We start from the raw sequence: 57,671 nt of genomic DNA on the forward strand, positions 1-57,671 counted from the left end.
CGCCAGATGCTTCACGCCGCCGACGATCAACTGGCTCGTTTCGGTCGCCATCTGATTGAAGCCGAGCGCGTAGTTGAAGCTAAGGCTTTGCTGCTCGAAGAGCGTTCCGTCGAGGCGGAACGTGGTGAAGTCGTCGAGCGCGTTGCGCCGGCCGACTCGCACGCGCTCGGTGTCGTCGAGGCCGAGATGCCGCCACGCGATCGACAACTGGCGGTCGTGCCCCGGCACGTTCGGCAAAGACGCGGAGCCGTGCTGGTTGCGTTCGGCGTAGTCCAGCATGAGCGATTGCGTCGGCGACAGCCGCAAGCCCGCGCCGATGCCCGCCTCCGTGTACGACAACCCGCCTTGGTCCACCACGCGGAAACGCGGCGCGATGGCCTGCGCGTTGCGCAGCAACTGTTCGCGCAGTATCTGATTGACGATTTCGTCGTCGGGCAGGGCGAACTGCTGCTCGTAGGCGTGCGTTTGCACCTCGCCGAAGCGCCCGGTCGCGGCTTCGGCGTCGAGGCGGTTCTGGCGCGGAATCCAGTCGGCTTCCGTATCGAGCAAGCGGTTGAGCGTCGCCCGGTCGTGTTCCGCGAGCGCGATGGTCACTTCCGCATACACGGGACGCGTCGCGCTATCGATGTATTGGCGCAGCAGCCACAGGCTTTCGGCGTCGTAGGCGTCGTGCGATTGCAGCCAGCCGAGCGCCGCCTCGCGCGCCACGGCCGAATACACGCGCTGCCGCTTCTCTTCGCGATGCGCGACGTTTCGTATCGCTTCGTCGGTCGAGGCGAAGGGCGGCTGCACGGGTTCGTCGCCTGCATCGTCGCTTCGGTCGGCGCGCAGCAGTTCGATCAGCACTTCGCGCGATGCGTCGCCGCCCGCGAACTGGTCCGTGAGCCCGACCATGCGCGCGCGCAGGTCTTCGCGCTGCTCGTCGTCGAGACCGGACGGCAGCGCGCCCGCCGCACGCAACGTCATCTGCTTTCGCCACACGGCGTTGCGCACCCGCCAGGCTTCGTCGATGCGGCCGTTCAATTCCAGCGCGTCCGCGTAGCCCAGCGCCCAGAGCGGATCGTCGCGGCGGAAAGTGGCTTCCTTGTGCATCATGTGCAGCGCGCCCCGCGCGTCGCTCAAGCGCAGATACGCCGCCGCATACGGCGCCCACAGCGTGCTGTCGTGTTCGGCGTCGCGGCTGTAGCGGGCGAGGGCGGCACGCAGTTCGGCGTTGCTGCCGCGTTCGTTGAGCGCCCAGATGAGCGCGGCGCGCGCTTCGTCGTCGCCCGGAGAAAGGGCGGCGGCCGCGCGCGTGTCGGCGAGCGCGCCGTCCGGGTCGCCCGCGCGCCGCAGATGTTGCGCGCGCGCGAGCAAAAAGCGCGGCGACTGTTCGGCTGCGGCGAGGGAAGCCGGATCGAGCGAGGCGAGCATCGCGCGGATACGGCCGGTCGCCCGCGCGCGAAGATAGTCGTAGACGGCGAGTTCGAGCAGGCGCTCGTCGCCCGTCTTGCGATACGCGAATTCCGCCATACGGCCCGCTTCGAGCGGCTGATTGTCGTAGAGCGAGACCATCGCGGAGAGATCGTCGGGCGTCGCCACGCCCGCTTGCACGAGCTTGCCGTAGCCCGCGCGCGCCTTGCTTTCCTGCTGATCGACGGTTGCGAGCATCGCGTAGAAACGCCAGAAGTCGGCGTCGGATGCGGCCGCGCGGCTCTTCGCGGAATCGAGCACGGCGAGTGAGCGGTCGAAGCGCGTGCGCGTGTAGTACATCAGGCTCAGCTTGAGCGCGTAGGCGGGATCGGGACCGAACTCGCGCATCAGACGCTCGTACGTTTCGATGGCGAGGTCGTCGTCGCCCTTGCGTTCGGCGAGTCGCGCGTAGCGTTCCAGCACCGGCCGGCGATACGCACGGTCCGCACCGTTCGCGCGGGCTTGCAAGAAGCGCAGCGCGGCGTCCGGGTCGGCCTGCGCTTCGTAGGCGCTCACCACGCGGTCGAGCTGCTTCATGTCGCCCGGCGCGCGGTCCGATTCGTGGATGGCGGCGGCGAGCATCGCGTCGTTGTCGCCGAGCGCGGGCGCAAGGCGTTCGACCTGCTTCCAGTCGCGTTCGTCGTTGCGCGTGCGAGCGAGCGCGAGATAGCTGGCGAGCGCGACATCGGGCGCGTGGTTCCATTCGGCGACCTGAGCGAGCCGCTCGCGCCATTCGGTCGATGACGGATCGCGCGTCACCGCTTCCTGCGCGACGCGCTGCGCGCGCGCGAGATCCCCGTTGGCGAGAAAGACCTTGAAGCCGAGTTCGTAGTCCGACGCTTCGATGGGCGCCGACGGTTCCTGATCCGCGATGCGGCGGATCGCGAAGCCGTCGCGAGCGCGGAAGACTGCGTGCATGGGATGCGCGGTGCCGGTCATGCAGGTTCGCGTGCAGAGGAGCGGGGAGTGGGAAGGGGCGTTGGCGGAGGTCACTGCATGCATCGCGTCTCGCGGATTCAGCGCGTTGCTCACGCTTACCGGGCGCACCGCGCCTACGGCTTTAGTCGCGATCGGCATGTTCGCAACGTTCGCCGCGTTCGCAAGGCTTGCCGTTTTCGCCACGTTGGTCACTGCTACCGGGCTTACCGCGCCCACAACCTTCACCGCGCTCACGGCCTCCGCCGCGTTCCCCGCGCCCGGCACGTTAGAAATCTTCGTCGCGTTCGTCGCGTTCGCAACGCTCGCCCTTTTCGCCACGTTGGTCACCGGTACCGGGCTTATTGCGCCGATAACCTTCACTGCGCTCACGGCCTCCGCCGCGTTCGCCGCGCCCGGCACGTTAGCAGCCTTCGCCGGGTTCGCAACCTTCGTCGGGTTCGTCGGGTTCGCCGCGTTCGCGACGCTTGCCCTTTTCGCCAAGTTGGTGACCAATATCGGGCTTACCGCGCCGACGAGCTTCACTGCGCTCACGGCCTTCACCGCGTGCGCCGCGCCCAGGACGTTATTAATCTTCGCCGCGCTTGCAACGTTCGTTGCGTTCTCCGCCTTCGCAACGCTTGCCCTTCTCGCCACGTTGGTCACCGCTACCGGGCTTACCGCACCGACAAGCGTCACTGCGCTCACGGGCTGCACCGCGTTCCCCACGCTCGGCACATTAGAAATCTTCGTCGCGTTCGCAACGCTCGCCGTTTTCGCCACGTTGGTCACCGGTACCGGGCTTACGGCGCCGACAACCTTCACTGCGCTCACGGCCTCCAGCGCCTGCGCCGCGCCCGGCACGTTAGCAATATTGGTCGGGTTCGCCGCGGTGATCACGCTCGCCACGCTCATCCCGCTCCCCACGTCCTCCCGCTCCACCGCCTTCGCCGCGACACCGCCCGATGCCACCGCATCCCGCGCCCGGCTCCACGCCGCGAGCCTCGGCGCACCGTCGCGCCGCTCGCGCGACGACATGTCGAGCAGACGCCGCGCGTATCGGTCGGCGATATCCGGGCGGCCCGCCGCGAGCGCGAGCCGCGTCAGATAGCGCAGCGTCTCGCGGTCACGGGCAAGCGAGCCGACGTGCGCGTCGGCGGCGGCGAGGGCATCGGCGGAACGGTCGCCCGATTGCAACGCCTGCAACGCCGACAGGAAGAGCCGCCGCTCGTCGTCGCGCGTGGCGGCATGCGTCTGCGCCGCGAAGAACGCATCGGCGGCACCGGCATAGTCGCCCGCGGCGAGCTTGAGGCTCGCGGCCTGCCCGAGCCAGCGCGACGCCTGCGCCGGCTCCGTTTGTGCGAGCCGCTCGTAGTAACGGCCGGCGAGCGCGCTATCGTTCAACGCACGCGCCTTCGCCGCGAACGTTTCGAGTTGCGCCGCATCCCACGGCTTGTCGAGCGCGTCGGCGAGCAAGGCGTCGAGTTCCTCGAGCCTTGCCGCGCGCGCCGGATCGCCGGGCTTCAGCGCATACGCCTGCATTTCGGCGAGGCCGATGCGCGTGCGCAACGCGCTGAGTTGCGCTTGCGGATCGGGCGAAACGGACAGGCGCGCGAGCATCTTCTGTGCATCCGCGATGCGCTGCGCCTTCAGATACTCCTGGGTCAGCTCGGTCAGCACTTCGGCGTTGTTCGGCTCGATGCGCAGCCACGCTTCGAGATAGGCGACGGTCAGCGTATCCACCTGACTGCCTTCGAGCAGCCGCTCTTCGAGCCGCTCGCGCGGATACGCGAGCACGAGCATGAGCGCGACCAGCAGCCCGAAAGCCGCGACGACGAAGGGCGAGAAGAGCCGCTGGCGCTCAGGTTGCGCAGACGACATCGACATGGACGGCATTCGTTGCGTGAGCGGGACCGGACGGCGAGTAGACGCGCCGCCCCTGCGCCGTGCCGGGCGCGAGCGGGCGGCCGTCCGCTTTCACGATGCAGGCGTTCCCGCGCGCCTCGCCGCCGATGGCGAAGTGCGGCGCGACGTGCGACGCGAGATCGAAGGAGAAGCCCTGCGGCGTGCGCGCGAAGTGATCGACGACGCCGTTGGCCTCCGCGAGATACGGCAGCTTCGCGGCCCCTGCGGCATCCACCACGCGAAAGCGTGCATCGGAGCCTGTGAGATGGACATACACGCCGCCCGGTCCCGCCAGATAGCCCGCCACGCCTTTGGCGCTCGCGAGATCGGGCGCGCGTCCTTCTGGCAGCCGCACGGTGCGCAGCGCGCCGCTGCCGTGAATGCGCCAAAATTCGCCGTCGCGCGACACCTCCATGCGTTGAAAATCCAGCACCTTCTGCGCGTATTCGGACGCGTAGACGGGCATCAGCGGCTGCGCTGACAGCGTGCGATACACGTCCGACAGCGCCTTCACCGACGCGTACTTGGTCCCCGAAAACATGTGGTAGTAGACATCGACTGGTTTGAAGCGGATGGGATGCTCGGTCATCTCGAACGTCTCCAGCACGCGCTCGTAACCGTAGTACGGCCCTTGCCACAGCGCGGTGTACGGCTCCTCGTTCTGGTTCGGTGCGAACACCTGAAAGAAGCCGTTCTTGTTCACGCCGAGCGGCGCGATCGCGGCCCAGCTCGGATAGCGTTTCGTGATGAGCGTATCGCCGCCGTTCATGTTGTACACGCCCGCCTTGTCCGCCGCCTCGATGACCGGCGCGGGCACCTGACAGTCGCCGCTCCAGAGCAGCACTTTGACGCGCTTGCCGGCGGGCGCGAGGCGGTCGATATAGCGGATCGAGCCTTCGATCTCCCGGTCGGTGTCGTACCGGTAGCCGGGAATGTCGATGGACAGGCCGTTATAGTTCGCACGGCTGCCGCCTTCGGCGGTGTCGGTGTCGCTGGCCGCTCTGCCGAGACCCGTCACGCGCATCCACTGCAACGGATGCGTGTACGTGTGGCTCGCCATTTCGACGTTCGGCAGCGCGAACATTTCCCGCGCAATGGCGCGCAGGCGCGGCGCTTCCTGCGGGTACGGGCCGTCGTCGGAGATTTCGCCTTCGATGACGGAGACGGTCGTCGGCAGACCGAATTCGCGGATCACGCGGTAGAGCGCATCGCCCGAATATTGCGGCGGGGCGGACGTCGCCACCTTCATCGGCCCGCCGTCCACGTTGAACTCGGCGCGCGAGGCAAGGCCGTCGCCGTCGATATGCGTCAATAAAAGACGCCGGCCGTTTTCGGTCGTGGGATCGGGCGCGGGCAGGTCCTCCGGCAGACGCAGCGCCGCGCGAAAGAAGCGTATCGGTTGCAGCACCCAGCGTGCTTCGTTGACCATCGGCATGTCGAAGACGGCGAAGGGGCGCATCGCGTAGCCGCCCCACGGCGTGATCGCGGCGGCGTCGATGGCGAAGTCGTTGCCCGCATCCGCCGACGCGAGCCGCAGCAGCGAACGGCTATGCGGGCCGGCGCGCAGATTCGTCGTGTCGCGGGGATCGGGCTGCGGCTTCATCTCGAAGCTCATCATCGAGCTATCCATCGACTCGACGCGCAAACGATTGCCCGGCCGCCCCGCGACTGGCACGAGATCGAGCTTTTGCGCGAGTTCGCCGCCGACGTCCATGCCGAAGGTCGTCAGCATCGCGACGGGAACGTGGTGATCGACCTGTGCTTCGAGCCAGTCGTGGAACGCCGCGCGATCGGGCGCGGGCGAATCGAGCCACATGACGATGCCCGCGTACCGGCCTGACAAGTCGCCTTCAGGGAGCGGTTTGGCGATGTCCGCGAACTCGACGCGGTAGCCGAGCCAGTTGAGCGGCATGGAGACGTAGCGCACGCCCGGGGTCACGTTCAGGCTGACGCCGGGCGGCACGTTCTGCACGACGAGGATGGTTCGCGGCACACCGCCTCGCGCAGCGGTATCGGCAGGAGCGAGCGGCGACGCCGCAGCAGGCGCGGGCGCGGGCGCTTCGCGCATGGCCGCCGTGACTGCCGGGCCGGTTCCGACGGTCTGCAACGCGCCGTCGGTCACGTACGGGATGATTCCTTGCGCGCTGATTCTGCGGACCGCGTCGCTCGCGCAGGCTCGGTCCGCCGGCGCACAGTAGTCGATGGACAACACCGGCAGGCCGTATCGCTCGCGCAGCGTCCGGGTTTGCGCGAGCAGCCATTCGCGTTCTGCCTGCGGCACGGCCACGTAGCGCCGCCTCGCCTGATCCCAGCCGCGATACAGCGATTCGAACGCGACCGCATACGCCAGATCGTGCAACTCGGGCAGCAGCTCGAAGCCGCGGTTGAAAACGAGCCGCGCGTCGGGATACCGCGCCTTCACCGCACGAATGACCGCGACGAGTCCCGCCTGTTGGCGCGCCACGTCTTCATCGGTGGCGGCGATCGACTGGTACGAATCGAGCGTGTCGAGAAAGAAGCCGCGATACCCCGTCTCCCACAACGGCGCGATGACGTGCTCCACGAAGAACTGAGGCCATCCGGGCGCGGACTCGTCGATCACGCGGGAGCCCCATGTCGTATTGGTGCCCTTGAGCCACGCAGACGGCATGTCGTTGAAGTAGGCACGCGAAGGCGTCACTTCGCCGACGCTCACGTACGCAAGCCATTTCGACGGGCCGGAAGCCGGTGCGTGCGCGGCGGGATCGAAGCCGCTGTCCGGTTCGACGACGACGCTGTCGAACGATGCGAGCTGGCCGACCGGCACGGGCGCGCCGTAGAAGAGCGCGATGGACGGCTGTGGCTGCGGTCCGGACGCAAGCGGGGGCGCGGTGTCGTCGGCGCGCGCGCTGGCGAGCGTGAGCGAAGCGGCGAAGAGTGCCGCGGTCTTGCGCAAGACGCCGCTCATCGAGTCGGCGCTGCGCTCGCGCATGATGCGGGGAAGACGCCGGTCCGGCGGGCGGCTTTGTGTCCTTCAACGGCCTCGCAGTGAATGTGCTGTCGTCTCATATCGCTTGAGCCTTCACGATTTTTCATGGCGTTTCGTTCGATGCGTCACGCTGGCGCGCCGGGCGTCGGGTCGGCGTGACACAGGTAGCGCAGCAGCGGGGCGAGCTTGTCGGCGTCCGTCGGCTTGGAGCAATAGGCGTCGAAGCCGGCGTCCTTCGCTGCCTGCAGATCGCCGGGGGCCGACAGGGCGGAATGGCCCACCAGTATCGGTTGCACAAGCATGGCGGACGCGCGCAACGCGACGGCCACCTGAAGTCCCGACAAGTCCGGCATCCAGATATCCAACAGCACGATGTCCGGACCCCAGCGCTCCGACGTCTCGATGGCTTGCCGGCCACTATAAACGACTTCGGTCTGAAAGCCATCGATGGCAAGCACCATCCCAATGGCATCGGCGGTATCGACGTAGTCATCGACCACGAGCACGCGTGGCGACGGCGCGCTGTCGCATCGACGGCGCGTCCAGATCGCACACTTGGGAGAAACTTCAAAGGCATCGCGCATCGCAGTGCGCCCCATAATGTGCGAAAGCCGCGTCTGTCCGGCACGCGGCTGGTTGGCCAAGCCCGCATCGGCTGCGGGCTAGCGTTGATCCTTCTTCACGTCTTCCTTGACGTCGCCGTACTGCTTACGGGCTTCGCCTACGCCCTGCTGCACCTGACCCTTCACTTCCTGGCTCGTGTCGCCCGTCATGTTGCCGACGGCTTCGTTCACATTCCCCTTCACCTTCTCGGCAGTACCCTTGACCTGGTCCTTGTTCATGGTGTTTCTCCTATCGGTTACGTGGGGAACCACGCAATGGTATGAGCAAGGAGCGGGCCTGCCAGCGGTCGTGCGCCATGCCGACGGGCGCGAGCCGCCGCAGGCATCGCGCGCTGCTTATTGCGTCGTGGTACCCGAGCCGGTGGAACCATCGCCGGACATACGCGATTTCTTGCTCTTCGAGTGCTTACGCGTCGCATGCTTGCCCGTGGGACCCGACGGCGAGCCGGTTTCGCCATTGGCATTGGGCGTCCCCACGCCGACGCCGCCCTGGCCCGCGCCGTTGCCGCCCGGAAGGCCGCCGCCCGAGCCTTGTGCGAACGCAGCGCCCGATACGGCCAGCGCCAGTGCAGAAACCAAAATGCTCATTTTTGCCGTCTTCATGTCGTCCTCTCTTTGATGGATGGTGGACCGCACCGGAGTCGATGCGGCTCGGAGCCGACGAGCGCAATCGCTGTGCCGCAGCGCGGCGTCGCTGTAGTCGGAAGACGGTCGCAAGCTGTCGATGGCTTGTCCACTCTCACCATCTCGATGGCGAAGTCGCCGCACAAAGCGCGGCGACCGGCCGAGAAGCGACGTTATACGCTCGATCTGCAGAGCCGCGCCGTCTTTCAAAGAGCGCTGCGTCGTCGTCGCACGAAGGGAAGCAAAACAGAGCGCGTTCGATGCCGGGAATCCCCGCGTGATCGTCCCGGCAGCTTGCGAGCTATCGCGCGACGATCACGCTCATCACCACCTCAATCGTCGCTTCGCTCCCCGTTCCCTCGAAGCAGCAGCGACAGGTCGATCGCATTCGCCATCGCCACATAGCCCGCGTCGTTCGGATGCAGATGGTCGCCGCTGTCGTACACCGCCTGCATGTCGTTCGGATGCGCGGGGTCGCGCAGCACCGCGTCGAAATCGACCACAGCGTCGAACGCGCCGCTCGTGCGGATCCATTGGTTCACCGCATGACGGATGGCTTCTTTCTGCGGCGTCCAGTAGCCCTGGTTCACGGTGCCTTCCAGCGCGTTCCTGAACGGCGTCAGCGTCCCGCCCATGATCTTCATGCCGCGTAAATGTGTGCGCGCGATGATCTGCCGGTAGCCGTCGATGATCTCTTCGGCGGAGACCACGCGCCCGCTCGGGTCGAGCGCCGTGTTCGGCCAGCCGATATCGTTGATGCCTTCGAGAAAGATCACCCATTTGACGTCCGACTGACTCAGTACGTCGCGATCGTAACGCGCGAGCGCGCTCACACCCGCGCCGTCGCTTACCACGCGATTACCGCTGATGGCCTCGCTCAGCACCGCATAGCCGCGACGAGGGCCGCCACCGCTATTGAGGCGCGCGGACAGATTGTCGGGCCAGCGGCGGTTCGCATCGACTGTCGATGCGAAGCCGTCGGTGATCGAATCGCCGAAGGTGACCACTGCGCGCGTCGGACGGTCGGTGTCCGTTAGGATTGCAGATAAAAAGAAGCGATTCGTGTATTTGTGGGGAGAAGGCTGGTCGGGTGACGCGGTGTTGTCGCCGCTCGACACATACGCGTTCTGCACGGCGAGTTGGTGCACGGTATAGGCAGGCGTGGCGTCGGGCAGGAAGAAAGTGATCGCCACGTTGGACAGAGGCGCAAGGCGCATGTCGATGGGATCGCTCAGAATGGGCGCGCCCGCGTACAGCGTCACGGTCGTTTTGCCGCCGAATGTGAGAGTACGGTCCGTGTTGGGCGCGATCTTCGCGCCGCCGGCGGATAGCGCAATGTGCACCGGCCCGACCGTCACAGGCGCGGTGCCGAATTCGTTTGTCAGCCTGACGCGCACGCGATCGCCGCCCACGCTCACATGCTCGATCTGCCGAATGGTCGTCGCGGCAGGGAAATTCTGCGGCGTGGTGACGTTGTTGTTTCGATCGGCGCTGGCGGTCCACGTGGCCACCCAGCCGTCTCTTGCTTCGGCATCCGGACGGTCTGCCGAGGCGAGCGGCGCGACGAGCATCAACAGGGTCGCACCGCAAGCGGCCAAAGTGCGACGCGATGCATGCTGAAAGTATGCGTCTTTCATGTGTCCCTCCATATCGATTCGTGTAGTTGTGTACGTCAGTAAAACGAAGTAAATATGGACGACACACCGACTGATGTCACTATCGTTTACCCGTGACATCGTGGGCATGAGCATTGACCGCGCGAGCGGAACGAACGCGCTTCATCGAACCGGTTCGTCAGACGAAACGTGAACGCGAGCGACCTGCACGTGGCAAGTGGCTTTCGCGTTCACCAACGATGATTTGTTACTGCGAGTCGCGCACGAGATGATCGGCTGTCGTGCGCGCAAGCCACGCACGCCATCCGCCGAATGCGGAGATGTCTTCTGCCGACTGGACGCCATACGGTTCGCAGAGGAAGCCGATTACCCACGAGCCGTCGTCCAGTTCGACCTTGCCCAGAGCGAGCGGCGACGGCACGGTCGCGAGGAATGAGCCGAGTTCAGCAGCGGGCATTTCCCACACTTCGACCGCTATCGCGCCGCCGTTTTGCGCGACGCGCCACATGCCGGGCCGGCGTGTTCCATCAGGCGATGCAGGCAGTGCGCCAAGCCGATACGACGGTGCCGTGCGCGTCGCCTGCACGAGATGCGCGCCTCGCGAAAGCAAGTCCCGATTGAGCGGCAAGCCTTGCATGTGGGCGCCGCACACCGCGATGCGAACGCGATCGTTCGCGGCGATTCCTCGCTTGGCCGCGGATATTTCGTTGCCGCCGACGCACGCGATGCCGCTCCTCCGCTGCAGCAAGTCGGCGACGCCTAGTAGATATTGATCCGTGAAAGCGCGGCCGAACACGGTCACGCCCCATGGCAGACCGTTCTGCATGAAAGCCGTCGGCGTGGCGACGGCTGCATAGTCGAGCAGGTTCATGAAGTTCGTGTAATGACCGAGCAGCGAATTCGGCCCGATGGGGTCCTCCTCCAATTCGGCGAGCGTGACCGGTCGCGGGTAGGTGGGCGTGAGAACGAAGTCGAGCGATTCGAGCGCCGCGTCGCAGACGGCCTTCAACGCCTGCAAGCGATATTGCGCGCGAAACAAGTCGACGGCGGTTGCCGTGGGCGCCTTCGCCAAAACATCGCGAATCACGGGAAGCACCGCGTCGGGCTGCGCCAGCATCAGGTCGCGCACCACGCTATAGCGCTCGGCAACCCACGGCCCTTGATAAAGCAACTGCGCGGCCTCGACGAACGGCGCGAAGTCGATCTCGACCGCCTCGCCGCCGGCGGCTTCCAGCATCGCACGAGCGTCGGCGAACAACGCGGGACTCTCTGCGCATCCGGCAAATTCCAGTTGCGCCGGCACGCCGAAGCGAAACGCGGCGGGCGTGCCGAACGCGCGCGCCGTATTCCATTGCGGGTTAGGGCGGCTGTAGGCATCGCGAGGATCGGAATGCGCGGTCAGCGCGAGCAATTCGCTCGCTTCTTCCGCCGTCGCCGTGAAGTAGGTGACGCAATCCAGCGTGCGGCAGGCGGGCACGACGCCGGCCATCGAAAGCAGGCCCTTCGTCGGCTTCAGACCGACGAGGTTGTTCAGCGCGGCCGGCACGCGGCCCGAACCGGCGGTGTCCGTGCCGAGCGCAAAACTCGCCACGCCGAGCGCGACCGCGAGGGACGAGCCCGCGCTCGATCCGCCCGACGGGTATTCAGAATGCACGCTGTTGCGGCACTTGCCGTAGGGCGAACGCGTGCCGTTCAGACCCGTTGCGAATTGATCGAGATTAGTTTTACCGAGCGGGATAGCGCCGAGCGCGATCAAGCGCGCGACGACGCTCGCCGAGTCCGACGGCGTGTACGCGAACGCGGGGCACGCGGCTGTCGTCGGTATTCCCGCGAGGTCGATGTTGTCCTTGATCGCGAACGGGATGCCGTAGAGCGGCAGGCTTTCGACGTCCAGCGCGTCGAGCGCGTCGAGGTACGGAGCGAGTTCCGCTTCGCTCAGGAGATGGATGAAGAGATTGAATTCTGCATTCAACTTCACAGCTTTGTCGCGCAATTGCGCGATCAGCACGCGCGGCGTGAGTGCCTTCGCGCGATAGGCGGAGCGAAGCGTGGACAAGCGAAGATCGAATGACGACATGATTTTGTATTCCGGATTCAATGGCGTTGGATGACCGCGACGCGTTGTCCCGCGCGCACCGGCGATCCCGGCGCGACGTGGACCGCGCCGACCGTACCGGCGCACGGCGCGCAAACCGAGATCTCCATCTTCATCGACTCGATGACGAACAGAACGTCGCCCGCCGACACTGTGCTGCCGGACGAGACTTTCACTTGCCATAGGCTGCCGGCAATCTCGCTGTCCACCGCGACTTCGCCGTCCTCGAGCGCGGCGAATGCCGCTTCTTCGACGACCGGCGCGTCGAGCGCGTCATCGGATGCGCCCGCTTCCCGCCAGCGTTCCCGCTCCGCCTGGAATGCCGCTTGTTGCCGCGAACGGAAGGCGTCGATGCTGGTCGATTCTTCGGCGAGAAACGCCTGATAATCCGAGAGCGACAGCTCCGCTTCCTCGATGCGCAGTGGATAACGGCCGAGCGGAAAATCCGCGCGGATGCGAAGCAGCTCGTCGGCCGGGACTTCGTAGAAGCGAATCTGGTCGAAAAAGCGCAGCAGGAAGTGCTGCCCCGCGAAATCCGCGACGTCGCGATAGCGGTTCCACATCTGCAACGTGCGGCCGACGAACTGATAGCCGCCCGGGCCCTCCATGCCGTACACGCACAGATACGCGCCGCCGATGCCCACCGAGTTTTCCGCCGTCCACGTGCGCGCCGGGTTGTACTTCGTCGTCACGAGCCGGTGACGCGGGTCGAGCGGCGTCGCGACGGGCGCGCCGAGATACACGTCGCCCAGTCCCATCACGAGATAACTGGCGTCGAAGACGATGCGCTTCACCGCATCGATTGAGTCCAGATCGTTGATACGGCGGATGAACTCCAGGTTGCTCGGGCACCAGGGCGCATCCTTGCGCACGGTGGTCATGTACTTTTCGATGGCGAGCTGGCACGCCGGGTCGTCCCACGATAGCGGCAGATGAACCACGCGCGACGGCACGCGCAGATCCCGTTGCAACAGAACCTGCTCCCACGCCTGCCCGACGATATCCAGCAGCCGATCGAGCGGCAGATCGTCGGGCCGATAGTGGACTTGCAGCGAACGAATGCCCGGCGTGAGGTCGATCACGCCGGCAAGCGCCTTCGCTTCGAGCGCCTGCATCAGCGCATGTCCGCGAAACCGCGCGACGAGGTCGAGTTCGGCCGGCCCGATTTCGAGCAGCAGATGCGTGTCGCCGGAGACGCGCGCAACGAGCCGTTCGCGGTCGCGGCCCACGTCGAGCACGATGGGCGAGGTCAGCGCTGCGTCGCGCTCAGTAATCGCGCTCGGTCCGATGCATAGCGTTTCGATCTCCCGGCGACGCTCGTGCGCGGCGTCGCGCGCTTCGTCGATACCGACCGGCACGAAGCGCACCTTGTCGCCCGCCTTCAACTGGCCGATTTGCCACAAGTCCGCCTCGATGATCGTGACCGGACACACGAAACCGCCGAGGCTCGGGCCGTCGGGGCCGAGAATCACGGGCATGTCGCCGGTGAAGTCGATCGCGCCGACTGCGTAAGGATTGTCGTGAATGTTCGACGGATGCAGTCCCGCTTCGCCGCCGTCCTCGCGCGCCCATTGCGGCTTCGGGCCGATGAGACGCACGCCGGTGCGGCTGGAGTTGAAGTGAATCTCCCACTCGGTATCGAAAAATCGCTCGATATACGACGCCGTGAAGTATTCGGGCGCGCCGTGTGGTCCGTAGATCACGCGGATCGTGCGCACGCTTTCCAGCATCGGAACGTTGCCGAGCGTCGCGCCCGCCTGCGTGTCCGTGAGCGGATACAAATGCAGCACGTCGCCCGCGCGCAGCGCGCGTCCACCGTGTCCGCCGAACTGCCCGAGCGTGAAGGTGCTGCGGCTGCCGAGATACGACGCGACATCGAAGCCGCCGCGCACGCACAGATAGGCACGCGCACCCGCGCCGCGTATCGTGCCGAGCGCAAGCGCAGCGCCCGCCGGAACGTGGATGCTCGTGTTGAGCGGCTGTTCGACGTCGTTCAGATGCACGGGAATCTGCGCGCCCGTGATGGCGACGACCGCGTCCGTGTTGAAGCGCAGCGTCGGGCCGCTCATCGTGATTTCGAGCGCGGCGGCGTCCGCGGCATTGCCAAGCAGCCGGTTGCCGAGCCGCATCGCGAGGTCGTCCATCGGTCCGGACGGCGGGATGCCGACTGCCCAATAGCCGAGCCGCCCCGGATGATCCTGCACGGTCGTCTGCGTGCCGCCGCTCAGGACTTCCACGGAGGTTGCGCGATAGGCGAGCGCCTCCAGGCATCGCGTCCACGGTTCGCCCGACGCGAATGGCGTGTCCTGCACGATCTGGCGCAGATAGTCGCGGTTCGTCTCGACGCCGTAGAGGCGCGTCTTGCTGAGTGCATCGTCGAGCGCGTGGCGCGCTTCGTCGCGCGTCGGCGACCACGCGATGATCTTCGCGAGCATCGGATCGAAGTAGGGCGGCACTTCGCACCCGGCTTCGATCCATGTATCGATGCGCAGCGCGCGGCCGTCGGCGGACGGGAACGCCACGTCGGTGAGAAGCCCCGGACTCGGCTTGAAATCGCGCCCCGGGTCTTCGGCGTAGAGCCGGGCCTGTATCGCGTGGCCGCTCGGCGTCAGGCTCGCGGCGAGTTGCCTCAAAGGCGCGAGCGTTCCGGCCGCGAGTTCGATCATCCAGCGCACGAGGTCGACGCCCCAAACCTGCTCAGTGACGCCATGTTCCACTTGAAGGCGCGTGTTGACTTCAAGGAAATAGAACTGACGCGCGGCGCTGTCGTAGACGAATTCGACCGTGCCCGCGGAGCGGTAATCGACGGCTTTCGCGAGCTTCACGGCGGCATCGCACAGTGCGTCGGATATGCCTTCGGGCAGACACGGCGCGGGCGTTTCTTCGAGCACTTTCTGGTTGCGCCGCTGCACCGAGCAGTCGCGCACGCCGAGCGCGATGGCGTCGCCGTGGCCGTCACCGAACACCTGCACTTCCAGATGCCGCGCCCGCTCGATGTACTTCTCGAGAAACACGCCCGCATCGCTGAAGTTGTTTTCGCCGAGACGCTTGACCGCATCGAAATGGGTGGCGAGTTCGTCGGCGTTCCAGCACACGCGCATACCGATGCCGCCGCCGCCCGCCGTGCTCTTCAGCATGACCGGATAACCGATGGCCTGCGCCGCTTCCAGCGCCGCTGCGACGTTTTCCAGCAAGCCCGTGCCTTCGAGCATCGGCACGCCCTGACTCGCGGCGATCTCGCGCGCCGTATGCTTGAGACCGAACGCGCGCAATTGCGCGGGCGTGGGTCCGATGAACGCGATGCCCGCCGCTTCGCAGGCTTCGCCGAACGCCGCGTTTTCCGACAGAAAGCCGTAGCCCGGATGAATCGCCTGCACGCCCTCGCGACGCGCAATGGCGAGAATCTTCGCCGTGTCGAGATACGTCGTGGCGGCGGGGCCATCGCCGAGCGCGTGTGCTATCGGCGCTTCGCTGACGTGACGGCTTGCGCGGTCGGCTTCGGCGTAGACGGCGACGCCGGTGACATTCAGTTCGCGCAACGTTCGAAGAATGCGGCACGCAATCGCGCCACGATTGGCAATGAGGATCTTCTCGAACATGGAAGCAGTCTTGATTCGGAGGCGGGCCGTCCCGCCGTGAGAATGGCGAGCCGTGGTCGTCCACGGCCGACACGCGTTCAGCGATGCGCGTGCGTTAGTTCTTCGCGCGTGAGCGGGAAGCATCGCCCCGAGCGAACGAGCATGATGTGATAGATAAAGCTACGGATGCGCTTCAGTTCCATATCAGCAGCTCCGCGGGCGTCGGGTTATAGGCGTTGCACGGGTTGTTCAGCTGCGGGCAGTTGGAAATCAGCACGATCACGTCCATTTCCGCGCGCAGTTCCACGTACTTGCCCGGCGCGGAGATGCCGTCTTCGAACGTGAGGCCGCCTTCTTCCGTCACGGGCACGTTCATGAAGAAGTTGACGTTCGCGCCGATGTCGCGCTTCGAGAGCCGCCCGTCGTGCGCGCATGCCCGCAGGAAATTGTCGCGGCAGCTATGCATGTAGCGCTTTTCGAGCGCGTAGCGCACCGTATTGCTTTCCTGCGCGCAGGCGCCGCCGAGCGTGTCGTGACGCCCGCACGTATCCGCGACGATGGTCAGCATCGGATTGCCGAGATTCGAGTAGAGAACCGAGCCGGACGTGAGATAGAGGCTCTGTTGCCGGCGCAGCGTGCGTTGCGGATCGAACCGTTCGCGCGGATCGGCGAGACTGTAGAAGAGCGTATCGACGGCCTGATTGCCTTCCAGATCGACGATGCGCAGCGTCTGCCCGGCCTTCACCTCGTGCAGCCAGGGTTCGCCTGCGGCGAGCGTTTCGCGATACACCGCGCTTTCGGGCTGTTTGTCGCTGACGGTAAGCGTGCTGGTCATAGTGGATCCGTGCTCACAGAAAGAAGCGTTCAGTGTTGATGAAACCGCGTACGTTCTCTTCACATGCGGTGCGGCAGATTTCCGCGACGTCCGGTTGCGCCGTGCTCAGTTCGAGCTTGACGGGTCTCGGCGAATACTCGGGGTTCGGGTCGAGCGGATGTTGAATCGCCGTCAGTACGACGAGCGTGTTCATCGGCGCGTAAAACTCCACGTAGTCGCCGGGCTTCGAATTGCCGGGAACGAAGCGCAGCGCGCCGTCGTCAGTGACATCCACGCGGCTGAAGAGATTGAGCGTCATCATCAGATCGGAAATGCCGAGGCCCCACTTGCCCATCTCGACGAGCAAGTTGTCCGTGCCGTTGCGATAGAACGCGTTACGCAGCTCCTGATAGCGGCCCACGCCGTAGCGTTCGGCCACTTCCTGTGCATTCGATACCCCGCCGATGCTGTCGTGCCAGCCGCACGTATCCGCGACAATGGCGGCGAGCACGCGGCCCATGTCGGAATACAGGCAGTGGCCCGCCGTGAGCTTCGCGGTGTGCTGGCACTTGAGCGAATCGGGCAGATTGAGCCGTTCGCTTTTCTCCGTGGCGTTCACCATCATTACGCTGACGTTCGCGCCGCCGCGCAGGTCCGTCACGCGCAGCGACTGTCCGCGTTTCACGATGAGCGACGTATGTCCGCCGCCGGGGACGGTTTCTTCGAGCAGCAATGTCATGGACGAATCCCCTCTATTGAAACAAGTTCGGTGTCCGAAGCACCGCTTACCGCGGCCTGCGCGATATGCACGGCCGAAGCAGACTCGCGGGTGCGGTCGAGCGGAATGTTGTAGGTGATGCGCGCGCCATACGCGCCCGGCGCTTGCGGGTCCACGCGCACCTTGTCGAATACGAGCACGCGGCTGCCGAGCGTGAAGCCTTCTTTCAGGTCATGCGTGACCATGAAGATGGTCAGCTTCGACTCGCGCCACAGCTCGGACAGAAGCGCGTGCATGTCCTTGCGAATGCCCGGATCAAGTGCGCCGAAGGGCTCGTCGAGCAAGAGCACACGCGGTTTCATCATCAGCGCCTGCGCGATGGCGAGCCGTTGCTGCATGCCGCCCGACAACTGCTGCGGATACTTGTCGAGCGCTGCGCCCAGACCCACGCGCTCCAGCATGGCAGCCGCCTCGTCACGCGCGGCGCGCCGCTGTGCGCCGAAAAGCCGGCCTGTGAACTTAGCGCGCGGGAGTTCGAGACCGAGCATCACGTTATGCAGCGCGTCCAGGTGATCGAACACGGAATAGCGTTGAAACACCACGCCGCGATGCGCGTCCGGTTCCTCTGGTAGCGGCGCGCCGTCCAGCAGAATCTCGCCGCGCGTTACGCGTTCCTGCCCGAGAAGAAGCCGCAGAAACGTCGATTTGCCGCAGCCGGACGCACCGACCATCGAGCAGAATTCGCCTTCCTTGATGGTGAGATTCAGGCGTTCCAGCACGACCTGATCGCCGTATTCCTTCCATACGTTGCGGACTTCGATCATCGCGCGCTCCCGCCGTACCACGGAAAGCACCACTGCGTGATGCGCCGAAGCAACTCGTCGGTGAGCCATGCGAGCAGCGTGATCCACGCGACGTAAGGCAGGATCAGATCCATCGACAGATAGCGGCGCACGAGAAAGATGCGGTAGCCGAGGCCATCGGTGGAGGCGATTGCTTCGGCTGCGATCAGAAAGAGCCACGCGGCGCCGAGCGAAAGACGCAGCGCCACCAGCAAGCGCGGCAGCAGTTGCGGCAGTACGAGCCGCAGGATGAGCGTCCAGCTGCTCGCGCCGAGGGTCTGCGCCTTGACCCATAACTCGGCCGGAATCTCGCCCGTGCGCGCGTGCAGGTCTCGAATGATCATCGGCGTGATGCCGACCACGATAAGCACGACCTTCGACAACTCGTCGAGCCCGAACACGATGAACAAGATGGGCAGCACGGCGAGCGGCGGCACCATCGAGATGACCGTGACGAAGGGACTCAGCGTCGCGCTCACGAGTGGAAACGAACCCGTCGCGATGGCGATCACGAGTGCGATCGCCGCGCTCACGACGAGCCCGATGCACAGGCGCCGCAAGCTCGACAGCGTGTCGGCCCACAAAAGGTACTCGCCCGTGCGCTTGTCCTCGGTGAAGGCGACCGACTTCACGGCATCGCTCATCTGCGTCGCGCTCGGAAGCAGCTTGTCGTCGGGATTGACCGCGAGCCGCATCGACGATCCGGTGAAATAGACCGCGAACAGCACGACGAACGGCAACAGCAGCAGCATCAGGCCGCCGGTCCGGCTCGGATGTCGATTGATGAGTCGCATGGGAACTGCCTCGTATGAAGCCTGGAAAATGGCTCAGAGCTTGCCTGCGGCCGCCATCTCGACATAGGTCGGATCGAAGCGCAGCTTGACGTTGCCCTTGTTGCCGACCACGACGCCCTTGTCGAACGCCATGCCGACGGCGTCCGCGCTCTTTGCGTCCTGACCGAGCAGGCCGTGATCGAACGAGAACTTCGCGACGCGCGTCATGATCTTCGGCATGTCGGGGCTCGTGACGAAATCGAGCGCGGCTTTCGGCGTGTAGAAGAGGGCGGTGGTGGACAACTGGCCCTTGAAGTTGGCGAGATCGGTGCCGGAGGACTTCGCCATCGCGGTGAGCGCGTTCGTGGTGTCAGCGGAGTTGCCGTGCATCAACGCGACCATCTCGAACCATGCGCCGGTCAACGCCTTGCCGAGCGCAGGATTCTCCTGCAGCGTCTTCGTGTTCACGACCATCATGTCCATGATTTCGCCGGGAATCTTGCTGGAATCGAAGACTTCGGTGACGTTCGGCTGTGCCTTGAGATCGGCGAGCATCGGGTTCCACGTCACCGCGTTGTGAACGGCAGGCGTCGCGAATGCGCCGGAAATATCGGCATCGGATGTATTGACGACCTTGAGATCGCGCTCGCTCATGTGGGCGCTGTCGAGCGCGCGTGCGAGCAAATAGTGCGACACGGAGAACTGCACGAGGTTGACCTGCTGGCCCTTTAGATCGGCGATCTGCTTGCCCTTGCCCTTCATGAGCACGCCGTCGTTGCCGTTGGAGTAGTCGCTCACGATGAGCGCCGTCGAATCGACGCCGCCCGCGGCCGGAATGGTGAGCGCATCCATGTTGGTCATGGCGCAGCCGTCGAACTTGCCGGCCGTGTATTGATTGATGGACTCGACGTAGTCGTTCAGTTGCACGACATCGACGTTGATGCCGTACTTCTTCGCCCATTTCGATACGATGCCCTGGGTCTTTGCCTGACCCCACGGCATCCAGCCCGCATAGATGGTCCAGCACACCTTGAAGTCGTTGCGAGGCGCGGCGAACGCGGCGCTCGAGGCGAAGGTGACGAGGGAAACGGCGGCGATGCCAAGACAGCGGACGAGCTTGCGCATGAGGTTGACCTCGGAGGAGACGGTTAGCGACGGCAGGGAGCAGCGCGAACATCGCGTTCTCTCCCGGGCTTTTGTCCCGCCGTGTAACCTCGTTCGAGGTCGACAGCTCTCGGACCAGCGTCTGCGAGCAGACCGGAACCCTAGCCGTCCATTTCAAATTTTTTGTGAACCGGATGGTGCGCCGGCTCCTTGCGCAACGTTTAAAGCGGGAAGCGTGCCAAGCGCGAAGAATCAAGGCTGCCGCGCTTTGGGCGGGCATCGGCTGCGCGCTTCGGGTGAGGCGGCGCACATGAAAGCGTCACGATGCACCGTTATCGGGCGCGTTTGGTGTGCGGCGCATCTCTGAGGGGAGCGGCTCGTTGCGACGCTTCGGCGATCGTCTTGGCATCGTCGATGGACAACGTCGCTTGCATGAGGCGAGCTATGCCGCAACAGCGACAACCCGTGGAGTTATCACACGAACTGATACGAGCATCGCAAGCGAACACCTGCTTGCTTTCCGTGTCGCGACCGATACGCGTGCAGCTTCGAGCCCGCCTGTTCGAATGACGAGCTTTCCGCGTTGCTCGCCCGCCGACGCGCCCGCTTGCGCCTCTGCCGCATTAGCCGCGAAACGGGGACGAGCGCGCGAAAACGCCTCGCCGATTCCCAAAGTTGACGTGATCATCGAACAGTGCGCCGGAACTGACATACATGGACATTCGTGTTCGCTAACGGTGCTGTCGCGTATGGCAATCGCCTCTTGAGCATCAGGCATAACGCAACGCGTCCCCGTCTGTCCGCGCGCCCTGAGTTTGCGGAGCCACAACAAGAAGGCCGTTTCTCGTGTCACGTCACGCTTCATCGCCGTGAATTCCGCTGCTGTTGTTCAGCGTCGCAGAACGCAGCGAGTTGAAACATTTTGGTTCACCGGAACCGAGGAATAGCGGCAGGAAGTAAAGTGCGCGGCGTCATGCCGGCTGTCTTGCCTGAGTCAGAGCCGGATGAAAAGAAATGACTGTCGCCCAAACGCTATGGATACCAGACGAGTCGTCTTTTTCTTGCACGCGGTCATAGCCGCCGAACTCATCGTAGTTTCCGAACTCAGTCACAGTGCCATGGCTGCATGATGAGTCGAGAGCGAGCGGTATCCGGTGGATGGATTGCAAGTCCGTGAGTTTTGCGAATACGGTGGGAATGCGTTGGGTCTGGATACGCGGAACGGGCTGTTCAGATGCCAACGGAAAGGGGAAGGGTAGGTATGAAGAGAAGAGGTTTTCTGACACTAACGGCGTTTGCGCCGTTCCTATTAAGCGGTTGCTTGACATCGCAGCTTATCGATGAAGCGAACTCCGACAACGTACGGCAATACACTGAGACGATCGACAGCGTATTGATTTCGGCTGATCGGAAGAAGCTCGTCTTTCTTGGGGCGGAATATCACTACATCTTCGATGCACCGGAGCATTTTGTGGAGCTTCTTGCCTCGCCGTTGCATTCGCTGATAAGAGCAGATGTCAGTAGCTTTAGCGTGATTCCCGATGAGAACGTTGACGGTTATATCGACTTGAAGGTGCCTAAATCATCGGCCCTTACGCCGCAACAGAAGGAGCAGTTGGTCGACTTCGGCTTTTCCGGAACGGAACTGGTCCGGCAGATTAGCCTGAAAGGTGCACGTTATGACGCAAGGAAGTTTGAACGGTCGAGACTGAGTTCGACGTCACTGAACCAATCTTATAGCGTCAGGGTGCACGAGACGCAGCATTCGAGTGCGAAGAAGGCCATGCTGTTGATGACGCCGGTCACAGTCGCGCTGGACGGAGCTCTGATGATTCTCGCTGTTCCACTGATTCCTGTCGGAATATACCTGTTTTCCAACATGCGACTTGTTGGATGAGATCGGTCTGAGCATCTTAGCGGGTGCTCGACACTATGCAGTTGGAACTGACCGATCGAATCTGCGTCGAGGAGGATGCGATTGACATCGATCACCACGTCGCGCATCGATATAGTTATGCGCCAGTCCTGTTCGTGGCCCGTGCCCCAGAAACGCTTGTCTGGCCACGAACCTACGGCAAGATGCGATATCTCTACTTAGCAGAAACACGACATTTGAACTTGGGACCTACAACTCGAAATGCGCTAATTAGCATTATGTCAACAATACCTACGGCGCGAATGTTTTCCTCCGACCCGCGTCGAAGTCGAACACGCGCACTGGCTGAGTACGGCACATGTTGACAACGATCGTCGCCTGCCGAAGCGCCGTTAAGAGCGGGCCGCCGGAAAACACGAGACTTAGCGCATAAGAAAGCAATGACGAGGCAAGCAACGTTTTTGCATTCGCTAAATCGCCCGACGCCTAGCCGCATCACCAACACTGCGCCCCGGCAAGTCCAGCACCCACGCTCGTGCCGCCCGCGCCAGCACTTCAAACGTCCAACACCGTTCCCGGCCGAAGCCAACTCGACACACAGGCCCACCTTAGCCCGACAAATAGTCAGCGAGCCGAAGCAGCATGGCGTCGCAGGCGCGTAATTGCTCGACGGTGAGGTACTCGTCGGGCTTGTGCCCCTGATCCATGCTTCCCGGCCCGCAGACCACGGTCGGTATGCCGGCCTGCTCAAACAAGCCGCCTTCCGTGCCGAACGCGACCGTGTCGAATGCTGTCGATCCCGCGAGAAGCGCCAACAGCCGCGCGGCCTCACCGTCGGGCGGCGTGGCGAGAGCTGGATAAGCCGACAACGGCTGCATGCTGATACCGGTATCAGGCTCCACTGCGCGCATCTTCGGCAGCAGTTGGGTCTCGGCGTAGGCCTGCAGGCGCTGCACGACCTCATTCGCATCGAAGCCGGGCAAGGCCCGCACTTCGAAGTCGAAATCGCATTCGGCGGGCACGATGTTAAGCGCACGGCCTCCTTTGATGACCCCCGTCTGCACCGTCGAGTAAGGCGGATTGAACCGTTCGTCGCGATGCTCCGGCTGTGCGAGTTCCTCGCCGATGTCGTCAAGGTAATTGATCATGCGCGCCGCGTATTGAATGGCGTTGACGCCATACGGCGCGTAAGCCGAATGACACGGCGCGCCTTTCACGCAACAGCGCACGGCGAGCTTGCCCTTGTGTCCGAGCACGGGCTTGAGCTCCGTCGGCTCGCCGATAAGACACAGCACGGGCTTGTGCTCCCGAAGCGCGAGTTGTGCAAGCATCGGACGTACGCCCAGACACCCGATTTCTTCGTCGTAAGAAAACGCGACATGCACGGGCATCTTCAAGTCACGTTCGACGAACGTCGGCACCGCTGCCAAGACGGATGCAAGAAAGCCCTTCATGTCCGCCGTGCCGCGTCCGTAAAGACGCCCTTCCTTTTCGACGAGTTCGAACGGATTGACGGTCCACGCCTGGCCATCCACAGGCACGACATCCGTATGTCCCGACAACGCAATGCCGCCACGATCGCGCGGGCCGATGGTCGCAAAGAGACTCGCCTTGGTGCGCTCGTCGTTATGGAAGAGTTCGCATTCGACGCCATATCCAGCAAGATAATCGCGAACGAACTCGATTAGCGCGAGATTCGAATCGCGGCTGACCGTCGCGAAGCCGATCAGCTTTTCGAGCAGCGCACGGCTTCGCATTTCATTCATCGCCCGGCACTCCGTAGCTCGGCGCGGCGGTGGGATTCAATGCGCGCGTCACATAGTCCTTCATCTGCGGCGCGTAGGCGGTCCACAAGTCGCGGAGCTTGCCGATTGGATCATCGTCGGCCCAATCCACACGCAAATCGACGATCGGCCAACTCAGATCGCTCACGATCTTCAGCGCGGCCGAATGCACGGGGCCCGCCTCCCCGCCCGCCGCCATGGCCGCTTGCATGGCGGCCAGCAAGCGACCCGCGAGCAGGCCGTCGGCTTGCGCGAATGCGGGTGGCATCGCGTCGATGACATGCGTGCCCGCCAGCATGTTGCCCGCCGCAACGCATTGATCGCCTGCCACTGCGTGATGCGTGCCGAGCGCTTCCTTACCGCTGAAAAAGGCGGTGCGCCCCTGCGCGTCGATGACCGTGACCTGCCGGTACTCGCGCCATTCATTCGCATCGAGCGCCTGTTTCAGGGCCTCCGATGGCCCGAGCCGCTTGTCCGCGAGAAGCTCGAGAATCTGCGGCCCGAGCGCGGGCAGCGTGACGTTTTGCGTCGCGACAGCACCGACGCCCGCGCGCAGCCACGGACAACGCGCGCCGACCGCGATGCTCGACGAACTGATCGCAATGCCGAGCTGTCCCGTTCTCTCACACCGACCGACGATAGAAAAAGTCATTAGCTATCCTTCACGATTAGCGCGTCCAGCCATCGGGAATAACGGCGATCACGTCGATCTCCATGAGCCATTGCGGCTGGCCCAGCGCAACGACGGTCAGCCCGGTCGAGATGGGAAACACGCCCTTGAGCCACTTGCCGACTTCCCTGTAGACCGGCTCGCGATAACGCACGTCGGTGAGGTACGTCGTCGTCTTGACGATGTGCGAAAGGTCGCTGCCCGCTTCTTCGAGCAACTGCTTTACATTCTTCATCGCCTGTTCGGCCTGCGCGCGCGCATCGCCGAGGCCTACGAGATTGCCATCGAAATCCGTGCCCACTTGCCCGCGCACATAGACGGTGTTGCCTGCGCGGACGGCCTGACAGAGATCGTTGTCGAGCGTCTGATTGGGGTACGTATCCTTCGTATTGAACATGCGGATACGCGTATGCGTCGGTTGGCTCATGAGTTCACCTGATACGTTCAGTTGGCTTGCACACTTTCTTCGTTCCGTGGCGCTTGCGCGTGACGATGCGGCGCGTCGTAGTACGCCTGATACTTGCGCTGCGTAACGATGTGATCCGCGACGTGTTTCGCGTCGTGCCACACGCCCCATATGAACGCGGAGCCGCGTCGCGAGAGCCACGGCAAGCCGAGAAAATAGATTCCCGGTTCCTTCGACACACCGCGCTGGTGCTTGGGCTTTCCTCTATCGTCGAAGGCATCGACCTGCAGCCAGCTGAAGTCGTTGACATAACCCGTCGCCCAGATAATCGAGGTTACGCCCGCTTGCGCCAGATTCAGTTCGAGCAGCGGATTCTTGAGGCAGTCGGGGTCGGGCGGGATCATGCGCGCTTCCGGCTCGGCAGGAAGATCGAGGCCATTGCGGGCGGCATACGCGTCGGCAGCGTCGAGCAGCGACAGATAATTTTCGTCGCCTCGCGCGATGTTTTCCGCGAGATCGTCGTTGAAGCGGGCCACGCCGTTCTCGAATGCTCTCGTCAGACCCACGAGCGTGATGCCTTGATGTGCAAGCCGGCGAAAGTCGACGGTTTGCCCGCCGCGTGCGCCGCTCACTGCGATAGTCACGTGTTCGCGGCCCGGCTTCATGACTTCGGCGTCCCACTCGCCGAGCACGCCGAGCCACCAGCAAAAGTCGCGTCCGCGATACGCGCGCGGCGGCCGATCGTGCGCGCCCACGGACAGATACACGGGTCGTCCCGCACGCTGCAGTTCATCGGCGATCTGCACGCCCGACGATCCCGCGCCCACCACCAGCACGCCGCCTGCGGGCAATTGCTGCGGATTGCGGTAGTCGGCGGAATGAATCTGCGTTAGCGAAGCATCTTGCGGTGCGATTGGCGGCATCACGGGCTTCTGGAACGGCCCGGTCGCAACGACGACGCGCTTTGCATCGATCACGCCATTCGACGTCTCCACAGTAAAGCCCGGACGTCCCACGTTGCGCGCGACCTTTTTCACTTCCACGCCGGTGTGTATGGGCGCATCGAACTTTCTTGCATAAGCGACGAAATAATCAGCGATTTCCTCTTTCGGCGCGAAGGCGTCGGGGGCGGTCTGCGCGAACTCGAGATTGGGAAAGCGATCGTGCCACGCGGGCCCGTTGGCCACGAGCGAGTCCCATCGACCCGTGCGCCAGCGTTCCGCGATGCGCGCGCGTTCCAGCACGAGATGCGGCACACCGTGCCGGGTCAAATGTTCGCTCATCGCGACGCCGGCCTGGCCTGCGCCGACCACGAGCGTGTCGATCGAAGTGGGGTCCATTGTCATGGCTGTGTCCTTCCGAGAGGCTCGTATGGCCGTTCCGATGCCGACAGAATCTACGCGCCGTGACCTGATCAATAAAATATTTTCAAAAAATGCATAGCATGGGATTTACCTATGCAGGCTTTTTTGTACGCCGCACAATGCGGTGCATTTAGGTTCTAGCGAGGACGCATTGCCGCGATGGAAAGTCATTCGTTACGCTACTCGCTGCGCCAGTTGCGCTACTTCGTGGTCGCGGCAGAAGCCTTGTCATTCACTGCAGCGGCCAGAAAGCTGCATATTTCGCAGCCTTCGATATCGACAGCGCTGGCGGACCTCGAAGTGTCCTTCGGTGTTCAGCTCTTCATCCGGCATCACGCGAGCGGCTTGTCGCTGACGCAGGCTGGTCGCGATCTTTTGGGGCAAGCGCGCAATCTGCTGAAGATCGCCGAAGAATTGCAGATGGCCGCAAAGGAACTGGATGGCGGTATGACCGGTTCCATTGCGCTCGGCTGCCTTGTTTCGCTCGCGCCGCCGCTCATGCCGGGCCTCATCAGCCGCTTCACGGCCGATCATGCGGGCATTGCGTTTCGCACGGTCGAAGGGAACCAGGATGTTCTGCTGCGCGGACTGCACGACGGCTCGCTGGATCTCGCGCTGACCTATAGCCTCGATCTCACCGAGGATATCGCCTTCACGCCGCTCTTGTCGTTGCCGCCTTACGCCATTCTGCCGCGCACGCATCGCCTGGCGCGCGCCCGCAAAATCTCACTGGCCGATCTGCTGCCCGAGCCATACGTCATGCTCGATCTGCCGCATAGCCGGGAGTATTTCGCCGCCCTCTTCGATGCGGTCGGCAACAGGCCAGTGCCCGCGTTCCGCTCGTCGCAGCCGGAAGTAGTGCGAGGCATGGTGGCAAACGGCCTCGGCTATAGCCTGCTCAACTTCCCGCTCAAATCGAACCGCACGGTGGACGGCGAAGAGTTCGTCATTAAGCGTTTCAAAGACAACGTGAACGCGACGATGCTCGGCATCGCGCAATCCCGCACCATGAAGCCGCGGCAGGTGGTTCACCGTTTCACTTCGTTCTGCGAGAACTACATACGGCGGCTGCGTATCGACGCATAACGCCCGTGCATAGGAAAAAGCTTTGCGCTGTATCCGAAAACAATATTTTGACTGGCATATTGGCTTGTTAGATTGAGTGCATGCCGGGTGCCTGCCAAGTGAAAAGGCGCTCCGGCTCACTGCACGAGGAAATCGTCATGGCCCATCTGCACGAGTTGATGAACGCATTGCGCGACGGATGCGATCGCCCGTTCAGTGACGCACGTGCGATGCCGCCCGGCGTCTATACGTCGGCGGAGTTCCTCGCGCTCGAAGAAGAGCACATTTTCTCGCGCGAATGGCAATGCGTCGGGCGCGCGAGCGCACTGAAAGCGCCCGGCGATTACCTCACTGCGCGCATCGCGGAACAGCCGGTCGTCGTCTTGCGAGACGAGCACATGCAGCTCAAGGCGATGTCCAACGTATGCCTGCATCGCATGTCTCTATTGCTCGAAGGACGCGGCAACGTGCGACGCATCGTGTGTCCATATCACGCGTGGAATTACTCGCTCGACGGCGCACTGAAGGGCGCGCCGCTGATGGATAGACAAGAAGGCTTCTGCAAGGAAAGCTATAAGTTGCCCGCCGTGCGATGTGAAGAATGGCAAGGCTGGATCTACGTGACGCTGGACCCGAACGCGCCACCCGTCAGCAAGCAGCTCGGTGAATTGGACGCGCTGATCGAAGCCTACGGCATGACTGATTACATCGAAACGTTCTATGAAGAGCATGTGTGGGACACCAACTGGAAGATCCTCGCCGAAAACTTCATGGAGAGCTATCACCTGCCCATGCTGCATCGCGCGACGGTAGGCCCGCATTCGCGGCTCGAAGAGATGGAATGTCCGCCGGGTCGCGCGGCGTTCAACTATCACTGGATCACTAAGGAAGCCTCGCTGCCCATCGGGAATGCGCACGCGGACAACACGCGCTTGTCCGGGCACTGGCGCAAGACGACCGCGCTGCTCGCCATTTACCCGACGCATCTGATCACGTTGACGCCCGGCTATTTCTGGTATCTCGTGCTTCAACCGCAGGGCGTCGGCCGCGTGCATATCCGTTTCGGCGGCGGCCTTGCGCCGGAGTTCATCGCCGATGCCGAAGCGAATGCGCACATGGCAACGCTCAAGAAGCTGCTCGACGAAGTGAACGCCGAAGACAAGCGCGGCGTCGAGGCCGTGTTTCGCGGCGTGCATGCGCCGCTGGCGAAGCCCGGGCACCTGAGCCATCTGGAACGCCCCAACTATGACTTCGCGCGGTATCTCGCGGGCAAGCTGAAACCGCAGTAAGAACGACAGGACGCCATCACGATGTCGAACCCTTCCTTCATCTCATTCGCGGGCGTGAGCAAATCGTACGACGGCGCAAATTACGTCGTCGAAGGCTTGAACCTCGACGTGCGCAAGGGAGAATTCCTGTCGTTGCTCGGGCCATCCGGCTCGGGCAAGACCACCACGCTGATGATGCTGGCCGGCTTCGAATCGCCGACGCAAGGCGAGATCCGGCTCGACGGCAAGCGGCTCGACGACAAGCCGCCGCATCGGCGCGACATCGGAATGGTGTTCCAGAACTACGCGCTGTTTCCGCATCTCACGATTGCGGAGAACGTGGCGTTTCCGCTTTCGGTGCGGCGCATGAGCCGTTCGGAGCAGAAGGCGCGAGTGAACCGCGCGCTCGAGATGATCGAATTGCCGCATCTGGCTGACAGAAGGCCCGCGCAGCTTTCGGGCGGGCAACAGCAGCGCGTCGCACTGGCGCGCGCGCTCGTGTTCGAACCGAGCGTCGTACTGATGGACGAACCGCTCGGCGCGCTCGACAAGCGCCTTCGCGAGACCATGCAATACGAAATCATGCGGCTGCACCGCGAGTTGGCTCTGACCATCGTCTATGTGACGCACGATCAGGCTGAGGCGCTGACCATGTCGGACCGCGTCGCCGTTTTCTCGGATGGGCGCATACAGCAAGCGGCCACGCCGAGCGAGCTCTATGAAAACGCGCAGAACGCGTTTGTCGCGAACTTCGTCGGCGAGAACAACGGCCTGACAGGGCGCGTCGTGAGTTGCGACGACACATGGGCGACGTTCGCGCTCTCCGACGGCAGCGTCATTCGCGGTCGATGCGAGACCGGCCTGCGCGTCGGCGACGAAGCCATGCTCGCGCTGCGCCCCGAGCGCGCGCATATCCCGAGCGCGGAAGGCTTGCATGTCGACGAACACGACAATGTCGTGCGCGCCCGCGTGGATGAACTGGTGTATTGCGGCGATCATCATCGTGTGCATCTGACGCTCGGCTCGCGCGACGCGATCGTCGTGAAGCTGCCCAATACGCAGCGTCATGCATTGCCGGCATCCGGGGAGATGATCGATGTCGCATGGCGTCACGACGACTGCAAGATTCTCGCGATGAGCGCCCCGCCTCGCGCCAGCGCGACCCATAGCCCGATTTCGCCAACCCCTTCTCTCATCACGACCGCACCCGCAGGAGCCAACTGACATGCGCACCCAACTCAAAGCACAATGCGCCGCACTCGCCCTACTCGCCTTCGGCACCGTGACGTCGCACGCGGCGCAGACGCTGAACGTGGTGACGTTCGGCGGCGCCTTCGAAGCCGCGGCCAAGAAGGCGTGGATGGACCCATTCACGCAGGCCACCGGCACGCAGTTCTCGCTCGAATCGTATGACGGCGGCCTCGCCAAGCTCTCCGCGATGGAACAGGCGAAGAACACGACATGGGACTTGATCGACCTCGAAACGAACGACGCAATCACCGCATGCGACGAAGGATTGCTCAAGAAGTTCGACAAGAAATCGCTCGGCAATACCAGCGACTTCATATCTGGCTCGCTGAGCGATTGCGCGGTCGCGAGCATGGTCTGGTCGACGGTCTATGCGTATGACACGAGCAAGCTCAAGAACGCGCCCTCCACGGTCAACGACTTCTTCGACACCGCGAAATTTCCCGGCAAACGCGGCCTTCGCAAGTCGCCGAAGGTGACGCTGGAGTGGGCGCTGATCGCCGATGGCGTCGATCCGAAGGACGTGTACAAGGTGCTCGGCACGTCCGCAGGCGTCGATCGCGCGTTCAAGAAGCTCGACACGATCAAGAAGGACATCGTGTGGTGGGAGTCGGGCGCGCAGGCGCCGCAGCTGCTCGCCGATGGCGCCGTCGTGATGGTGCAGGCCTATAACGGGCGCATCGACGATGCCGTGAAGAAGGACCACAAGCCGTTCAAATCCGTGTGGGATGCGCAGGTCTATGACTTCGAATGGTGGGGCATTCCGACCGGTGCGAAGAACGCTGATCTGGCGGCGAAGTTCATCGTGTCGCAGGCGCAGCCGAAAGCATCGGCGGACCTGTCGAAGTACATCGCCTATGCGCCGCCGCGCAAGGAAGCCGTTGCGCTCGTCGACAAGCAGCGCCTCGCCGACATGCCGACGGCGCCCGCCAACTTCAAGCGCGCCGTGCAGATCAACGCCGGCTTCTGGGCGGATAACGCAGACGCCATCAACAAGCGCTTCCAAGTTTGGCTGACTCAATAAGCGGCCGAGGCAGACGAGAGGACGAACATGCCCGCATTGATTCACGCCACGACCGGCGGCGCTCGTGCGGGCGCCGAAGGCCGCGCGTCGTATGACAAGGCGCAACGGCGCGCCTCTCTTCGGGCGCTTCTGCTCGCGTTGCCGCTGATCGTGTTTCTGCTGTCGACCTTCGTCGCGCCTATTGCGCTATTGCTCGCGCGCAGCGTGCAGAACCACGAAGTGCCGGACGGCATGCCCGCGCTCGCGCGCGCATTGAACGCATGGGACGGTCAGCGCGTGCCGGACGAACATACGTTCGCCCTCCTCGCAAGCGGCCTGAAGGAAGCACAGGCAAGCGGTCAGCTCGGTACCATCGCGCGGCGTCTGAACTTCGCGCAGCCGGAGTCTCGCAGCTTGCTGATGCGAACGGCGCGCCGACTTCACGACGACACGCCCAAAGCGTGGAAGCCTGCGCTGATCGATATCGACGAACGCTGGAATTCACCGGAAACATGGCGCTTGCTCAAGCGTGCCGCACAGTCCCCGACGCCAGACTATCTGCTGGCCGCCGTCGATGCGCAGGTCACGCCGCAAGGAACGATCGCGCCGTTGCCGGCCAACGCGTCCGTCTATCGCGAAGCCTTCGGACGCACCGTGTATATCAGCGCGACCGTCACGCTACTGTGTCTCGTGCTCGGCTATCCGGTCGCGTGGCTGCTCGCGAACCTGCCCGCGAAAACCAGCAATCGGCTGATGCTGTTCGTCATCGTGCCGTTCTGGACGTCGCTGCTCGTGCGCACGACCGCGTGGTATGTGCTGCTGCAACCGGGCGGCGTGATCAACAGCGTGCTGTCGGGACTGGGACTCGCAACGCATCCTGTGCCGCTCATCTTCAACCGAACGGGCGTGCTGATCGGCATGACGCATGTGCTTCTGCCCTACATGATCCTCGCGATCTACTCGGTGATGAAGAGCGTGTCGCCTGTTTATATGCGCGCTGCCAAGTCGCTCGGCGCGCATCCTTTCACCGCGTTCGTCCGCGTGTATGTGCCGCAGACGCTGCCGGGCGTCGGCGCCGGATGCTTTCTCGTCTTCGTCCTTGCGCTCGGTTACTACATCACGCCCGCGCTGCTCGGCGGCGCCGGCGATGAGATGATCAGCCAGCTCATCGCCATCCAGACGAACACGCAACTCAACTGGGGCCTTGCGGGCGCGCTGTCGGCCTATCTCGTGATCTTCACGGCGGTGTTCTATTTCCTGTTCAACCGCATTGTCGGCATCGACCGGCTGCGCTTCGGTTGAGTCGACCCATCCGGAGAACATCTCATGCAAGACAGACGCAACACCGTGCTGACGGAACGCATTGCAGCAGGCTGGGTGCGCCTGCATACCGCGCTCGTCCTCTTCTTTCTGATTGCGCCGATTCTCGCCATCATCCCGCTATCGTTTAATTCGGGTTCCTACTTTTCGTATCCGATGGAGGGCTTCTCGTTCCGATGGTATGAAAAGGCGCTGACGAGCGGTGACTGGCAGCGCGCGTTGTTGAACAGCATCGGGATCGGCGCGGCGTCGACGTTGATCGCCACGTGTCTCGGCACGCTTGCGGCGCTCGGCCTGTCGCGCTCGCAGTTTCCGTGGCGCTCGGTCATCATGCCCATCATCGTCTCGCCGATGATCGTGCCTATCGTCGTCGTCGCGGCCGGCTTCTATCTGATCTTCGCGCCGCTCGGGCTCGTGAATTCGTATCCCGGCGTGGTCCTCGCGCATGCCGCGCTCGGCACGCCGTTCGTCGTCATCACGGTGACGGCTTCGTTGCTCTCCTTCGATCAGAGCCTGTTGCGCGCCGCATCCGGCCTCGGCGCGACGCCGTGGATCGCGTTTCGTCGCGTCACGCTGCCGCTCATCACGCCTGCCGTCGCGACGGGAAGCGTGTTCGCGTTCGCGACATCGTTCGACGAGGTCATCGTGATCCTGTTCATCGGCGGCCCGGATCAGAAGACCGTGCCGCGTCAGATGTGGAGTGGGATTCGCGACGCCATCGACCCTTCCATTCTCGCGGTGGCGACGATGCTGATCGTCTTTGCCGTGCTGCTCTTCGCAAGCATCAACGTGTTGAGGGCGCGAGCCTCGGCTGCGAATCTCGCGCTCAAATGATCGGCGACGTCCGGGAAATGCGTCTGGCTTCATGCGGTGGCATCACGCCCGCGAGATCGACGCCGCAACGCCGCAACGCCGTGAACTGGCGCGCGTCGGCTACGGCGCCAGCGCGTCTGCTACTTCGTCGTTCCAATAGGCGGGAAGCGCGTTATAGGGATTCGATCCGGTCCGCGACGTTACGTACACGCTGCCTGCACCGTGCGTTTTCGCGTAGGACACGACAGTCTGCAGCTGCGCCGCACTCGCGTTGTAGATGATGTGCGTGAACCGGCTTCTCGGATAGTTCGCCTGCCAACTCATCGGCCGGTAGCTTCTATAGTCTTTCGCGTTGCCCTCGAAGACGACGAACGCGTCCGCCGTCGGCAACGTCGCATAAAGCTCGGGTATGTTCGTGCCCGGATTGCCTGTGACCGAATAGGTCTGCCCAAGTCCCTTGATGTAGTTGTAGATGGACTGGTAGAACTGAATGTGTGCGGTCCGACTGTCCGACGTCATTTCATCGATGAAGAATCCATCGACTTTATAGAACGCGACGTAGCTATTGATGTCGGCCACGACCGCCGAAAGCGGGCGTTTTGCGTACGACGTCGACACATATCCGATCACCTTACCGCCCGCTGCATGCAATCTGCTGACGGCAGCGGCGTAATTCGCATCTGCGCTCGTGCCGGGGCCGCTGTTCGGATTCAGGATCGCAGTCGTGGGTACCTTGCGCGCGGATGCCGCGAGGCTGGCCCAATTCGCCACGCTTTGAGTCGCGTTGAAATACGACGGCACGACGAGGCCGACCGAGTTACCGGCCGCGGCCGTACCGCCCGCCGCGAACGCCGCGCCACTCAGCGAAGCCGCTCCGAAACCCATCGCTAAGCGCGAATACACTCGATTGATCGACATTGCGCCTCCTGACGCGCCCATTGCACCGCCGTCGCTTGGCCTGCCGCAGAGACGGCGGGCAACTGCGAACTCACGGATATCAGGCGCGAGTCCGTTTAGTGTGGCGTAGCCGGATCGGTCCGGTTCTGCCTAATCCCGCATTAACGGCGCACCTCGGAGTTTCTTGAATGGACTGGGCGCGCGAGAGCTTGGCAAATCGCACAAGCGCGACAAGGCAATGCAGAGCCGCCGCTTATCGCAGCGGCGCAGTTTCGCTTCGTACTCGGGTTCGTGCATGACGGAGCTACTCGCGGTCTTCACGGTTAGCACGACATCAGTACGAGTCAGCGCGCGTGCCGGAAGCCTCGGTAAGCCTGCTATACGTCGCTGCTTCACATGGGCACGGACGCATACGGCTAGCGCGCCGAACGTCGGGAACGCGTCGACCAGCGATTCCAGCACTGGAACGTCGATGAACGGCCGTCATGCACGATCACCGGCCTCATCCACCGAGCTTACGGACGGTGGCGAACCGCCCGATAGTAAGCGGTTCGCTATTCGACACGCGAGCTCGGCAATGAGGCCCGGAGATGCTGCCGCGACAACGCACGACCTGACGAACGCTCTTCTCGTTCGTCAGGAAACGCAAGCAGCGGGACCCCGAGCTTAGCCAACCTTGGGATTCACGACCGTGACCTTCGGGGCGTTGCTGTCCCAGTTGGTCAGATACCAATTCTTCTTCCACACCGGGTTCGTGCTGGTGATCGCGCCCGTAACGACGCAGCCGTTCAGCCTGCAGCCGCCGACGGCAAACGAATCGCTCGTGCAGGTGTCGGTATGGTTCGTGATCTGGATGTCGACGTTCTTCGAGACCGACCCGGGGAACGCGCCGAGATAGACCAGAATGCCGCCGCCGGAGCAACCGCGAGTCGTCGGGCTGACGATCTTGATGGCCTGCAGCACGGCATTGTTGTCGTTCGGCTCGATGTCGAGACCATACGCCGGCGCCGTTCCCGAGATGTTTTCCCACAGCGGGTTCGTGAACGTGATTCCGCTGCCGGACGTAATCGTCGCGCCTTGACGGCGGCAGCCGTTCGCGTGATGGCCGCTGATCGACACGTTCGAGCTCGGCTTGTTCGAGCCGCTCTGGCTATTGCCGATGTAGATGCCGTCGCCCCAGCAGTTGATGGTCGTCGGGTCCGTGATCGTGACGCCGGTGGCGCCGTTGATCGAGATGCCCATGCCCCATTCGCCCGAACCGGCGGAGTTCAGTTCCTTGCTGCCGTCGAGGTACGGTGCTTCGATGTTCACGTTGCTCACGTCCCACACGCGCATCATCTGATACGTGCCGGTGTTGTGCGACAGCATCTTGATGGACGCGCCCGGCGCGAAGCGGATATGCGTGTTCGAGCGCAGCGTGAGACCGGTCGTGTCGATGCGGCTCTTGCCCGTGATGAGCAGAATCTGGCCGACCGAGCCGTCGATCGCAGCCTGCAGCGCCGCGCGATCGTTGGTCGTGCCGTCGCCCTTCACGCCGAACGACTTGTCTTGCAGCACGCCGGCCGTGCTGCTGTTGCTGGCGCCTTGCGAGCCGGTGGTGCCGCGAGGGTCTGCGGTGCCAAGGTTCTGCCACGGCGAAGTTCCGCTCTTGAACCAGTTGCCCGCCGAGTTTTTGCCGTAGACGGCGCCGTTGTAGTACAGGAGCGTGGTGTAGGCGAGCGGCGAGCCGGTGGGCATCGTTACGCCGTTGCGAGTCGCGTGGCCACCGACGAGGGTCCAGATGGCGCCCGAACTATCGGTGATGGACGCCGCAGGCGGAATAACCGTTCCGCTCGATGATGCGGCCTTCGCGACGGCCGCGGTATCGGCCACGTCGCCCATCGCTTCGCTGCCGCCGCCGCATGCGGCCAAGGCTGCGCTACCGGCGCCCGCCACCAAGTACGACAGGAAGTTTCTACGCGTAAGGGGCGCGTTGAGCGGCGCGGATGCGTTGAAAGAGGAAGTTTCGTTTTGAACTTTAAATAGACGATTAGACGACACGGACAAATTTTCACGTTTGCTTAGGGGAGGCCGAAGTATAGGGTCCCAAAGCGACCGAAAGACGTTTCTGAACGTAACAGTCGGAAGAAAGCAAAGGCTGGTTTCTGGTCATACCGTAGGGAGAAATAATTTTGCGAAATCGTTTGAATTTCGCGCATACTTTAAACGTCATTTATCAGAGGAATCCTGCCTAATCAGTATTTTTCGCCACGTTTCCAAAGGCGGTGTGACGCTTCGTTGTAGATATTTCCGAAGGCGTGATCGGCGCGTCGTATTAGGCCGTCCGTTCGTTCAGGAATCCGCAATGTTTGGCGTAACTACATAATTTCACGGGGGTTTTCTGGTGCTCTCGCATCGGTACGGTTCGTAGAAATTCCCGGATCAGTGCGCCGCACGCATAGCAGCGCTAAAGCGCTGATGTGGAACCGATTCAGAGAACTGAGATGAGCGACCGAGTCCGCAGAGGCATGTCGGTGCTAAACGGCTACTCGATTGATATGGGTGCCGCATCAGGAGGCGTTATAGCCGTGGCGGAAGCCGAGCGAAGTCGAAACGTCCTGTTTTCCCGCAGGAGCTTCGCGATGAAATGATTAGAAGAACCTACGGTAGGAACGCCGAGCAAGTCGCAACCGACCGTTCTGATTACGTCGATTACGGAAAGCAAAACACCTTGCGACTCAGCGCGAGAGTCGCGGATTCAGCATGAGCGAAGGGGAAGGCACTGCTGGTTGCGGAAGCGAACTACCGCAATGGGTAGCGCCCCCGCTCGTTCGAGCTTCGTCGTATGTACTCAATGCGGTCGCGAGGCTTGCGCATCAATGCTCGTGCGCGCCGGAAGCCGACCGCAGCAGGTCCGCGAGCTTTTCGTTTTCGTCGATGCGCGCCTGTTCGACCGCCACGTCCGCTTCGTTGCCCGCGCGTTGCGCCCACTGCTGCCGCTCGCGCGCGAAGATGATTCGCTCATGCACGGCGCGCAGCGCGCTCCAGATCGCGTCGTCGGCCTTCTGTGCGGTTGCGTCCTCGAGCGACAACACTGAAAACGCATGTCCGGTATGGCACCGGTAGCGCAAAGGCCGGTCATCGTTCAGCCGCCAAAGCGTGCCGTTGCAACTGGGACACGTCAGCGCGGAACGCTGACCGATCTCATCGAGCACCTGGGGTGCAACGAGCCCGCTTTCAGCGATTTGCGCCTCACGATCGAGGTCAGGCCGGTTCGTCATGGGATGCTCCTTGCGCCGCTTTGCCCCGTTGACGGCTGCACGCAGGACGGCCGTAAGCTCGTCCAGCTTGGCGACGACGTCCACGCCCCCGGCGGCGATCGCACTGCGCGGCATCGATGGCGCCTCGCAGTCATCCGGATCTTGAGCCACGCCATATCCGCCGCGCGCACGAACCGACGCGAGTCCTGCGGCGCCGTCGTCCAGATCGCCGCTAAGCACGACGCCCACCACCCGGCTTCGATACTCGACGGCGGCCGACCTGAAGAGCGGATCGGCGGCGGGCCGTGCGAAGTTCTCGGTGGCGGTATCGAGAAGGCACAACTTGCCGTCGCGCAAGACCATGTGGCGATCGGGGGGCGCCACGTAAATTCTGCCACGCTGCACCGCCTCTCCATGCTTCGGGTGGCACGCCTTGTTGGAGCCCCAGCGCGTCAACAGCTCGGGCAAGATGCTGTGATGCCGGCCGATATGAAGAACGATACAGATGGTCGCGTCCAGATCGGGAGGCAACTGTGTCACGAGCAACTTGAGGACGGGAAGCCCGCCGCGAGACGCCGCAATGACAACCATATCTCGATGTTCCATAGCGCCTCCGTCAGATCCGGCTAGCATTTCTTGCGCCTGTCCTCGTGCTTCGCGACGAGCCGCCACGGCCCGTGTGTCGTGCAAGAGCTGCAGTCTTCGTTGGCGATCAGGACCGTTCGCCTTGGTATCGCGTCTTTCCAACAGGCCGGAACTGCTTGGCGAAGACCCGGCGAGGGCGAGACTTAGCCGGTAATCTGGCTTCGCTGATCGGGCGTAAGAACGCCGAGCGCAATCAGCAATTGCGGGAAATCCAGCGGTTTTGCCAGATGCACGTCGTAGCCGGCTTCGTGCGCGCCTTGAACATCCGGGTAGCGGTCGTGTCCACTCAGCGCGATGCAGCGCAGCCCCGCCCATTGCGGATTCGCGCGGATCCTGCGCATCATTTCATAGCCGTTCATTCCCGGGAGGTCGATGTCCGACACGACCGCATCGATCGGCGTTTCCGCGAGGATCTGCAGCGCTTTCGCCGCGTCCGTGGCCGCTTGCACGACGGCGCCTTCCAGTTCGAGCAGCGTGGTTAACGAAGCGCCGGTTTCCATGTCGTCTTCGATGAGAAGAATCCGCAGTCCCGCGATGCTGACGACCTCTTCGATGGCGACGTCGGCCGGTGCGGGAGCGTCTGCCGCCGGCAGCCACACCGACATCGTCGTACCTTTGCCCGGGCCTTCCGACGCCGCCGCGACTCTGCCGCCATGCTTCTCGACCAGTTGTTTGACGAGCGCGAGGCCGATGCCCAGACCGCCGCGGACACGGTCGCGCGGGCCCTGGCGGAACATGTCGAACACGAATCCGACCAGCGATGCGTCGATGCCCTGCCCATCGTCGGCGACGTCGATGCGCAGCATCTCGCCTTCCTGCGACAGACTCAGACTCACATGCCCGCCTGCGTGCGTGAACTTGAGCGCGTTAGACACGAGGTTCCAGATAATCTGCTCGCAGCGGACGGGATCGGCGAGCGCAATGGCCGGTCCTTCCGGCAAGCGGGCGTCGAGCGAGATGCCGCGCGCACCGGCGTCCTCCTCGCAGGCATCCGCGATACTGTTCAGCATCGCCGACAGGTCGACGCGCTCGACTTCGAGCGCGAGCTTGCCCGTCTGGATGCGTGACCAGTCGAGCAGATCGTCGATGATCTGCGCCTGACTGCGCACCGCCTGCTTGATCGACAGCGCTGCCTCCCGCACCGCGGCGATGTGCCGGACTTCCGGCAAGCGCGGCAGCATCTCCGACTTCACGCCGATCAGATTGAGCGGATGCTTGAGCTCGTGCGAGAGCACTGCAATGAATTCGTCTTTGAGCTGATTAGCGCTCAACGCCTGTTCGCGCGCCGTCTGTTCCTGCTCCAGCGCCTCGCGGCTCGCGTCCTCGCGCAGCTTGCGCTCGGTCAGATCGCGGACGATCTTCCCGAAGCCGCTGAACGATGCGTCCGAAATCGGCGTGACGACACCGCTGCAATAGATGCGCCGGCCGTCGCGCGTGCGATGCCAGCGTTCGTCGTCGGCGCGGCCTTCCTTGAGCGCCGTTTCCCGCTCGCGCGCGGGGACTAACGCGTGCCGGTCGTTGGGCTCATAGAGCATTTCGATGTCCCGGCCGAGCACTTCGTCTTCCGTGTAGCCGAAGATCCGCTCCGCACCCGCGTTCCAGCTCACGATCAAGCCGGCGCGGTCCTGGATGATGATCGCGTAGTCCTTGGTGGATTGCGCGACCAGACGCAGCCTTTGTTCGTTTGCGTGCGCCACCTCTTCGGCCTGGTGGCGGTCGGTGATGTCGATGAGCGTGATCACCGCGCCGTCGATATGATCGTCCGCGGTCCGGTACGGCAACAGGCGCATGAGATACCAGCGGCCCGTTTCGCTCTGAATCTCGCGTTCGGTCAGCCGCAAGGACTGAAACGACTGCCGCACGTCGTCGGCGAGTGTCGGATAGCGCAGCGAATGCGTGATGTGAAACAGCGACCGCCCAATGTCGCTATCGATGAGGTTGAAGATAGCCGTTGCGTTCGGCGTAAAGCGCTTGACGCGAATCTCCTTGTCGACGAACACGGTCGCGATCTCGCTCGACTCGATGATGTTGTGCAAGTCGTCGTTGGCCTTCGCGGTGTCCTCGATGCGGGCCTGCATCTCTGCGTTCGCGGTGGTCAATTCTTCATTCACCGACTGCAGTTCTTCCTTGCTGCTTTCGAGTTCCTCGCTCGTCGAGCGCAGTTCTTCGTTGATCGCCTGCAACTCTTCGTTCGAAGCCTTCAGTTCCTCCACCGACGTTTCATACTGTTCGATGATGGTCGCCAGTTGTTCGCGGCTGTGCTGCAACTCCTGTTCGAGTTGCGCGAGCACCGGGTCCTGTCCGGCGGATTCGGCCTGCTCTTCGTCGGTCATGCGCGCCGCGACCTCGTCGAACACGATCAGCATGAATTCGGCGTTGGCGACCTTGTCGTGAAACGGCCGAACGGTCATGTTGATCCACGAATCGCGCGGTTCGTGAACCCATTTGACCCTGCGCGCCTCGACGCTCGCGCCGGTCTGCATCGCACGGAAAATCGCCGTGCGCAGATCGAGACGCAAGTCCGGCAGCACCAGCGACATGATGTTGCTCGACAGTTCGCCGCCCGGATGGCGCAGGAAGCGGCCCGCGTTGTCCGACAGATGCACGACGTTCGAGTCGCGGTCGACTATCACGCTCGGCGGCGAATAGGTTTCCAGCGCGCGCTGATGCAACTCCGTGAACGAGAAGCTGCGCTGCGCAGGACTTGCCGGCGCTCGCAGCGGCGTGGCCGGCGCGGCACGCTCGGCGGTCTCCTGCTGGAACAGCGGCGGAAAGCCAACCGGCGACTTCCCACGATGTGCAACCGCGCGGGCGCGGTAGATGCGCCATTTCTTGTCCACGACGACGAAGAGGTCGTCGGCGGCGTCGGCTGATTCCGCCGTGCCGAGGAAAAGAAACCCGTTCGGCCGCAACGCGAAGTGGAACATCTCGAGAATCTGCCGCTGCACCGCACGCTCGAGGTAAATGAGCACGTTGCGGCACGAAATCAGGTCGAGGTGCGAGAACGGCGGATCGCGCAGCAGGCTATGCGGCGCGAAGAGAATGCGCTCGCGCACGGACTTGGCGATGACATAATGCCCACCCTCGCGCATGAAGTAGCGCTGCAACAGCGCAGGCGGAACGTCGTTTGCCACGGTGAGCGGATAGGAGCCCGTTCGCGCGCGATAGATCGCGGCTTCGTCGATGTCGGTGGCGAAGACCTGGATGGAGCGGTTCGAGCCCGCTGCATCGCGTGCCTGCGCCAGTTGCAGCGAGATGGAATACGCTTCTTCGCCCGTGGCGCAACCCGCGACCCACACACGCACCTGGCCCTCGCCTGGCTCGTCCGCGAAGAACGTCGAGATCACTTCCCGTTCGAGATAGTCGAACGCGTCGCGGTCACGGAAGAACTGCGTCACGCCGATGAGCATGTCGCCGAGCAGCGCGTTCGCTTCGTCGGGCGTCGCGCGCAGATAGTCGCGGTATGCCATCAGATTGCGCTGTCCGTTCACTTGCATGCGCCGCTCGATACGCCGCAGCACCGTGGCGCGCTTGTAGAGCCGGAAATCGTGGCCCGTGCGCACCCGCAGATGCATCAGAACGTCGGACAGCGCGCGGTCGGGGTCGTTGGCGAGGGGCTTGGCATCCTCTTTCCCTCTCTCCGCGACTTCCAGCGTCTGCATGTCGATGCGCTGTTTGTTCGCCCACAGGTCAAGCAGCTTCTGCGGCATTTCCGACGCGGGCAACACGATGTCGACCTGGCCTCTTGCGATTGCGTTCTGAGGCATTTCCGCGTGCTCGGCGTCGCTCGGAGTCTGCGCGAGGGTGATTCCGCCCGCTTCCTTGATGCAGATGAGACCTGCTGCGCCATCCGACCCCGCACCGGACATCACGATACCGATCGCATGCTGCTCGTGAGCGTCCGCGAGCGTCCGGAAAAAGTGGTCGATGGTGAACGGCGGGCTCTCGGATAGGTCGCGCTCAGTGGCTCTGATACACCCGTCCGACATCTCGAGCCGCTTGCCCGGCGCGATCACATAGACATGGTTGCTCTCCAGCGGCAGCGTGGATGTGACCTGCCGCACCGGCATGCCGGTGGTGCGCTGCAGGATTTCATCGACATGGCTCGTCCGTTCCGCCGCGAGGTGCACGACGATGACGAACGCCATCCCCATGTCGGTTGGCGCATTTTCGAAGAAAACCTGCAAGGCTTCGACGGCGCCTGCCGACGCACCGATACCGACTACTGGAAAACGCAAGTCGCTCTTGACCGTGTTCGTTGGACCCGTCGCTCGCTGAAGTGTCGACTTCGGTTTTGCCACTGCGCCTCTCCTCGTTTCATGCGCGGCTGCTTGATCCACGGCGAATGCCGAACTGTGTACTGCGCACCTATTGCAAGGTCCGGTGCGCTACAGCACGTATTGTAGGGCAGCAGTTGCCGCTCGACGTCTGACGCTGAATGCGTCAGACGCTGCTCGGGCCTGCACTGTTGCGTTCTAGTGAACGGGCGGCTCGGAAGGTATCGGTCGGCGGCAAAAACGATTTGTCGAAGGTCGGATGCGACCGTATCAGGCTGCCGGCTGCCTCGCATGTTCAGAAGTCCGACAGAAAAACAGCACGAACGTCCGCAACAGGCCGACTTGGTGAGTCGTCGACGCATGAAGGCCGCATGGTCGGCATGGACTGCTTTGCGCAAGTCCGGCACCCGCCGCGTCCACGACAGGGTTCCCAGGAGGTCAAACCAAGAGACGTGGCGCCCGCAGCGCGGCCGTCAGGTCGCTTGTATTAACGGAACACACGGCGTACAACTGTTGAACACAACAAGCGTTAGACGGTGTGCGCACTCGCAAATACAAGTGCGCGATTCAAATTGCAGCGGGGCAAGTGCAGCATCGAGGGGCGGTTATGACGCGTCGGGTACCGTTGGACGATGAACAGGAGTGCGCGTTCTGGCGGTCGAACGCAAAGGCTGAAGAAGCATCGGCGAGTTGGCGAATCCTCGTTGGTCACAGGGACGAAGCCATCGGCGCATCGCTCACGTTCCTGCTGGCGCTCAAGAAGTACGAGGTCGTTCACGCCACCGGAATTTCTGAGTTACGTCGCTACATGGCGAGTTGGCGTCCCCATGCAGTCTTGCTCGATACCCGACTGGATGCGCAGTCGAACTATGCATTCGTTCGGAGCCTACGCAAAGGCGATCAGGCCCACCGACTGCTGATTCTCGCGATGAGCAACATCTGTCCGTTGGACTCTCTCGCCACTTTGAAAGAGGCCGGCTTCGATGGGCACGTGCGGCGCCCGTGTTCGGTATGGCGTGTGACGGACTTGCTCGACAGTCATTTCAGCCGCCGGGACGGTTGAGGGTCGACGCCGGCATTTGTAGCCGTTGCGGTGCCATAGCCGCGTGTCGCGGCTTCTGCATCGGTGGCGCGTCGCGCCAATCCAACGAGTGCGCTAAATCTCGAACTCAAAAGCGCATGACAAGCGCGACCCCCGCCACCATCAACACGGTGCCGAGCGCCCGCAGCCAGCCGAGCGGATGCTCGGCCACGCCGATCCAGCCGAAATGGTCGATCGCAACCGATGCGACCAGGTTCGCGCAGATCGTCAAACCATTGAGCGTCCCGACACCTACCTTCTGCACGAGCGTCAGACCGGCGAACACGGCGACGGCTCCGACGATGCCTCCAAGCGGCGCCCACCACTTCATGCTGCGCAGATCATCGAGTGTCGGCAACGGCGTCGGCTGCATCCAGAACAATGCGATGGCAAGGAAGGTGACGAGCAGGAACGACACGCCCGACGCAAGCCACGGATTGACGAGCGCGCTCTTGAGTGCGCCATTGATCGGTGCGCCCGCAGCCTGCAGAACGCCGCCCAGGATGATGAAGGGATAGATCCACGTGCTGCTCATCTTGCTCTCCTCTGTCCAGGTTGATCAGTGTCCGATCAGGAGCCGGCTGCCGAGCGCCAGGACGAGCGCAGGAAGCATGACGACGATGCCGACCTTCAGGAACTGCATGAAGCTCACTTCCTCGCCTTCCCGGCGAATCGACGAGAGCCACAGAATCGTCGCGAGGGAGCCGGTGATCGAAAGATTCGGGCCGAGGTCGACACCGATCAGCAGGGCATCGACGACGCGCGCCGGACTATGCGCCTGCAAGGCCGTCGCACTGGCGATGAGTCCGGCGGGCAGATTGTTGATCGCGTTGCTTCCGAAGGCGATCAAGAGACCGGATGCCGCAGCAGTCAGCGGCTGATTCTGCTGGCTTGCCTGCTTGAGCAACGCCGAGATCTCGCGTATGACGCCCGTGTGATCGAGCACTTCGACCAGCACGAAGAGACCCGCGACGAGCGGCAACACGCTCCACGATATGTCGCTGACAAGCCTGACCGGTGACTCGCGTTCCTTGATCAGAACGATCAGTGCCGTGAGGATGCCGAGAATCGCGGTCGGCAAACCGAGTTGCAGGTCGAACGCCGAGACGACGAGCAGGGCGACGGCCGTCACGCCCATGCTCGCCAACGTGACCTTGCCGTTCGTGCTCAGTCGTTCGACAGGCAGGTCGCGCGCGCACTCGCCGTTCAACTCCGCACGCTGCGTCCAGCGCAGCATGAAAAACGTCGCGACGATCGACATGACCGAAGGCAAGGCGAAGCGCGCGACCCAAAGACCGAGCGCCGGCGTGTGGTTCGCGTAGAGCACGAGATTGGCCGGGTTCGAGATCGGCAAGACGAAGCTCGCTGCATTGGCGATGAACGCGCACACGTAGAGCATCGGAAGCGGCTTTGTGCGCGCTTTCCTGGCGGCCGCGAATACCGCAGGCGTGAGCACGACGGCGGCGGCGTCGTTCGACAGGAACGTCGTCACGACGACACCCACGAGGTAGACCAGAATAAACAGCTTGCGGGGAGATCCCTGAGCATGGTTCACGGCATGCACCGCGACCCAGTCGAAGAGACCTTCGCGGCGTCCGAGTTCCGAGAGCAGCATCATGCCGATGAGGAACAGATAGACGTCCGTGCCCTTGCCGACCGCCTGCCACGCAAGCTGCGCGGGAAGCAGCCCGAGCGCGACGAGCATGACGGCGCCCGCCACCGCCCAGATCGCTTCGGGCCAACGGAAAGGCCGCAGGATCACGCCGGCAGTCGCGGCGAACGCAATGCCCCAGGAGAGAAAAGTCGGATTCATATGGCGAGACGGGAATCGTGGGTGACGTCGCGGCGCAGGCCGCACGCTTTCTTGAGCGTTTTGCCGAAGAGCAGCCAGAGAGCAAGCGATCCTGTCGATATAGCGCCCAGTACCAGAAAGGCGCTCGCATAGCCGAAGTGTTGAGCGAGCACGCCGCCGAGCGCCGGACTCAGCGCCGCACCGAAAGCCTGCAACGTCATGACGACGCCCTGCCCGACGTTCACTCTTCCCGTGCCCTGCAACAGCCGCACGACCAGCGCGGGCACCGCGACGCTTTGCAGCCCGGCGCCGATGCCGTCGAGCGCCTGAACCGGCCAGACGCCCCACGCCGTAATGAACATCGCGGCGACCACACCGCGCAGCGGCAGCGCAAGAAACGTGATGAGCATCACGCCCCAGTAGCCGATTCGCTGGATCAGGCGGTTGGCGAAATACGCGGCGGCCACCATCACGAGTTGAGCGACGACGATGGTTTGGGCGGTGAACGCGCTCGGGTCGCCATGATGCGCGGCGACCACTGCAAGGCCGTATAGCGGCAGCATCGCGGCATTGCCCAGATGGAACATCGCAAGCGCCGCGGCGAGAAGCAGCAGCGGCCGGCATGTCAACAGAACGCGGAAGCCGCTCGCGTGCTCGTGCTCATTCGATGCCGGGCCGCCGAGGCCGCGCGCACTGTCGTGATCGATCGCGTCGCGCCGGATGAGCAGCGTCGCTAAGATCGTCAGAATCCCGAATATGCCGGCGAGCACGAACACGGCGCCGAAGCCGTAGCGCCATCCGAGCCAGCCCGAAAGCGCGGCGGCGACCACGTTGCCCGCATGATTGGCCACCTGGTTGCGGCCGAACTGCCGGTCGAAGCCTTTATCGCGCACGATTCCCAACGTCACGCCGGCCACGGCCGGACCGAGCGCCGCTCCCGTCACGGCCGTGCATACCTGCGAAGCCGCCACGATCCAGTAACTGTGCGACACCCACAGCACGAGTGACGCGAGCGTGGTCATCACCCCGGCGATCACGATGATGCCGCGCTTGTGATGCGTGGCATCGACGAGCGCGCCCGCTGGCGAGGTCGCGAGCATCCCCGCGATGCCGCCGAGCGTCATGACCGTGCCGATGGCCTCGGGATGCCAGCCATGCGCCTGAAGAAAGACGCCGAGAAACGGCCCGATGCCCGCTTGCACATCGGCCATGAAGAAATTCAGTCCTTCGAGCGCGTATTGTGGATTCATGATTCACCATTGACGGCCGTTCTTGTTGGGACCGAGCTGCGTGCCGAGGATGCCGTGATCGGGCCAAGGTTCGACCGCGTGCGCATCCGTGCCGAGTGCAGCGTGGTGCTCGAGGTGCTTCTCCGTATGCGCTGTCGGTCGAAGCGAGATCGAATCCTCGCCGCTTCGCCCGTCAGCCGTGCGCGCAGTCACCGTCAAACGCGCCCCGTGACTCGTTGCGGCAGCCGGAAGAACCGCTTGCCAGATCCCGGTCTCGTCGGCGCTGGGAGAAAACGCGACCGGCATACCGTCGAGATGGCCGGTGACGGATTCGACGTCGTCATCGGAAACCAGCACGCGCACACGGGTTGCGTCCGCGCTTCCCGGTGCAGAGCGGCTGCGATGCAGCCGCCGGTCGGACGGACGCGTGATCATGACGAATGGCCACGGAGCATCGAGCGGGTGAAACTTCCAGCTCACGGCCCCGCCGTCCACTGCCGCGACCGAGAATCCCGGGCGACCATCGTCTTCCTCGATCTGCCCGGTCGAACGGGTCGCTGCGTAGACGACATAACCGTCGTTGAGCAACTCGTTGTAGTGCGTATGTCCGGTGTCGACCATTGCGACACTCGCGTGCGCGAACGCCTCGGCCAGCGCTTGTCCATCGGCGACATCGCCGGGATAGGCGTGCATGAAGACGACGGGCGGTTCGGGGTCGTGAGCCGAAGACGCGAGTTCTTGCATCAGCCACTGCGAATCACGACTCGAAAGCCTGAAGTCCGGCCCTCCCCGCCCGGCGGACACGACATCCAGAAAGATGCACCGGTGGCCATGCACGACGCGCGACCTCGGCAACGCGGCGTTCGTGAAGGCGTTGAAGGCGTCGAGATGGCCCGGCTCGTAGTCGTGATCGCCCGGTATCGTGTGAAGCGGCAGTTTGAGGTGGGCCACTTCATCGGCTATCCGGCGGTACTGTTCGGGCGTACCGTTGTTCGCGTTGTCGCCCGGGAGAAACGCGAAATTCACCCGGTCGGACAAGTGGCGATTGACCAGGCGGATCATCGACTTCAGATGATCGAGACTTTCGTACTGGTCGTCGCCCGAGGCGTGAAGGTCCCCGAAGTGCACCCAGCTCAACATGACACATGCTCCCCTGAATGAATGCCAGCCTCGTCAGGCCGCTTCCGGCGCGTCGATGAGTTCGGCTATTTCATCGACTTCGATGGTGCAGCCACGCCGGTTCTTCACGCCGTGTCCCCAGGCATGAACGTGCGCGCCCGGACTCAGGTACGCCGCCAGCTCCGCCGCAGCGTGAGGCGGCATGCGCAGCGACGTGCCATCGTCGAGCAGCGCCCCGCGCAGTTCGCCCTTCGGACCGAAAAGCGAAAGCACCACTTCGCCGGCGGCCTCCATGGGCTTGCGTTCGACGTGCGGCTTGTGATGATGTTCGCCGTGGGCATGAGGACCGTCGTCGAGAATCAGCACGCCACCGCGCGTCGTCAGCGAGACGGCGGCGATCATGTCTGCATGGCGCGGCTTGACGCCGCGCACGCGCACTTCATCGCCGAGCGCGACATGCCGGGCGAGTTGCTTCGACAGATGCGGAGGAAAGTGAACCTGACGCGAGCCGACGACGAGACCGTCGATTTCACCGTGAGAATTCAATAGAAAGTGCGTGACTTTGCCGCGTGTCTCGGGAAGGCTTGCGGGGTCGATCCAATGCATGTTCGTTATCCTGAATGAGTGTGAGATTGAGACGCTTGCGATGGCGCGCTTAAGGCATTGGCGATGCGCGGTCGTACAGCGGCGTGAGATTGCCCGGCGTGCCGAATGCCGTCGCCTGAAGCGCGGTGCCGTATTGATTGCGCGTGCCGTAACCTTGCGCCGATACCGTCGCGCCAGCGTGGACCAGCGCCGGGAACCGTTGCGCCACGCGTGGCGTGAGCGCGATGACGGTGCCGTCGGACAGGATCACGCCATCGGGCTCACCGCGAGGCGCGCTCGTCACATGTGTCACCTGTCCTTCCGCGCTCAGGCGCGACAGTCCTTCACCGCGTGCTGCGCGGGGCAACGGCGGCATGCCGCGCATCGGCGGCTCGTCGATGACCTGCTGCCCACTGCGCGTGTCGATGATGCGTTGCGCCGCGAAGCTGCCGCCTTCGTCGCGCCGGCCAGTCACTTGCACGGAATCACCCCGGCGGACGGCCGAAGTCAGTTGCGTGCTCATATGCGGCGGGAAGCGGACGAGCGTCCCGTCGTCGGTCATGAAGCCGTCGACATCGCCGTCAGGATTGGTCAGGAAGCGCGCGACCGTGCCTTGTGTGGTCGCCGTCGAAGCAGCGTCGGCGAACGGGCCCGGCGCTGCGCCCGGAGCGCGCGGGGCGGGTGGGGGTGGCGAAACGTCTGACGGCACGGGACGCGCTGCCGGTTGCGCAGCGGACGGCGCCGGGATTTGAGCCGCGCAGCCGGCGCTCGCCGTGATCAACGCCGTGAACACGACGTTCCGCAGGCTGGGGTGTCGAGTCGATTGCATGATTCACTCCTTTCGTGTGGCGAGGAGTGAACTGCAAGGCCTATGCCAATCGAGAAACGCCGATAAATCAATGCGTCGCGCGCGACGAGCGGCTTAACCTGTCAAGAAAGCCGACAGCGCATGTCCGGATCGTTGACGCTTTTTCAGGCGCCCGCGGACGCCTCGGACATGCCGAGCGCCGCCATGCGCGTATAGAGCGACTGCCGGCTGATGCCGAGCCGCCGTGCCGCCTCGGCGCGGTTGCCGCCGGACGCGGAAAGCGCGTGGACGATCAGCGCATGCTCCAGTTGCGCTACCGCTTGCGGCAGCGGAAGGTCGAGCAGTGCCGGGGGAATCGCGTCATCCGCGTGACTTCGTGTCGCGGTCAGAAACGCGAAGTCATCGCGCGTCAGCACCTGTGCGGGCGCGAGCGCGCTCGCCCGCTCAATCGCGTTGGCAAGCTCGCGCACGTTGCCCGGCCATGCGAACGTGGCGAGCAGGCGCTGGGCATCGGCCGAGAGATGTTTGCGCGCGACATCGGACGATGCCGCCGCGAGGAAGTGTTCAGCGAGCGGCAGGATGTCGGCCACGCGCTCGCGCAGCGGCGGCATATGCAGCGGGATCACGTTCAGACGAAACAGCAAGTCCTGGCGGAACGTGCCTGCCTCGACCATCGCAGCGAGATCGCGATGCGTGGCCGCGACCACGCGTACATCGACCGTGACGACGCGGTTCGTGCCAAGCGGCGTGACTTGCCGTTCCTGAAGGACGCGCAGCAGCTTCGCCTGCATCGGCAGCGGCATGTCGCCGACTTCGTCGAGAAAGAGCGTGCCGCCATGCGCCTCTTCGACTCGCCCGCGCCTGTCGCGCTGCGCACCCGTGAAGGCGCCCTTCCCGTGCCCGAAAAGTTCGCTTTCGAGCAAATCTTCGGGAATGGCCGCGCAGTTCACGGCGATGAACGGACCGCTCGCACGGGCCGACGCGCGATGCAACACGCGCGCGGCGATTTCCTTTCCGGTTCCCGTTTCCCCGGTGATCAGCACGGTCGAGTTCGTGCCGGCGGCGCGGCCGAGGCGCTTCTGCACTTCGCGCATGGCCTCACTCACGCCGAGCAATTGCGGCTCGTCGGACGTGACTTCGTCCGCGAACGCGCGCGTGGCAGGCGTGTCGATCTGCGCCGACAGCACGCGATCGAGCAGCGCGGCGATTTCTTCCCGTCCGACCGGCTTGGCGAGATGCTCGAAGGCGCCGAGGCGCATGGCGCTGATGGTGTTGTCGCTTGTCGCGTGCGCGGTGAGCATCACCACCGGCACGGTCTGCATACCCGGCGTCGCGCGTAGCGTCTCGAGCACGGCGACGCCGTCCGCGCCCGGCAAGCGGAAGTCGAGAAAAATGCAGGCAGGCGCCGCACGCCCGCGCAACTGTTCCAGCGCTTCTTCGCCGGAACGCGCTTCGGCCGTCGAGTGGCCGAGGTCTTGCACGGTTTCCGCGAGGCCTTCGCGAAACGCGTCGTCGTCGTCGATGATCAGGATGGTCGCCATGGCAAGTCGATCACAAAGCGCGTCAGGTTCGAATCGTCCGCAAGGTAAGCGCGGCCGCCATGCGCCGACGAAATCTCGCGCACGACGGCGAGACCGAGTCCCGATCCGTCGGGGCGGCCGGTGACGAACGGCTCGAAGATGCGCTCGCGCTCGGCTATGTCCACGCCGGGTCCATTATCGATGACTTCCAGCCTGAGCCTCTCGCCTTCTTGCGCTGCGACACCGTATGCGCGAACCGTCACGGTCCCGCCTGACGGCGTATGCCTGAGCGCATTCACAAGGAGATTGTCGAGCGCGCGCGCCAGTTGGGCCGGATCGAAAGCAGGCTGCGTCGTGCTCTGCGGCACGTCGACAGCCAGCGCGACATGCCTGCTTTCGGCTCGCGATTCATGCGTATGAACGATATCGTCGAGCCAGGCGCGCAGGTCGACTTCGCGTGCATGGACCGTCACCGATTGCGTCAGCGCAAGCAGGCTCGTCACCTGTAACTCGATGCGTCCCACTTGCTGAATGATCGTCTTCAACGCGGCTTCGCGGCGCGCGCCGTCGCCGGCCAGCGCGTTCTCCGCTTTCAGACGCATGGCGCCCGCCGGATTGCGGATTTCATGCGCGATTTGCGCGGCCATCTTCCCCAGCATGCTGAACCGTTCCGCCTCTGCGAGCTGCCGGTTCAGCGCGTCGGCGTCGCGCTTGAGCCGCTCGGCGCGGTCGGCATAACGGTTGAGCGCATCGACGATCTGATCCAGATCGCGCTCGCCGATGCGCGCGAGCCGTTTGCCGCGTTCGAATTCGCCGCCGGGTGCGAGCGCCTGTTCCAGCAGCGTGAGGTTCTGTCTCCATCGCTTGAATGTGAGCGCCAGAAACAACGCGAGCACGACGATGACGGCAAGCACGCTCGCAAGAATGGCGGTGGCGCGCTCGCCATAGGGCCCAAGCGGCGGACGCGCGCGCGTGAGAGTCCATGCGAAAAGGTCCGCGTGACGCGGCACAGGACAGGCCACGGCAAGCACGGCGTCCGTTCCGCTCGACACGGTTTCCGCGTGCAACGCTGCGGCGCTCGATGCGCTCTTGAGCGTGCGCAGAATGAGCGGCGTCTCGGCTTCGGGAATGTCGCGCTTGACGCCGCTGCCTCCATAGGTCGGGAATGCATACGCGATAAAGCCGTTGGACGCGTTCGACGGCGGCTGGCTGGTCCAGAAGCCGCCTTCGATGCCATCGGTCTGGATGAGCACGAGGTCGAGGACCGCGTGCATCAAGTCGACATTCGTTTCGCCGGAGCGCTGCATCGACAGGTCATAGCGTGAGGCAACCGCCGTGCAGGCGGCTTCCGCTTGCTGCTTCGCGGCCACGACACGTTCCCCGAGCGCCGACGACAACATGAGCCATACCGCGACACTCAGCAGACCGCATAGCGCGGCGATAAGCATCCAGAGCGTGAGAAGCTGCGTGGAAAACGACGGTCGGGGCATGAGAGGATCATGGGCGAACGGGAGCGGCGAACGGAGAAGCAACTCTTCTGCCACCCCGCGAGCATTTTGAAGGGCGGCGCTAGTCCCGTGGGTCGGCTGTGGTTCGCTGTGGTTCGCCCGATGCCATTACCGGCACTGGCCGTCTTCTTGAGTCATGGCCGCTGATGGATGTCTGGCCGCGGACGCGGTCCAGCGGATAGGCGGTCAGCAGCGCGCCACGAACTCGGTCCGCAGCGAGCGATGCGCCGCGCTTGCTTCGACCACGTGCCGAGGCAATCGGCGATATGCGAGAGCAACTCAGTCGCGCGGCGGGTTGCGCGCGACCGAATACGCTCGTCCCACTCCACGAGCGGTTCCCGGACGGCGGGCCCGAGCGTCCTGCTTACCCGCGGACCGTCAAACGTCAGGCGATTGCGCAGCCGGCTTTGCGCCTCGCCGCGCTTGCCGTCAGGCGACTTAAGTGCCGGCGCGCTGAATGGCAAACCGCCAGAGAGTCGAAGCCGGTCTGCATTCGTCGCCGTAGAACGCAACGGAAACGAGCATGGGCGACGCATAAGCGCGGACGCCGATTGTCTTGCTCTCTCCGTGACCCGCACACGGTCGCTCGCTGCCGAGGTCGGTTTGGCTTTGTTGATCGCGTATGCAAGACCGAGAGAGTCCGTGCCGCTCGTGATCGTGCGCAGCGCGCAACGCGACGCGTTGCGCGCGAGCGTCGATGGCAACACTTCAGCGAGATGCGTTCTAACTACACGATGCCGGCTTCATACGCAATGGTGCGAAGACCGAGCTTGACAACGATTAGTTCGTCGCGCCATCCCGCCGCTCAGTACAACGAGCACAACCCAGCACGGCCCCGACGTTTTCGCAGACGTTTAAAAGATAGAGAGAATACCGAACCGTAGACATGCAAAGTGTCTCGCGCGAGCCGCAGCGAACGACCGGTCGCATTACATTCATTACGGCTATTTGTTCAGGTCTCCTTGGCGGGCGGCAACGCAGGACTGCATAGTGTGCGGCTCACCACACTTCGGCGGCAAGTGAGGCTTACCACGCGCACGATGACGGGTATCGTATGTCAGCCGGTCCCCTACCGCCGCATAAGCCAGCCTGTGCATTCGCCGATGCATACGGCGGAACGCGTCAGCGCGCTCAATTTTTCGTTTCCGCAGCAGGAGAATCAAGATGGCAAGAACCCCCTATAACCGCCGGACATTCCTGAAAAGCTCTGCATCCGCCGCCGCGTTGATGTCACTGCCAATTCCGGGTATGACGGCCACGACGGGTCACGTCCGGCTCGAATGGCAAACGTTCAAAACGACGCCGCAATATGCGTCGTTTCTCAATGCCATCAAATTGATGAAGGCAGTCACCGACGCCACCAAGCCGACTTCATGGACGTATTGGGTGAATGTCCATGTGAATTACTGCCCGCATATGAAGCCCTACTTTTTTGCTTGGCATCGGGGCTACCTCTACTATTTCGAACAGCAGTTGCGCACCGTGAGCGGGGATAGCTCGTTGTGTCTGCCTTATTGGGACTACTATGCGCATCCCACGATTCCGAGCGAATTTCTCGACAGCGCGACGGGCAATCCGCTTTATGTGAGCGGCCGCGTCAATTCAAACGTGTATAGCGCGCTCACGATGTCGCCCTTTTCGACGTCCATCAACAATTTCCAGCGCGGCACCAGTAACTCGTATGAAGCGTCGTTCGAATCCGCGCCGCATAATCCGGTGCACGACGTTATCGGGGGATGGATGGCCGACATGCAGTCGCCGACCGATCCCATCTTCTACCTGCATCACGCGAATGTGGACCGCCTGTTCGACGGCTGGGCGGGGCTCGCGCGGACCAACTATCCGTCGCCCACGGATTCGTACTGGTCGGGTTCGTTCACGTACGCGTCAGGGCTCACGATAGCCAAGAGCAAGACCTATCAGCCTTCGCTACTGAACTATTCTTATGCGAGCAATGCGCTGCCGACGTCCATGCCGCCCAGCGCCCGAGTGGGGAGAATCATCCGCGTGCAAGCCCAGCTTTCGCCGATTCACGGCCGTCCGGCCATCGGCAACTTCGCTGTAACCGCGCCGCGCGCGATTGCGAACGGTCGCCGTTCGCTCGGCGGCGTGGCCAACCTCAAGCTCAGCGAGAAGTCCGTGAGCGCGGCGGTCACGCTGGCCGCGTCGGATGCGACGGCCTTGCAGACCGCAGTCACCTCGACGGCGGCCTCGCCGGCAGCCGCGACCGTCTCTCCGAACGCGCAGGGAGCGCCTGGACAGGCGAAGTACGCGAAGATCGTGCTCGATACGGTGGCGGTGACATCGCTCGGAAAGCAAGGCGGCTATTTCTATAACGTGTACGTGAACTTGCCGTCTTCCGGAGACGCCGACCCCAGCGCGCAGGCGCGCTTCGTCGGAACCATCGGGCCGTTCGAAGTGTCAGCCGCCATGCACCACGCTGGCGGAACACTGACCTTGCCCGCCAACGATGCGCTGCAGGGTCTCACGCCCGCCGAGCTGAAGCAGGTCGTCGTGTCGCTCGTGCGCGTGAACGGCGACAACTCGCCGACGGGCGTGGTGATGTCCGTGAGCGAACTGCGCATCGAGCTTGCGACGACTCCGGACTGAGCCGGCTCGCAACTGGACGCAAGAAGCCCGTCGCGCCGCGATGGGCTTTCTTTTGCCCGCTTCCCTTCACGTAGAGACGGCTGCGCTCGCTTACTCGCTGCCCATCGGCCCCTGAATCGTGAGGCTGTTCCTGACCGACGTGACACCGGCCGTGTTCGACGCCGCGCGGGTGGCGAGGTCCACCTCCGACTGATCCGGAACGGAACCCTGCAGCATCACGACGCCGTTCTTGACTCGCACCGTAATGCGCGCGGTATTGAGCCCCTTCGTCCGACTGAGCGAGCGGATGACCGCTTTGCGCAGCGCGCGGTCAGCGGACTTGTCTTGCTGATGCGGCGCGGAGGCGGCGTCTGCGGAGGCCGCAACGTCGCTCGTGGCTTGCGCATGCGCCACGGCCACCGAGCCGCACAACGCTGAGACCAGAACGTACAGCTTCAATCGGTTCGACATGTTTTCCCCTGAATGCCGCGTGTAGCGACTCGAATGCCGACCCGGCTCGCTGTTCCAAGCGCATTCTTCGTAGTTCGAAACGCGCTGCGAGCCGATGTCGCCGTTGCTTGCGATCCTTGCGCACGAAGCATAAGCCAACGCCCGGTGCCTGCACCCCCTCGTGAATAGGGGGCGCGGCGGCATGATCGCTGCCTTTTCTCTTAATCGCGCGGCAAGCTATAGCGACGCTTGAGTTCCGCGGAAACGTGCGTCGAGTGCGAATGCTCGCGCCGGAAGGTGGCGAATGCATCGCATGCCGCAGCGAGACATGCCGATGCGCTCGCCCCTCGTTTCGAGGGGCGGCAGCGTGGCGCGCATGGGTCACCATGCCAGTCGAAACCCGCACGGCTTCGAAAGCGTCGTCCGTCTCGATAGCGGCGCATCGTGATGCCCGCGCCGTCATGCACTCAGACCACTCAGGAAGACCCATGAGCTACACCTCGCCCATTCGCGACATGATGTTTGTGATGACCGAATTGGCTGCACTCGACGCGATCGCCGCTTTGCCGGGGTGCGCCGACGCCACGCGCGAAACCGCGCAGGCCATTCTCGAAGAGGGCGCGAGGCTGTGCGGCGAAGTGCTTGCGCCGCTGAACGCCGCAGGCGACCGTCAGCCTCCCGTCTGGCGCGACGGCGCGGTGAGCGCGTCGCCGGGCTTCGGCAAGGCCTTCGCGCAGTTCGTGGAAGGCGGCTGGCAAGGTCTCATGCATCCGACTGAATTCGGCGGCCAGGGTCTGCCGAAGCTGCTCGCCGCGCCGTGCCTCGAAATGCTCATGGCGGCGAATCTGTCGTTCGGCACGTGCCCCTCGCTCACCGACGGCGCCATCGAAGCATTGCTGCTCGCCGGCTCTGCTGAGCAAAAGGCGCACTATCTGCCGAAGCTCATCAGCGGCGAGTGGACCGGCACCATGAACCTGACCGAGCCGCAAGCGGGCTCCGATCTCGCGATGCTGCGCGCCCGCGCGGAGCCAGCCGAAGGCGGCGCGTACCGCGTCTTCGGCACGAAAATCTTCATTACGTGGGGCGAACACGACATGGCGTCGAATATCGTCCACCTCGTACTCGCGCGCACGCCGGAAGCGCCTGAAGGCATCAAGGGCATCTCGCTTTTTCTTGTGCCGAAGTTTCTGTCGAATGCGGACGGCTCGCTCGGCGCGCGCAACGACGTGCAATGCGTGTCCATCGAACACAAGCTGGGCATCCGGGCGAGCCCCACCGCCGTGCTGCAATTCGGCGATGGCGGCGGCGCGACGGGCTTCCTGATCGGCGAGAAGAATCGCGGCCTCGAGTACATGTTCGTGATGATGAACGCTGCGCGCTTTGCTGTCGGCCTGCAGGGGATCGGCGTGGCGGATCGCGCGTACCAGAAGGCTGCGGCGTACGCGAAGGAACGCGCGCAGAGCCGCCCGGTGGACGGTTCGTCGGCCGGCGCGGTGCCGATCATCCGCCACCCCGACGTGAAGCGTATGCTCGCCACCATGCGCGCGCTCACGGAAGGCGCGCGCGCCCTCGCCTACGCGACGGCGTCGCATCACGACCTCGCGCAACATCATCCCGACGACGCCGTGCGCATGGAGCATCGCGCGATCCATGAGTATCTCGTGCCCATCGTCAAGGGCTGGAGCACGGAACTGTCGGTGGAAGTGACGAGCATCGGCATTCAGGTGCACGGCGGCATGGGTTTCATCGAGGAAACCGGCGCGGCGCAGTACTACCGCGACGCGCGCATCCTGCCGATCTACGAAGGCACCACGGCGATTCAGGCCAATGACCTGCTCGGCCGCAAGACGCTGCGCGACGGCGGCGCAGTAGCGACGCACATGCTCGCGCGCATCGACGAAACGCTCGCGCAACTGCGCGCGCATCCCGCATTCACGACGCGCCCGGCGTTCGCGGCGATGCACTGTCATCTCGATGCGGGCCGCGCCGCGCTCGCGCGCGTAATCGCTTTCATGTTGATGCATGCGAAGTCCGACCCGAACGCGGCGTTCGCGGGAAGCGTGCCTTATCTGCAGCTTTCCGGAGTCGTGCTGTGCGGCTGGCAAATGGCACGCGCGCTGATGGCGGCGCACGCGCTCGAACCGCGCGATCCGCTGTTTTACGGCGCGAAAGCGGCGACCGCGCACTTCTACGCGACGCATATTTTGCCGCGCGCGCTGAGTCTCGAAGTCGCGATTCTCAGCGCCCGCGGCAACGACGGTGTGCTTGCGCTGCGCGACGAACAGTTCTAAGAGCGCGGCGGCCTTTTCTAGCGCAGGCGGTTGCTCGATGGTGCGCTTCGTTGTCGCTGCTCCCTCACGACCATTCGCGCCGCCCCTCGTTTCGAGGGGGCCGGGTTAGCTGGCGCGATACGACGCCCCACGGCCTACGCGCCCGAACGCGTGACGCGCGGCGGCTCGTTCCTGTGCAGCGGACGTATTGCCAGAGCTACCGTGTGAGTGCGCGGCGCGGCACCGATCCGATGAACGGCATGTTGCATCTAGGGTTTCGTCTGGCGATGGATCACGCCGCGTGGAAGCGCGAAGAGGCGGCCAGCCGCTGATGGCCCCGCTCGGGACCCGGCGACATGCGATTCATGCGCGCCTGCCGCAACGGTGCTGCGCGCGCTTGATACCGCCACCGGCCGCGTCGGTGAGTACGTCTCTTACCAGGCCGCGACGCCGCGCGCCTCGACCGGCGCGCGGCGAGTCGGGGCAGATTCAGTGCTGCGCCTGCAAGACTTCATCCTCGATGATGACCGACTTCCCGAGTTCCGCCCAGGCGCGCGCCGCCGTCAGGTAACGCTCTTCGATACTCCCGCGCCGGATCTTCATCGTCGGTGTCAGAAAGCCGCTGTCGATGCGCCATGAATCCTTGACCACCACGATGAACCCGAGCCTCTCGTGCGTTTCGAGCGTGGCGTTCACGTCGTCGAGCAGCGCGTGCAATTCGGCGCGCAACGCTTCGCGCGTCACGGCGTCGTCGAGGTCGCTTTTGGCTGCCGCCGACAGCATCATCAGCGCGAACGGCTGCACGAACGCCGGTCCCG

41 protein-coding genes, 1 pseudogene and 1 riboswitch (2 of these 43 only partly in view) are annotated in these 57,671 nt (G+C 63.7%); of the genes and pseudogenes, 11 read left to right on the plus strand and 31 right to left on the minus strand.

The window, feature by feature from the left end; genetic code table 11:
* The 13 genes from P9239_RS22990 to P9239_RS23050 form a co-directional block, all read right to left on the minus strand.
* Window positions 1-4,254, minus strand: the 5' portion of a protein-coding gene (locus tag P9239_RS22990) for a tetratricopeptide repeat protein (protein WP_309755317.1). It extends 531 nt beyond the left edge of the window; only the first 4,254 of its 4,785 coding nucleotides appear in the window; its start codon is at window positions 4,252-4,254; its stop codon lies beyond the left edge, outside the window.
* Window positions 4,229-7,219, minus strand: coding sequence for a bifunctional glycoside hydrolase 114/ polysaccharide deacetylase family protein (locus P9239_RS22995; protein ID WP_309755319.1), 2,991 nt, complete (start codon window positions 7,217-7,219; stop codon window positions 4,229-4,231). Before P9239_RS22995 ends, P9239_RS22990 begins: the two co-directional genes overlap by 26 nt.
* Window positions 7,220-7,365: 146 nt before the next feature.
* Complete coding sequence (locus tag P9239_RS23000; RefSeq protein ID WP_309755322.1) at window positions 7,366-7,884, minus strand: response regulator; 519 nt, start codon at window positions 7,882-7,884, stop codon at window positions 7,366-7,368.
* An 18-nt stretch (window positions 7,885-7,902) separates the two neighbouring features.
* Window positions 7,903-8,082, minus strand: a complete 180-nt coding sequence (locus P9239_RS23005) for a CsbD family protein (protein WP_159834173.1) — start codon at window positions 8,080-8,082, stop codon at window positions 7,903-7,905.
* Between the two features lie 117 nt (window positions 8,083-8,199).
* Window positions 8,200-8,466, minus strand: a complete 267-nt coding sequence (locus P9239_RS23010; RefSeq protein ID WP_309755328.1) for a hypothetical protein — start codon at window positions 8,464-8,466, stop codon at window positions 8,200-8,202.
* Window positions 8,467-8,819: 353 nt separating this feature from the next.
* On the minus strand, window positions 8,820-10,124 hold the full coding sequence (locus tag P9239_RS23015; protein ID WP_309755330.1) for an SGNH/GDSL hydrolase family protein: 1,305 nt from the start codon (window positions 10,122-10,124) through the stop codon (window positions 8,820-8,822).
* Between the two features lie 226 nt (window positions 10,125-10,350).
* On the minus strand, window positions 10,351-12,180 hold the full coding sequence (gene atzF, locus P9239_RS23020) for an allophanate hydrolase (RefSeq protein WP_309755332.1): 1,830 nt from the start codon (window positions 12,178-12,180) through the stop codon (window positions 10,351-10,353).
* Window positions 12,181-12,197: 17 nt separating this feature from the next.
* Complete coding sequence (gene uca, locus P9239_RS23025; protein WP_309755334.1) at window positions 12,198-15,797, minus strand: urea carboxylase; 3,600 nt, start codon at window positions 15,795-15,797, stop codon at window positions 12,198-12,200.
* A gap of 172 nt (window positions 15,798-15,969) precedes the next feature.
* Complete coding sequence (locus P9239_RS23030) at window positions 15,970-16,611, minus strand: urea amidolyase associated protein UAAP2 (RefSeq protein ID WP_309755336.1); 642 nt, start codon at window positions 16,609-16,611, stop codon at window positions 15,970-15,972.
* Between the two features lie 13 nt (window positions 16,612-16,624).
* Complete coding sequence (locus P9239_RS23035) at window positions 16,625-17,329, minus strand: urea amidolyase associated protein UAAP1 (protein WP_309755339.1); 705 nt, start codon at window positions 17,327-17,329, stop codon at window positions 16,625-16,627.
* Window positions 17,326-18,132 (minus strand): ABC transporter ATP-binding protein, encoded by an 807-nt coding sequence (locus tag P9239_RS23040; protein ID WP_309755340.1) that lies wholly within the window; start codon window positions 18,130-18,132, stop codon window positions 17,326-17,328. The genes P9239_RS23035 and P9239_RS23040 overlap by 4 nt, the downstream gene beginning before the upstream one ends.
* Window positions 18,129-18,944: an ABC transporter permease subunit gene (locus P9239_RS23045; RefSeq protein WP_309755342.1), complete on the minus strand. Its 816-nt coding sequence runs from the start codon at window positions 18,942-18,944 to the stop codon at window positions 18,129-18,131. Before P9239_RS23045 ends, P9239_RS23040 begins: the two co-directional genes overlap by 4 nt.
* Window positions 18,945-18,977: 33 nt before the next feature.
* The gene (locus tag P9239_RS23050; protein ID WP_309755344.1) at window positions 18,978-20,048 is read right to left on the minus strand and encodes a putative urea ABC transporter substrate-binding protein; all 1,071 of its coding nucleotides are present in this window, start codon (window positions 20,046-20,048) and stop codon (window positions 18,978-18,980) included.
* Between the two features lie 58 nt (window positions 20,049-20,106).
* A riboswitch (guanidine-I (ykkC/yxkD leader) is annotated at window positions 20,107-20,203 on the minus strand.
* Between the two features lie 1,085 nt (window positions 20,204-21,288).
* Between P9239_RS23050 and P9239_RS23055 the strand changes: the two genes are divergently transcribed.
* Window positions 21,289-21,924, plus strand: a complete 636-nt coding sequence (locus tag P9239_RS23055; RefSeq protein ID WP_309755346.1) for a hypothetical protein — start codon at window positions 21,289-21,291, stop codon at window positions 21,922-21,924.
* 587 nt (window positions 21,925-22,511) lie between these two features.
* On the opposite strand, the gene argE is transcribed toward P9239_RS23055, so the two are convergent.
* Genes argE through P9239_RS23075 form a run of 4 tightly spaced genes read right to left on the minus strand, consistent with a single transcriptional unit; the run spans window position 22,512 to window position 26,109 of the window.
* Entirely contained in the window at window positions 22,512-23,669 is a 1,158-nt protein-coding gene (gene argE, locus P9239_RS23060) for an acetylornithine deacetylase (RefSeq protein ID WP_309755348.1), read from the minus strand.
* Window positions 23,662-24,339 (minus strand): DUF1028 domain-containing protein, encoded by a 678-nt coding sequence (locus P9239_RS23065; RefSeq protein WP_309755350.1) that lies wholly within the window; start codon window positions 24,337-24,339, stop codon window positions 23,662-23,664. Before P9239_RS23065 ends, argE begins: the two co-directional genes overlap by 8 nt.
* A gap of 16 nt (window positions 24,340-24,355) precedes the next feature.
* Window positions 24,356-24,784: a RidA family protein gene (locus P9239_RS23070; protein WP_309755352.1), complete on the minus strand. Its 429-nt coding sequence runs from the start codon at window positions 24,782-24,784 to the stop codon at window positions 24,356-24,358.
* A 17-nt stretch (window positions 24,785-24,801) separates the two neighbouring features.
* A complete protein-coding gene (locus P9239_RS23075; RefSeq protein ID WP_309755354.1) occupies window positions 24,802-26,109 on the minus strand; it encodes an NAD(P)/FAD-dependent oxidoreductase in 1,308 nt (435 codons plus the stop codon).
* 177 nt (window positions 26,110-26,286) lie between these two features.
* Between P9239_RS23075 and P9239_RS23080 the strand changes: the two genes are divergently transcribed.
* From P9239_RS23080 to P9239_RS23105, 6 genes are all read left to right on the plus strand, one after another.
* The gene (locus P9239_RS23080; protein ID WP_309755356.1) at window positions 26,287-27,213 is read left to right on the plus strand and encodes a LysR family transcriptional regulator; all 927 of its coding nucleotides are present in this window, start codon (window positions 26,287-26,289) and stop codon (window positions 27,211-27,213) included.
* 137 nt (window positions 27,214-27,350) lie between these two features.
* Window positions 27,351-28,481, plus strand: coding sequence for an SRPBCC family protein (locus P9239_RS23085; protein ID WP_309755357.1), 1,131 nt, complete (start codon window positions 27,351-27,353; stop codon window positions 28,479-28,481).
* 21 nt (window positions 28,482-28,502) lie between these two features.
* Window positions 28,503-29,684, plus strand: coding sequence for an ABC transporter ATP-binding protein (locus tag P9239_RS23090; protein ID WP_309755359.1), 1,182 nt, complete (start codon window positions 28,503-28,505; stop codon window positions 29,682-29,684).
* Window position 29,685: 1 nt separating this feature from the next.
* On the plus strand, window positions 29,686-30,732 hold the full coding sequence (locus P9239_RS23095) for an ABC transporter substrate-binding protein (protein ID WP_309755361.1): 1,047 nt from the start codon (window positions 29,686-29,688) through the stop codon (window positions 30,730-30,732).
* Between the two features lie 27 nt (window positions 30,733-30,759).
* Window positions 30,760-32,013 carry an ABC transporter permease gene (locus tag P9239_RS23100; RefSeq protein WP_309755364.1) on the plus strand — a complete coding sequence of 418 codons (1,254 nt, stop codon included), beginning with the start codon at window positions 30,760-30,762 and terminating at the stop codon, window positions 32,011-32,013.
* Window positions 32,014-32,037: 24 nt separating this feature from the next.
* Entirely contained in the window at window positions 32,038-32,865 is an 828-nt protein-coding gene (locus tag P9239_RS23105; protein WP_309755366.1) for an ABC transporter permease, read from the plus strand.
* A 99-nt stretch (window positions 32,866-32,964) separates the two neighbouring features.
* Here the strand turns inward: P9239_RS23105 and P9239_RS23110 are convergent, their stop codons facing one another.
* The 4 genes from P9239_RS23110 to P9239_RS23125 all read right to left on the minus strand — a co-directional run bounded on the left by P9239_RS23110 (window position 32,965) and on the right by P9239_RS23125 (window position 41,926).
* Window positions 32,965-33,762, minus strand: a complete 798-nt coding sequence (locus P9239_RS23110) for a spherulation-specific family 4 protein (RefSeq protein ID WP_309755369.1) — start codon at window positions 33,760-33,762, stop codon at window positions 32,965-32,967.
* A gap of 645 nt (window positions 33,763-34,407) precedes the next feature.
* Window positions 34,408-35,652: a hypothetical protein gene (locus P9239_RS23115; protein WP_309755371.1), complete on the minus strand. Its 1,245-nt coding sequence runs from the start codon at window positions 35,650-35,652 to the stop codon at window positions 34,408-34,410.
* Window positions 35,653-36,596: 944 nt separating this feature from the next.
* Window positions 36,597-37,586: a chemotaxis protein CheB gene (locus tag P9239_RS23120; RefSeq protein WP_309755374.1), complete on the minus strand. Its 990-nt coding sequence runs from the start codon at window positions 37,584-37,586 to the stop codon at window positions 36,597-36,599.
* A gap of 182 nt (window positions 37,587-37,768) precedes the next feature.
* A complete protein-coding gene (locus tag P9239_RS23125) occupies window positions 37,769-41,926 on the minus strand; it encodes a CheR family methyltransferase (RefSeq protein WP_309755377.1) in 4,158 nt (1,385 codons plus the stop codon).
* 601 nt (window positions 41,927-42,527) lie between these two features.
* Here P9239_RS23125 and P9239_RS23130 point away from each other — a divergent pair.
* Entirely contained in the window at window positions 42,528-42,965 is a 438-nt protein-coding gene (locus tag P9239_RS23130) for a histidine kinase (protein WP_309755381.1), read from the plus strand.
* Between the two features lie 106 nt (window positions 42,966-43,071).
* On the opposite strand, the gene P9239_RS23135 is transcribed toward P9239_RS23130, so the two are convergent.
* The 8 genes from P9239_RS23135 to P9239_RS23170 form a co-directional block, all read right to left on the minus strand.
* Window positions 43,072-43,518, minus strand: coding sequence for a DMT family transporter (locus P9239_RS23135; protein WP_309755384.1), 447 nt, complete (start codon window positions 43,516-43,518; stop codon window positions 43,072-43,074).
* Between the two features lie 24 nt (window positions 43,519-43,542).
* Complete coding sequence (locus tag P9239_RS23140; protein WP_309755387.1) at window positions 43,543-44,796, minus strand: arsenic transporter; 1,254 nt, start codon at window positions 44,794-44,796, stop codon at window positions 43,543-43,545.
* Window positions 44,793-46,025 (minus strand): MFS transporter, encoded by a 1,233-nt coding sequence (locus tag P9239_RS23145; protein WP_309755390.1) that lies wholly within the window; start codon window positions 46,023-46,025, stop codon window positions 44,793-44,795. The genes P9239_RS23140 and P9239_RS23145 overlap by 4 nt, the downstream gene beginning before the upstream one ends.
* 3 nt (window positions 46,026-46,028) lie before the next feature.
* Window positions 46,029-47,144 carry a metallophosphoesterase gene (locus tag P9239_RS23150; RefSeq protein ID WP_309755393.1) on the minus strand — a complete coding sequence of 372 codons (1,116 nt, stop codon included), beginning with the start codon at window positions 47,142-47,144 and terminating at the stop codon, window positions 46,029-46,031.
* Between the two features lie 33 nt (window positions 47,145-47,177).
* Window positions 47,178-47,729, minus strand: coding sequence for a hypothetical protein (locus P9239_RS23155; protein WP_309755396.1), 552 nt, complete (start codon window positions 47,727-47,729; stop codon window positions 47,178-47,180).
* A 49-nt stretch (window positions 47,730-47,778) separates the two neighbouring features.
* Complete coding sequence (locus P9239_RS23160) at window positions 47,779-48,537, minus strand: hypothetical protein (RefSeq protein ID WP_309755397.1); 759 nt, start codon at window positions 48,535-48,537, stop codon at window positions 47,779-47,781.
* Between the two features lie 143 nt (window positions 48,538-48,680).
* Window positions 48,681-50,057: a sigma-54 dependent transcriptional regulator gene (locus tag P9239_RS23165; protein ID WP_309755400.1), complete on the minus strand. Its 1,377-nt coding sequence runs from the start codon at window positions 50,055-50,057 to the stop codon at window positions 48,681-48,683.
* Window positions 50,042-51,526 carry a HAMP domain-containing sensor histidine kinase gene (locus tag P9239_RS23170; RefSeq protein WP_309755402.1) on the minus strand — a complete coding sequence of 495 codons (1,485 nt, stop codon included), beginning with the start codon at window positions 51,524-51,526 and terminating at the stop codon, window positions 50,042-50,044. Before P9239_RS23170 ends, P9239_RS23165 begins: the two co-directional genes overlap by 16 nt.
* 1,182 nt (window positions 51,527-52,708) lie before the next feature.
* On the opposite strand from P9239_RS23170, the gene P9239_RS23175 reads away from it, so the two are divergent.
* The gene (locus P9239_RS23175) at window positions 52,709-54,154 is read left to right on the plus strand and encodes a tyrosinase family protein (RefSeq protein WP_309755405.1); all 1,446 of its coding nucleotides are present in this window, start codon (window positions 52,709-52,711) and stop codon (window positions 54,152-54,154) included.
* A gap of 90 nt (window positions 54,155-54,244) precedes the next feature.
* On the opposite strand, the gene P9239_RS23180 is transcribed toward P9239_RS23175, so the two are convergent.
* Window positions 54,245-54,604 carry a BON domain-containing protein gene (locus tag P9239_RS23180; RefSeq protein WP_309755409.1) on the minus strand — a complete coding sequence of 120 codons (360 nt, stop codon included), beginning with the start codon at window positions 54,602-54,604 and terminating at the stop codon, window positions 54,245-54,247.
* A gap of 467 nt (window positions 54,605-55,071) precedes the next feature.
* On the opposite strand from P9239_RS23180, the gene P9239_RS23185 reads away from it, so the two are divergent.
* Together P9239_RS23185 and P9239_RS23190 are read left to right on the plus strand one after the other, a co-directional pair.
* Entirely contained in the window at window positions 55,072-56,874 is a 1,803-nt protein-coding gene (locus P9239_RS23185; RefSeq protein WP_309755412.1) for an acyl-CoA dehydrogenase, read from the plus strand.
* A 135-nt stretch (window positions 56,875-57,009) separates the two neighbouring features.
* A pseudogene (locus P9239_RS23190) lies at window positions 57,010-57,185 on the plus strand (SUMF1/EgtB/PvdO family nonheme iron enzyme); the annotation flags it as partial.
* Window positions 57,186-57,342: 157 nt separating this feature from the next.
* Here P9239_RS23190 and P9239_RS23195 read toward each other — a convergent pair.
* A protein-coding gene (locus P9239_RS23195) for an AMP-binding protein (RefSeq protein ID WP_309755415.1) crosses the window boundary here: on the minus strand, window positions 57,343-57,671 show its final stretch. It continues 1,378 nt past the right edge of the window; the window shows 329 of its 1,707 coding nt (coding positions 1,379-1,707); its start codon lies beyond the right edge, outside the window; its stop codon occupies window positions 57,343-57,345.

It is taken from the genome of Caballeronia sp. LZ062 (assembly GCF_031450785.1).
In the GTDB taxonomy this organism is placed as follows: Bacteria; Pseudomonadota; Gammaproteobacteria; order Burkholderiales; family Burkholderiaceae; genus Caballeronia.

Bases quoted from the DNA above. Each gene is read 5' to 3' on its own strand.
- P9239_RS23170 (WP_309755402.1), bottom strand. From the start codon at position 51,526: ATGCCCCGACCGTCGTTTTCCACGCAGCTTCTCACGCTCTGGATGCTT.
- P9239_RS23160 (WP_309755397.1), bottom strand. From the start codon at position 48,537: ATGCAATCGACTCGACACCCCAGCCTGCGGAACGTCGTGTTCACGGCG.
- argE (WP_309755348.1), bottom strand. From the start codon at position 23,669: ATGAATGAAATGCGAAGCCGTGCGCTGCTCGAAAAGCTGATCGGCTTC.
- P9239_RS23080 (WP_309755356.1), top strand. From the start codon at position 26,287: ATGGAAAGTCATTCGTTACGCTACTCGCTGCGCCAGTTGCGCTACTTC.
- P9239_RS23075 (WP_309755354.1), bottom strand. From the start codon at position 26,109: ATGACAATGGACCCCACTTCGATCGACACGCTCGTGGTCGGCGCAGGC.
- P9239_RS23095 (WP_309755361.1), top strand. From the start codon at position 29,686: ATGCGCACCCAACTCAAAGCACAATGCGCCGCACTCGCCCTACTCGCC.
- P9239_RS23105 (WP_309755366.1), top strand. From the start codon at position 32,038: ATGCAAGACAGACGCAACACCGTGCTGACGGAACGCATTGCAGCAGGC.
- P9239_RS23185 (WP_309755412.1), top strand. From the start codon at position 55,072: ATGAGCTACACCTCGCCCATTCGCGACATGATGTTTGTGATGACCGAA.
- P9239_RS23055 (WP_309755346.1), top strand. From the start codon at position 21,289: ATGAAGAGAAGAGGTTTTCTGACACTAACGGCGTTTGCGCCGTTCCTA.
- uca (WP_309755334.1), bottom strand. From the start codon at position 15,797: ATGTTCGAGAAGATCCTCATTGCCAATCGTGGCGCGATTGCGTGCCGC.
- P9239_RS23155 (WP_309755396.1), bottom strand. From the start codon at position 47,729: ATGCATTGGATCGACCCCGCAAGCCTTCCCGAGACACGCGGCAAAGTC.
- P9239_RS23040 (WP_309755340.1), bottom strand. From the start codon at position 18,132: ATGATCGAAGTCCGCAACGTATGGAAGGAATACGGCGATCAGGTCGTG.
- P9239_RS23010 (WP_309755328.1), bottom strand. From the start codon at position 8,466: ATGAAGACGGCAAAAATGAGCATTTTGGTTTCTGCACTGGCGCTGGCC.
- P9239_RS23070 (WP_309755352.1), bottom strand. From the start codon at position 24,784: ATGAGCCAACCGACGCATACGCGTATCCGCATGTTCAATACGAAGGAT.
- P9239_RS23145 (WP_309755390.1), bottom strand. From the start codon at position 46,025: ATGAATCCACAATACGCGCTCGAAGGACTGAATTTCTTCATGGCCGAT.
- P9239_RS23085 (WP_309755357.1), top strand. From the start codon at position 27,351: ATGGCCCATCTGCACGAGTTGATGAACGCATTGCGCGACGGATGCGAT.
- P9239_RS23120 (WP_309755374.1), bottom strand. From the start codon at position 37,586: ATGGAACATCGAGATATGGTTGTCATTGCGGCGTCTCGCGGCGGGCTT.
- atzF (WP_309755332.1), bottom strand. From the start codon at position 12,180: ATGTCGTCATTCGATCTTCGCTTGTCCACGCTTCGCTCCGCCTATCGC.
- P9239_RS23180 (WP_309755409.1), bottom strand. From the start codon at position 54,604: ATGTCGAACCGATTGAAGCTGTACGTTCTGGTCTCAGCGTTGTGCGGC.
- P9239_RS23035 (WP_309755339.1), bottom strand. From the start codon at position 17,329: ATGACATTGCTGCTCGAAGAAACCGTCCCCGGCGGCGGACATACGTCG.
- P9239_RS23100 (WP_309755364.1), top strand. From the start codon at position 30,760: ATGCCCGCATTGATTCACGCCACGACCGGCGGCGCTCGTGCGGGCGCC.
- P9239_RS23150 (WP_309755393.1), bottom strand. From the start codon at position 47,144: ATGTTGAGCTGGGTGCACTTCGGGGACCTTCACGCCTCGGGCGACGAC.
- P9239_RS23175 (WP_309755405.1), top strand. From the start codon at position 52,709: ATGGCAAGAACCCCCTATAACCGCCGGACATTCCTGAAAAGCTCTGCA.
- P9239_RS22995 (WP_309755319.1), bottom strand. From the start codon at position 7,219: ATGAGCGGCGTCTTGCGCAAGACCGCGGCACTCTTCGCCGCTTCGCTC.
- P9239_RS23140 (WP_309755387.1), bottom strand. From the start codon at position 44,796: ATGAATCCGACTTTTCTCTCCTGGGGCATTGCGTTCGCCGCGACTGCC.
- P9239_RS23030 (WP_309755336.1), bottom strand. From the start codon at position 16,611: ATGACCAGCACGCTTACCGTCAGCGACAAACAGCCCGAAAGCGCGGTG.
- P9239_RS23050 (WP_309755344.1), bottom strand. From the start codon at position 20,048: ATGCGCAAGCTCGTCCGCTGTCTTGGCATCGCCGCCGTTTCCCTCGTC.
- P9239_RS23090 (WP_309755359.1), top strand. From the start codon at position 28,503: ATGTCGAACCCTTCCTTCATCTCATTCGCGGGCGTGAGCAAATCGTAC.
- P9239_RS23065 (WP_309755350.1), bottom strand. From the start codon at position 24,339: ATGACTTTTTCTATCGTCGGTCGGTGTGAGAGAACGGGACAGCTCGGC.
- P9239_RS23005 (WP_159834173.1), bottom strand. From the start codon at position 8,082: ATGAACAAGGACCAGGTCAAGGGTACTGCCGAGAAGGTGAAGGGGAAT.
- P9239_RS23135 (WP_309755384.1), bottom strand. From the start codon at position 43,518: ATGAGCAGCACGTGGATCTATCCCTTCATCATCCTGGGCGGCGTTCTG.
- P9239_RS23165 (WP_309755400.1), bottom strand. From the start codon at position 50,057: ATGGCGACCATCCTGATCATCGACGACGACGACGCGTTTCGCGAAGGC.
- P9239_RS23110 (WP_309755369.1), bottom strand. From the start codon at position 33,762: ATGTCGATCAATCGAGTGTATTCGCGCTTAGCGATGGGTTTCGGAGCG.
- P9239_RS23015 (WP_309755330.1), bottom strand. From the start codon at position 10,124: ATGAAAGACGCATACTTTCAGCATGCATCGCGTCGCACTTTGGCCGCT.
- P9239_RS23045 (WP_309755342.1), bottom strand. From the start codon at position 18,944: ATGCGACTCATCAATCGACATCCGAGCCGGACCGGCGGCCTGATGCTG.